The following is a 57,671-nucleotide window of genomic DNA, read 5'->3' on the forward strand; positions in this document are numbered from 1 at the left end:
AAAAATTCCAAGATCCCTTCTGGCAAAATCAAGTTTGCCAAGCTGTGGTTTTCATCTCTTTGCACGTAGAATATTTTTTGCAAAGAAATGATTTTTGTTCATTCCCCCCAACTTTTCCGCTTGATCCAAAAAATATCGCACACCAATATCGCACACCATAAAATAAAAAAGCCTCCTAAATTTCTCTAAGAGGCTGGTTTTGAGTGTGGTGCCAGCTGGAATCGAACCAGCGACACAAGGATTTTCAGTCCTTTGCTCTACCGACTGAGCTATGGCACCCCTCCTGTTTTATTTAAACGGGCTGCAAATGTAATTGGAATTTCTGAAAAGAAAAATTATTTTTCCCTCAAATCAACAAATAATTTTTCAAGTTGTCCGTTTGATTTTGGAATACATTCCTGCTTCATTATTTAATTAATTAAAAATAAGCATACTACAAGAATTTAGAGGCAATTCTTTATTTGTTAAGTTGATAATAATGAAATTGAATTTATAACTTTGCAAGGCTAATAATTATTAAAAGGGATGAATTTAACCATTGATATTGGCAATACATTTGTAAAAGCAGCCTTATTCTCAATCAATAAAATTATTGATAGCCAAACTAAGCCAATTGCCGAACTTGATTTTTTCATTAAGAAAATTGTGAAGGAATTTTCGGTTGAAAACATAATTTTATCTTCAGTAATTAATCATCCCCAGGAACTGGATTCTTTTTTAGCATCAAAATATCATTTTATTCTTCTTGATCACACTACCAGACTGCCTTTTCTAAATGAATACCTTAGTCCGGAAACTTTAGGAAAGGATAGAATTGGGGCAGTGGCAGGGGCCTGTGCTGAGTTTGCCAATCAAAATGTTTTGGTAATAGATGCAGGAACATGCATTAAATACGACTTTATTAATTCTAACAATGAATACCTTGGAGGAGCAATATCGCCAGGAATTAAAATGCGTTATGCAGCCTTGAATAATTATACTCAGAAACTCCCACTTCTTGAACCCTCATCAGGTTTTTTGGAACTAACAGGAAATTCAACAATTGCCTCCATACACTCAGGTGTGCAGCTTGGGGCTGTGGCAGAGGTAAATGAAATAATTAATTTGTATACTGAGAAACATAAAAATTTAGCTGTAATTTTAACTGGAGGGGATATGCTATATTTAAAGCCTGTTATGTCAGGAAAAAATAACATCTTTGCAGATTCTTTTTTAATCCATAAAGGGTTGAATCATATTTTAAAGTATAATGTGGACATATAGCAGAAAATTTTTAATTTTATTTTTCAATCAGATGAAAGTTCCTTTCTTATTTGTACTTGTTGTATTATCAATGTTTTGCATACAGCTTAATGCTCAAGTTAGCTCCTCTCCCTATTCCAGATATGGTTTGGGAGAATTAAACAAGGGCACTTTTAGTCAGAATTTTTCTTTGGCAAATACGGCAATAGGTTTAAGAAATCCAGGGTTTATTAATATTGGAAATCCCGCCAGTTATTCAGCATTTGATCTAACTGTTTTTGAAGCAGGTTTAAGTGGTAATTATTCTGAATTTTCATCCCATACATCTTCATTTACAGCCTACAATGCTTCTTTTGCATACCTGGGATTTGGCTTGCCAATAATGCCCTGGTGGGGCATGAGTTTTGGACTGCTTCCTTTTTCTTCTACAGGTTACAATATTATTTCTGAGCGAGAAATAGAAAATATTGGTGCTATCACTGAGAGATACCAGGGATCAGGTGGAATTAATAAAGTGTATTGGGGCAATGGGTTTAATTACAGAAAGTTTTCTGCTGGTTTTAATGCATCCTATTTCTTTGGAACATTAACAAAAGAAAGAAGGATTATTTTCGATCCCAATTCCATTCCTTTCAATACAAAGGCAATTAATGAAACAACAGTGAGTGATGTTAATTTTGATTTTGGCTTGCAGTACAGGGATAGTTTATCTGAGAACTGGATAATAAATCTTGGAGCAGTTTATGGATTAAGATCAGCTCTGAATGCAAACCGTCAGGAATTTGTTGCTACTTATAAATCAACTCCAATGGGAGAGCAAATAAGTGATACTGTTACTTTTGAAACCAACAAGGGTGAAATCGTTTTGCCACAAAATTTTGGAGCTGGATTTTCATTGGAATCAAAAACTTGGCTAATTGCAGGCGATTGGAAATATACCCAATGGTCGGATTTTAGAAATTTTGGTAGTTTTGATTCTTTGGTAAACAATTCTGAATTTAGTATTGCTGCACAGTTTACCCCAGATAAAAATGCAGTTGCATCCTATTTAAAAATTATTCAATACAGAGCAGGTGCAAGATACCAAACAGGATATTTTCAATTGAATAATCAGCAAATTACCGAATATGGCATAACATTTGGAGCAGGCCTTCCGTTAAGAAGAGCTAGAACAACAATTAACATTGGATTTGAAATAGGTCAAAGGGGAACTAAAAGTGAAGGTTTAATTCGCCAGCAGTTCATTAATTTTAATTTCGGAATGGCCATTAATGACCGATGGTTTATAAAAAGAAAATACGATTAAGTAAAAAAAAATAATTTGAGATGAAAAAAAGTATCCTAAAGTTAACTCCTGCATTTTTTGCTTTTGTTTTATTTTTTACAAATAACACCTCTGCTCAAACCAGTAAATATGGCCTTGACAGTGCAAATTGCGTTCAAAATATTTCACTTTACAGGGAATTTTACAAACAAAGAAATTACAAAGAGGCTACTCCTTATTGGAGATGGGTTTTTTTAAATTGTCCTGCATCCACTGAATATATGTATGCTGACGGACTAACCATTGTTAAAGTGATGATGCAGGGTGAAAAAGATAAGGCCAAGCTCTCAGCATTAATGGATACACTAATGATGGTTTATGACCAACGTATCAAATATTTCGGTAAGGAAGGTTATGTTCTTGGAAGAAAGGCTGTGGACATGTCCAAAATGATGCCTGATAAAATTGATGAAACCTATAAAATTTTAACAAAAGTATACGATCTTGAAAAAAGCAAAATGGAAGCAGCTCCTGCTGATGCTTACTTTCAAATTGCGTTGGAATTATATAAAAATCAAAAGATTTCAAAAGACGAAACGCTGGAAGTTTATGAGAAGTTAAGTGATATTTTGAGTGATAATCTTTTGGCCAATCCTACTGATGAATCATACAATCAATTACAGGAAAATATCGAATTGAGATTCTCTGAAATTGCTGATTGTCCTTCATTAATTAACCTATATGGTCCAAAATTTAAAGCCAATCCAAATGACATTGATCTTTTGAAAAAGATTACTAAAATGCTCGATAAAAAAGATTGTGCAGCGGATAAATTATATCTTGATGCAGTTGTAAATCTTGACAAGCTTGAACCTTCTGCCAATTCAAAATCTAAAATTGCAAAAATGTATTTGGCAAAGGGAAGTTTTAGCGAAGCAGTTAAATTTTACAATCAGGCCCTTGAATTAGAAAGTGATAACAATCAAAAGGCGCAGTATTATTATGAACTTGCAATTGTAAATATTAAAATGGGACAAAATAGTTCTGCCAGGGCAAATGCTCAAAAAGCTCTTGCCTTAAGGCCAAATTGGGGAAGACCATATATGATAATGGGTGATGCATATGTTTCAAGTGCGAAAGATTGTGGGGAAACTGAGTTTTTTCAAAGCGCTGTGTATTGGATAGGGGTTGATAAATACAACCAGGCTAAATCCATTGATGCCTCAGTTACAAATGATGCCAACGCCCGTATTGCAACCTATTCTAAATATTTCCCCTTGAAAAATGATATTTTCTTTAATAATTTAAAGGAGGGCGATTCCTACACCATAGGTTGCTGGATAAATGAATCCACAAAAATAAGAGCAAGAGATTGATCTTGTTTGGGAAGATAATTAAAAATTTTTTTTTCATCCCGGTGATTGTTTTCATCGGGATGCTTTTTAGTTGTGAAAACAATAAAGAATTGGTAAAGGACCTCGCAGGCGAAAAAAAGGTTTTGCCAGTTGAGTCAGCATCTGATATTGAAATCATTTATAGCGATGGGGGAGTGGTTCGCATGAAATTAAATGCACCCGTGCTGGAACGCTATTTAGGAAATGAGCCTTATATTGAATTTTCACAAGGCGTTCAGGTTCTTTTTTATGATTCCCTTAAACAACCCGAATCTAAACTTACCTCAAAGTATGCCATTAACCATGAATTTAAAAAAATTATGGAAGCTAAAAGAGACGTGGTGGTAATTAATGAAAAAGGGGAAGTTTTAAACACTGAACACTTAATTTGGGATCAGCAAAAGGAGACAATCCACACCAATGAATTTGTTAAAATAACTACAGCAGATGAAATTATAATGGGTGAAGGAATGGAGGCTGATCAACACTTTACCCGCTATAAAATTAAAAATATAACAGGAACCATTAATATAAAAAACGATGAAGATAATACGAATCCTTGAGTTAGCATGGTTGATAATTGCAATTGCCGGAGCGGTTTTGGGAATTTATAAATTTGCAAACGAAGGATTGAGCGAGGCTATTTATTTTTTTATCTTTACTTTTGTTGCTGCTGTTTTTTATTATATCAGGAGAAAACAAAGAATAAGAATGGAACAAGAGAATCGTCCCCTTGAATAAGATGCGTTTAAACTTTATTTGGCTATGGATAGTTGGTTAATTATTGCCATTTCCTTAGCTTTTTCAGCTTTTTTTTCTGGTATTGAAATTGCCTTCATTTCTGCCAATAAACTTCGCATTGAACTCGAAAGCAAGCAGGATGTAATTACTTCTAAAATAATATCTACTTTTTTTCTTTCCAATCCTTCTCGCTTTATTGGCACTATGCTGGTTGGAAATAACATTGCTCTGGTTATTTATGGTATTACAATGGCCAAAATACTCGAGCCCCTTATTTCCCGATATTTAAGCTCTGAGCTTTCCCTTCTCATTTCTCAAACCATTATTTCCACTCTTGTAATCCTTATCACGGCTGAATTTCTTCCTAAAGCATTATTTCGTATTAACCCCAATAAAATTCTAGGTTTCTTTGCTATTATAGTTTTGATGTTGCATTTTATTCTCTATCCTATCGTTTTTTTTACTGTAGGAATTTCTGAATTCCTTTTAAAGAATGTTTTTAGGGTTAAACTTGTTCAGGGCAGAATGGTCTTTAATCGCATTGACCTTGACAATTACATAAAAGGAATTTCCACTCAGGAGGATGAGAAGGAGGAAAGGGATCATGAAATTCAGATCTTCCAAAATGCCCTGGATTTTTCAAGCCGTAAAGTAAGGGATAGCATGATTCCACGCACAGAAATCGAAGCACTTGATGTGGAGTGCCACATGGATGAATTAAAGCAAAAATTTATTGAAACCGGCTTGTCTAAAATACTTATTTATCGGGAAACTATTGATGAGATTATTGGATATGTTCATTCCTATGAAATGTTTAGAAAACCAACAACTATAAAATCTGTTTTATTGCCAGTTTTAATAGTTCCTGAAACCATGCCTGCGCAGGTTGCATTAAGTTTATTTATACAACAAAGAAAAAGCATAGCCGTTGTAGTTGATGAGTTTGGAGGTACAGCAGGAATGCTAACTATTGAAGATATTATGGAGGAGATTTTTGGTGAAATTGAGGATGAACATGATACGGAAGAACTCGAGGATATAAAGATTTCAGATACTGAATATTCTTTTGCCGCACGTTTAGAAATAGATTACCTGAACGATGAATATAAATTGGATCTCCCGGTTTCGGATGAGTATGAAACACTAGCAGGTTTAATTATTACTCATTACGGAGGTATTCCTGAACAGGATGCTGAAATAAGAGTAGGAGATTTGTTGTTTATTATTAAACAAGTCAGTGAAACCCGTATTGAAAAGGTTAAACTGCATATTTTAGATCATATAAAGTAATTATTTAATGAATTAATTCCCTATAACTGATAATCATGTATTTAATTTGCAGATTGTTTCAAAAACAAGCAAAACAAGATTTGACTTTGAGCAAATTGTTATGATAAATCAACAAAATAATTGCATAATATCTTTTAAAGTTCAGCGTATTAGTTTTATATATCATTTTACAGTTGTATATTCGCAACCCAATTAAAAAAAATAAAGATGTCAGTTTTAAGTACAATAAGAGAAAAATCAACATTACTCCTAATAATTATTGGAGGAGCCCTGGTGGCATTTATCCTAGGTGACGTTCTGAGTTCAGGAGAACGTTTGTTTTCGAGTAACAGTAACAATATCGGTGAAATTGCCGGTCAAACTATTTCTGCCCAGGAGTTTGAGCAAAGACTTCAAAAAATGGAGGAAAACTACAGGCTGAATACAGGTAGTTCCTCAATTGATGAATCAACCAGGGAATCTCTAAGGCAACAAGCCTGGAATCAAGCCCTGAATGAAATAATAATGGAGGAGGAATACAGAGGAGTAGGTATTAAAGTTACCTCGCAGGAGTTGTATGAGCTGGTTGCAGGATCTGATCCTCATCCTACCGTTCAAAGAGCCTTTTCTGATCCTAGCTCCGGAACATTTGACAAGAACAGAGTTTTGAGTTTTTTGAAAACAATGGATGAAGATCCCTCTGGCGCTACAAAAATCAGGTGGATTGAATTTGAAAGAGGAATAAAGCAGGAAAGAATGAATGAGAAGTACAATGATCTTATTAAAAAAGGATTGTATATACCAACCAAACTTGCTCATCATGAATACTTGGCTAAGCAGAAAAATGCCAGTTTGCAATATGTTGTAAAAAGATATTCTGAAATAACAGATTCTGAAATTACTTTTAATGAGGATGATTTAAAAAAATACCACAAGGAACATCAAAAGGAATTTGATCAGGAAAAATCAAGAAAAATTGAATTTGTGGTTTTTGATGTTGTTCCTTCTAAAGAAGATTTGGCTAAAGCTGAAAAAGCAATTATGGAGTTAAAAGATGACTTTGCAGCCAGCATAGATGATTCATCATTTATTAAAATGTACTCAGATGGAGGGCTTCAAATTGAAGTTTTAGGTGAAAATCAATTGCCTGCTGAATTAGTTGAACTTTTTCATGCTGAAAAAGGCTCGATTAAAGGTCCCTACAAAGAGGAGCAATCCTTTAAAATTGCTAAAGTAGTGGATCAGGTTTTTGTACCGGATTCTGTTCGTGCACGTCACATTTTAATTCCTGTTCAAGAAGGTAATACTGAAGCAGCGCTTGCAAAGGCAGATTCATTAAAAAAACTTATTAAAGGGGGTAAGAAATTTGCAGAAATGGCAGAAAAACATTCTGAGGATTTTGGATCAGCTGCAAAAGGTGGAGATTTAGAATGGTTTACCGAAGGTACGATGGTTAAGCCTTTTAACGATGCTGTTTTTTATGGCAAAAAAGGGGATATGCCCATTGTGGTTTCTCAATTTGGCGTTCACTTAATTGAAATTACCGGCAGATCGACAGAAAACAAAAGAGTGAAATTTGCTTTCATTGAAAAAAATATTGAAGCAGGACCAAATACCTTCCAGGATTATTATATTGCTGCGAGTGAATTTGCAAACAAAAACAAATCATTGGAAGCATTTGATAAAGCAGTTTCCGAAAAAGGTCTTAACAAAAGAATAGCAGATAACATAAAGCCAGGTGACAGAATGATTGCAGGTGTGGAGCAATCAAGAGAATTGGTTAGATGGGCTTTTAAAGAAAAACAAGGAAGCATTTCCAAACCTTTTGAATTTGAAGATAAATTTATTGTAGCTTCTTTAGTTGAAGTTAGGGAAGAAGGAGTGGCCAGCCTTGATCAGGTAAAAGAACAAGTGGAAAAAGCAGTTATTAAGGAAAAGAAAGCTGAAAAGTTAATGCAGGAATTAAATACTGCTTTAGCATCTTCAAATTCAATTGAGGAAGTAGCAACTAAAGTAAATGCTAAATCAGAATCTGCCGATAATATTAATTTTTCCTCCTTTTCAATTCCTGGAATTGGTCGTGAACCTAAGATAGTTGGTACAGCCTTTGGAATTCAAAAGGATGTTATTTCATCACCTGTTAAGGGTGAAACAGGAGTTTTTGTTATCAAAGTAACAGCAATTAACTCTCCAGCAGAAATTACAGACTATTCAGAACATAAAAACAAACTTTCTTCAAACCTTACAAACAGAGTTGGTTATGAAGCTTTTGAAGCATTGAAGGAGAATGCAAAAGTTACCGACAACAGATATAAATTCTACTAAGAAAATTCAATTCTTTAATTCATTTCATAAAAAAAGCACCTTCTGGGTGCTTTTTTTATGAATAGCCTTGTGCATTTTCGCCCAGCCCAATGCGCCTAAAGGCTCTAAGCCTACACATTGATATATATTATATCCAAATGAAATAGCCATGCGCTCAGCTCTTGCCTAAACAACACTGAATATTGCTTTCCCGATAAATCGGGATGGCAATTAAAACACACATTATATCCGTATGAAAGCCATGCACCAAGCGCTCCTGAACAAATAGGAATAAGATAAACTGCCAAAAATTCAAAATAAAAATAAAATCCCAGATCCCAAGGGGGAACAACAGTAATAGACTAATTTAAAATATTCAGTCTGCTGGAATCCAGTTTCAGAAAAATGAAAAGCAGAATGGTAAAGGACCAAAGTGAAGAACCACCGTAGCTAAAAAAAGGAAGAGGAATTCCAATTACGGGAGCAAGGCCTATTGTCATACCAATATTAATTACCATGTGGAAAAATATAATTGAGGCTACTCCATAACCATAAATTCGACTGAATGGGGAACGTTGCCTCTCGGCAATAACAAGCAGCCGCATAAGCAGGATGATAAATAAACCAATTACAAGGGTACTGCCTAGAAAGCCCCATTCCTCACCAATGGTACAAAAAATAAAATCGGTACTTTGTTCAGGAACAAAATTGTATTTGGTTTGCGTACCCTGTAAAAAGCCCTTTCCCGTTAATCCGCCTGATCCTATGGCTATTTTAGATTGGTTTACATTATAACCTGCCCCTTTTAAATCCATCTCCTTTCCCAATAATACATTAATCCTGTTTTTTTGATGCGGTTGAAGTTTTGTTTCAAAAAGATAATCCACGGAGTACACTACAATTGAGGATAAAAGAAAAAACAAGATTATAGGAATAATTTTGCTTGCTTTTTTCTTTACAAGCAATATCATCACTAAAGAAATCCCAGCGAGAATAGAAACAAGAATAATTTTATCAAAAAGTAAGGCTAAAATAAACAAGCTTATCGAAAGTAGTCCCAAAAGAAGGTAATTTCCTGATAAGCCTTCGCGGTATAAAACAAAAACAAATGCTCCAAAAACAAGTGCGCTTCCCGTTTCATTTTGTCCGATAATTATTAATGGTGGTACTGCAATAATTAATCCTGCAATAAGCTTTGTTTTAATATCTTCCATCTTAATATTGATGTTGCTTAAGAATTTGGACAGAGCAAGGCAAGTGGCAAATTTTGCGAATTCAGCAGGTTGAACACGAAAATCTCCAATTGCAAACCACGATCTTGAGCCATTTATTTCTACGCCCAAAAAGATTACACTTATTAAAATTAATAAGATTACCCCGTATATGGGATAGGCAAATGTGGTATAAAATTCAGCATCAATAATTAGAATTACACTAAATAGTAATATTGAAGTTACAATCCATATTAATTGCCTTCCATAATTTTGACTAAGGTCAAATATACTTTGGTGTTCATCATTATAAACTGCAGCATAGATATTTATCCATCCCAATAAAACCAACAACAGGTATAGCAAAACCGTAACCCAGTCAATTTGTGAAGCTATGCTTTTCTGATTTCTCATTTCAGGGATATTAAATTGCCTTCAAACATTCTTTTTTCTATTGCAGGCCGGGTTATTTCCCCGTTAATGTATTTTTCAATCATTAAACTGGCAATAGGCACGGCCCATGTTGCTCCAAATCCGGCATTTTCAACATACACTGCTATAGCGATTTTGGGGTTGTCTTTAGGCGCAAATGCAATATATATGGAGTGGTCTTTCCCATGGGGGTTTTCTGCAGTTCCTGTTTTTCCGCAAAATGGAATACCCGGAATCTTTCCACCTCTTCCAGTTCCGGCCTCAACCACCTGATACATACCCTCTATAACCAGGTCGAAATATTTTGGTTCTACTGTAGTATGATTTTTTGTGTTGAAATGAGTATTTGCTTCTCCGTTAATTGCCTTTACAATATGGGGGCTATAATAAAAACCACGATTTGCTAAAATGGCAACATAGTTGGCCATTTGTAAAGGTGTTACTCCCATTTCACCCTGCCCTATTCCCAAGGAATATACAGATGATGCCTTCCATCTACCTTTTCCGTGATAACGATCATAATACTCAGCAGCAGGCACAAATCCCTTTAACACATTTGCCAGGTCAGATTCAAGTTTTACACCAAAACCAAAACTGTTTATATGCTCTTTCCATACATTATAACCCTTTTCGGTTGTTGGGTATTTATTAATTATTCGGGTGAAAACCTGGCAATAAAAAGGGTTACATGAATACTGAACCGATTGAATAATATTGGCAGGAGAGGGATGAGGATGACATTTTACGCTTTTGCTTCCTACAGTAAAACTACAGGAAATGCGCGAATTTTCGTTAAGAATTCCTTCCTGTTGTACGATTAAAGCATTTACTAATTTAAAGGTAGATCCAGGTGGGTAAGATGCCATCAAAGCACGATTAAACAAGGGTTTTAAAGTGTCTTGGGCCAACTTTTGGTAGTTGTAGGATCTATCACGACCAACAAGAAGATTGGGGTCGTAAGAAGGAGTAGTAATAAGGGCAAGAATTTCGCCAGTGGAAGGTTCAATTGCTACTATACTACCTGTTTTGTTTTGCATTAATTTATCTCCATAAGCCTGCAATTGGGCATCAATGGTTGTGGTTAGGCTTTTTCCGGCAATAGCAGTTGAATCATAGGTGCCATTCCTGAAACTGCCTTTTTCCCTGTTATGCACATCCACCATAACCACCCGTAGGCCTTTTTTACCCCTTAAATCATCTTCGTAAGATTTTTCAAGACCACTAATACCAATATAATCCCCTGATCGGTAATAATGATTTTCTTCCGTAACCTTGTTGTTCACCTCCCCAACATATCCCAATAAATGAGCTGCTATCTTTTCGGGATAATAACGTAGTGTCCTTTTTTGAACATAAAATCCCGGGAAACGATAAAGGCTCTCTTGCATGCGAGCATAGGATTGGGAAGAATATTGACTGGTAAATACTGTCGGTTTATAATAGGAATAAGCCTTGGCCTTGTTTATTTTATCGATAAATGATTCAATGCTAATACCAATAAGGCTACAAAATTCAAGCGTATCAATGTTTTTAACTTGACGGGGAATTATCATCAAATCATAGGCAGCCTCATTATATACCAATAATTTTCCATAACGGTCATATACCATCCCCCGGGTTGGATATTCTATCACATACCTTAATACATTGTTATCTGCATCAAGTTTATATTTATCATCAATTACCTGAAGGTAAAACAAGCGCAATGAAAACACTATACCTATTATCATAAAAATGATATAGATTACATATTTTCTATCTGCGTAATTAGTTTTCATTTAATAAATATAATTACACGTTTTAAAACGTGGTTTTTTTTAAATAATTCTAATGGCTTCTCTTTCTAAAAATTGTTGATTTTTTCCCTTAATAGTTTACCAATCCTTTACGCTGTAGCTTTATTCTTTCCTGTTCAAAAACTTCTTGATTAATCAATTGAAAATCAATCAGGTTGTTTTTGATTTAGTAAAAAGAAGTTGTACAATTACTACAAGAATTAAGGTAAAAGCACTGCTTAAAATAATCCTTGAAAAAATAGAGAACAACTCTCCAAAGCGGAATATTTCAATGAAAAAATAAACAAGGTGATGCAATAGGATCAGGATTCCTGAATAGGCTACAAACCAATTATGGCCCATGTCGTTTATAGTAGGTTCTGAAGTGAATTCATACCCTCCCCTGGGTTTAATAATATCAAGCACAAATGGCCTGCAATATGCCATAAAAGTTGCAGCGGCTGCATGCATTCCGGAAGAATTTGAAAAAACATCAACGCTTAATCCTAACAAAAATGAGAATACAAGTAGCATCCATTTGGGAATATCCAAAGGAAGCATTAGTATGAACAAAACATAAAGATAAGGATTCACATACCCACTTAACTGAATGTTGTTAAGAACAAGTATTTGAACCAACACCAGAATAAAGAAACGGGAAATGTTTTTTAAAAGATTAATTGTCATTTTGTGTTTTTTCTTCCAGTTTGTATTGCTCTTGCTTCATTAAATTATCAACCACATAAACATAAGATAATCTTGCAAAGTCTGTAAAAAGATTAAGCTTTATAATGTAAAAATTATTTCCTTCTTTTAAATAAATATCCTCGATTATTCCTATACTAACATTGTCAGGAAATATAGCTGATGCCCCGCTGGTTACTACAGTGTCTCCTATAATTAAAACGGCATGTTTTGGAACATCATACATAGTAACAACTCTTGAATCTCCTCCCTCCCAAACTACAGAGCCCAAATAGCCCGATTTTTTGATTTTGCTGCTAATTGTAGCACTTTTGTGGAGTAATGATAATACTGTGCAAAAATTATCCGAAACATCTTTTACAATTCCTACAATTCCATCAGGCGCAATTACTCCCATCAAAGGCTTTATGCCATGATTGCTGCCCTTGTCAAGAGTGATGTAATTGTTTCTGCGATTCACTGAATTGTTTATAACCTTCGCCTCCTGGTAAGTGTATTTTTGTTTGTAAGATGAATCCTCCACCCTTGTTACAAAGCTTATATTTTCAATAAAGGAAGAAGTGGATTGGGATAAAAGTCTGGCATTTTCTTGGGCCAGGAGCTGATTTGATTTCTTTAGGTTTATATATCCGGTTACATCATCAAAAAGATGATAAACATTAGCGGATATATAATTAGAAGAATTGAAAAAACCTGTATTGTGAAATTTGCTATTTGCTACAATTAAATAAAATGCTGAAACCTCCAAAAAAAGAAACAAGAAGAAATTGTTATTCTTCCAAAGAAAGCTTATTAAACTACGCATTTTCTAAATTGTGCTTCAAAACCGAATAATACCCTGTGTATAAAGAGATACAACGAACTAATGAATAAATTGTTTCACTAAATAGTTTGGATTTCTTAAACTGTTTAGGCAAATGGATTAAAATAGAATTACCTGATAAGAAAAGGAAATTTTTCTATGTTTTTTAGCGCAATTCCTGTCCCTCTTGCAACCGCACGTAAAGGATCCTCAGCTACATGAACAGGTAATTTTGTTTTAAGTGCTATTCGTTTATTTAACCCCCGTAACAGGGATCCGCCTCCTGCCATGTAAATACCCGTACGGTAAATATCAGCCGATAATTCGGGTGGAGTCATTTCCAATGCACTTAAAATTGCTTCTTCAATTTTAGCAATTGATTTGTCAAGTGCATGTGCTATTTCTGAATATGAAACATAAATTTCCTTTGGAATTCCAGTCATTAAATCTCGCCCATGAACTGCATAATCAGGGGGAGGATTGTCAATATCCGGCATGGCAGCTCCAACTTCTATTTTTATCCTTTCCGCAGAGCGTTCACCAATTAAAATATTGTGTTGCCTTCTCATGTAATCTTCAATATCGCTGGTGAATTCATCTCCGGCTACCCTTATGGATTTATCGCAAACTATACCACCCAATGCAATTACAGCGATTTCAGATGTTCCTCCACCAATATCAATAATCATATTTCCCATTGGTTCTTCTACATCGATGCCAATGCCAATGGCTGCTGCCATGGGTTCATGAATAAGGTAAACTTCTTTTCCCCCGGCATGTTCAGCAGAGTCACGCACAGCCCTTTTTTCAACCTCTGTAATACCTGATGGAATACAAATCACCATTTTTAAGGAAGGTGTAAATAATTTTCTTCCAGGATTTATCATTTTTATCATCTCTCTTATCATGTGTTCTGCAGCGTGAAAATCTGCAATTACACCGTCTTTAAGTGGTCGGATGGTTTTAATGTTTTCATGGGTTTTTCCATGCATTTGCATGGCTTTTTTACCAACGGCAATAACCTTGCCCGTTGTACGATCAATTGCCACAATGGATGGCTCATCAACTACCACTTTATCATTAAAAATAATTAAAGTGTTGGCAGTTCCCAGGTCAATTGCAATTTCCTGTGTAAATAAATCAAAAAATCCCATCAGTTAGCTGAATTTTGGTAATTAATGTTTAAAATGTCTTACTCCTGTCAAAACCATAGAAATGCCATTGTTATTGCAATATGCTATGGATTCATTGTCTTTTATTGAACCTCCAGGCTGAATTACAGCTGAAATTCCTTCATTTCCTGCTATTTCAACACAGTCTGCAAAAGGAAAAAATGCATCTGAAGCCATAACAGACCCTTTCAAATCAAAGCCAAATGCCTTGGCTTTGATTATAGCTTGTTTTAAAGCATCCACCCTTGAGGTTTGGCCTGTTCCGCTTCCCAACAACTGCTTGTTCTTAACCAATACAATTGTATTTGATTTGGTGTGTTTTGCAAGTATATTTGCAAACAGCAAATCCTCTGTTTCTTTTTCTGTTGGTGCTGTTTTTGTTACCATTTGAAGCATTTTCAAGCTTTCGGTTTTAATATCCCTGTCTTGTTCAAGCACCCCGTTTAACACCGTGCGAAATTGTTTTAATGGAAGTGCACTATTTTTCTGTCTGAGTATTATCCTGTTTTTCTTTTGTTTGAGCATTTCCAATGCCTGTTCTTGGTATGAAGGAGCAATAACTACTTCACAAAACAATTCATTTATTTCTATTGCTGTTTGTAAATCTATTTCTCTATTGCAAATTAATACTCCTCCAAAGGCTGAAACAGGATCCCCAGCAAGGGCAGCTCTCCATGCTTCAATTAGTTTTTCAGAAGATGCTATTCCACATGCGTTGTTGTGCTTTAAAATTGCAAAGGTAGCCTGATCCTTAAATTCTGATATAAGATTTACAGCAGCATCTACATCCAAAAGATTGTTATAGGACAATTCCTTGCCATGGTACTTTTCAAAAACAGCTTCGAGTTCACCAAAAAAAACACCTTTTTGATGCGGATTTTCTCCATATCGTAATGTTTGAAATTTAGTAATGCTTTGTTTGAAAACAGTCTCCTTATCCTGGTTAAAGTATTTAAAAATAGCAGTATCATAACCGCTTGAAACATTAAATGCCTTGGTGGCCATTTTTTTTCGGTCTTCAATGTCCGAAAAACCCTGTTTTATATTCAACAATTCCAGAAGTTCTGGATACTCGTTTTTGGAAGAAACAATTATTACATCATTGAAGTTTTTTGCTGCAGCACGTATTAGGGAAATCCCACCAATGTCTATTTTTTCAATAATGCTTTTTTCATCAGCCCCAGAAGCAACTGTATCTTCAAAAGGGTAAAGATCAACAATAACAAGATCTATTTCAGGTATTTCATATTCTTCAAGCTGTGCTGCATCACTTTGTATTTCTCTGCGGCTAAGTATTCCTCCAAATATTTTTGGATGTAGCGTTTTCACCCTTCCCCCTAAAATACTTGGATATGAAGTAAGGTTTTCAACCGGTATAACATCTATGCCAAAGGATTCTATGTATTCTTGAGTGCCACCTGTGGAGTATAGTGTTACACCTAACTCGTCTAATTTTTTCAGGACAGGCTCTAAGTTGTCTTTGTAATATACTGATATTAAGGCATTTTTAATTTTTTTCAATTGTTCGATTTTTTTTCGTATATTTTATATGCAAGTTTAAGCAAAAATAGCGTCAACTGACAATCAGCCTACCCTTTATTTTTCATTATTTATGAATAAATTGTTGTTTTTCTTAAAAACACCGTTTTTTGCTTATAATTATGACGAACGGTACCGGTTTTTTGCAAACATTAAATTATTTTTGTTTCTATGCTGTATTTGAAGCTTCTGTCTGAGAGTATATTATTTGCCATTCATGCACTGGTAGCAAATAAATTGAGAACTTTCCTTTCTCTATTGGGTATTACCATTGGTATATTCGCAATTATTTCCGTTTTTACAATGGTAGATTCTCTGGAAAAAAAAATTCGTGACAGCGTTTCTTCCTTAGGCGATAATGTAATATTTGTTCAAAAATGGCCCTGGACTTTTGGTGCGGATTATCCTTGGTGGAAATATTGGCAAAGACCTGTTCCATCAGTTAAAGAAATGCAAGAAATTCAAAGAAGGGGAACTATAATACAAGCAGCAACTTTTTTGGCTTCTGTAAATAAAACAATTTCTTTTGAAAACAACAGCATTGAAAATGTGGAAGTACTTGCTGTTTCCCAGGATTACAATAAGGTAAAGTCCTTTGAATTACAAAACGGGCGTTATTTTTCTGAAAATGAATCTGCAAGTGGAAAAAATATTGCTATTATTGGAAACACTGTTGCAGAAAATCTTTTTTTAAATACCAATCCAATTGGTAAATCCATAAAAATTGCTGGAAATAAATGCATGGTTGTTGGTGTTTTTAGTAAAGAAGGGGAGAGTATGTTCGGTAATTCCATGGATAATCAAGTAATTGTTCCTGTTACTTTCGGAAGGAGTTTTATTGATGTAAAAGATGAAAGTACAAATCCTTTTATTATGGTAAAAGCCATCAATGAAGTGAGTAATGACCAGCTTAAGGACGAATTAACCGGCATAATGCGTTCGTTAAGAAAATTGAAACCTAAGGTAGAGGATGATTTTGCATTAAATGAAACTAGCCTTATTTCAAATGGTTTTGATCAATTGTTTACTATGGTTAATTTTGCCGGAGGAATTATTGGTTTTTTTTCAATTATAGTAGGTGGTTTTGGGATTGCAAATATTATGTTTGTATCTGTAAAGGAAAGAACAAATATAATTGGCATTCAAAAATCTCTTGGTGCTAAAAATTCATTTATTCTTTTTCAATTTTTAGCCGAAGCAGTAATCCTCTGTTTAATCGGAGGAATTGCCGGACTAGCTATTATTTTTAGCGGCACAATCTTTTTTAATTTGCTTTTGGATATGGAAATAGCACTTACAATTAAAAACATAATAATTGGTTTGGGAATATCTGCCTCAATAGGTTTGATTTCTGGAATAATACCTGCCTATTTTGCATCACGCATGGATCCTGTTGAAGCAATTAGGAGTAATTGATTTTATTAAAAACATTCAGGCTTTTCTGTAAAAAATGCCTGATTGTTTTTTTTTAGTTAATGGGCCCTTTTTTGAAATTCAGTAACTTTTCCTTTTTCAAGCTTTTTATCTGGGTCCTCTCCCTTTACTTTCATTGTATCTTGTTTTCTTTTTGAAGGATTATGTTGTGGCCTTTCCTCCTTTTCCTCACCTTTCATAGGTTTAGCAGTTTGCTTTTTATTGTTTGCCATAATTTTTATATTTTATTTAATTAGTATAAAACGCAAGCAAAAATCAGGCAGAATATTTATTTATCCGAATAGCTTTTTTTAGAATAAATCAATTCTGAAAATACAGATGAGAAAAGGTTGATTTAAACTACTTGTTGGGTTTGAACTACAAGTAAGGAAAGAGTTTTAATTGCCTCCTGCACATTGCTTACATTTTCAAATGCCAGTGATAGTTTATCTATACTCTGTTTCATGCGGCAAGTCCTTGGGTTTTCTTGTACAAATTGCAATACTTTTGTAAAGGCGGGGGACTGGTAATAGGGAGAATCCTGCTTGGTAATAAAATAACCAATTAGCTTATTGTTTTTTAATACAAGTTTCTCAAATCCTATATCCATTGCAATCCATCTTAAACGAAGAACATGCATTAATTCCAAGGTCGATTCAGGAACAGTTCCAAAGCGATCAATCAGATTGTATTCAAATTTTTTAAGATCTTCCTCCTTTTCAATGTTATCAAGCTCCTTATAAAGACTTAAGCGTTCAGTAATATTAGTTACATATTCATCCGGGATTAGAATTTCTAAATCCGTGTCAACCTGACAATCATTGATGTATCTTTTCTTTTTTGACTTTCCAAATTCATCTGAACGTGTTTCTTCAAAAAGTTCTTTAAACTCTTGTTCTTTGAGTTCTTGTATAGCCTCATCAAGAATTTTTTTGTACATTTCAAAGCCAATTTCATTGATAAAACCGCTTTGTTCTCCTCCTAATAAATTTCCGGCACCCCGAATATCTAAATCACGCATGGCTATATTAAATCCACTGCCCAGTTCTGAAAACTGTTCGATAGCAGTAAGCCTTTTTCTAGCCTCCGGAGTCAATAAAGATAATGGTGGGCAAAGCAGGTGGCAGAATGCTTTTTTATTAGAGCGCCCAACCCTACCCCTCATTTGATGAAGGTCGCTTAGCCCAAACATATGTGCCTGGTTTATAATAATTGTATTGGCGTTGGTAATATCAAGTCCTGCCTCAATAATTGTTGTTGAAACCAATACATCCACCTCGCCCTCAATAAAAGAAAGCATTCTTTCTTCAAGCTCCTTTCCCTCCATTTGTCCGTGAGCGAATAAAACCCTGGCATCCGGAACCAGCCGCTGTATCATTCCCGCTACTTCAGGTAAATTTTCTATCCTATTGTGTACAAAAAACACTTGGCCGTCACGAGAAATTTCAAAGCTTATTGCATCTCTAATTGTTTCTTCATTAAAAGTATGTAATTCAGTTTGAACCGGATAGCGATTAGGCGGGGGGGTATTAATCACAGATAAATCCCTTGCTCCCATTAATGAAAATTGAAGCGTGCGAGGTATAGGAGTTGCTGTTAAGGTAAGGGTATCAACAGTTTCTCTCATAGTTTTTAACTTGTCTTTAACTGCAACTCCAAATTTTTGTTCCTCATCTATTATTAGTAAACCCAAATCTTTGAATTTTACATCCTTACCTGCAATTCTATGGGTTCCAATTAAAATATCAATCTCTCCTTTTTCAAGTTTTTGCAATGTTTCCTTTTGTTGTTTTGCTGTCCTGAATCTATTTATATATTCAATGTTGCAAGGAAAGTCTTTTAACCTTTCACGAAAAGTTTTATAATGCTGAAGTGCAAGTATGGTAGTTGGTACTAAAATAGCTACTTGCTTTGAGTCAGTTACAGCCTTAAATGCCGCCCGAATAGCTATTTCTGTTTTTCCAAAACCCACATCACCACATATTAACCTGTCCATAGGAATAGTTGATTCCATATCTCTTTTTACGTCCATAGTGGATTTAATCTGATCTGGAGTGTCTTCGTAAATGAAAGACGCTTCCAATTCGTTTTGAAGGTAGGTGTCGGGTGTAAAAGCAAATCCCTTTTTTGTCCTTCTTTTAGCATACAATTTAATGAGATCGAAAGCAATTTCCTTTACCTTTTTCTTTGTCTTTTGCTTTAAAGTTGCCCATGCACCCGAACCCAATTTGTTTAATTTTGGTTCAGTTCCCTCTTTCCCGGAATATTTGGCTATCCGATGAAGAGAATGTATACTTACATATAAAATGTCATTGTCCTTATAAACAAGTCTTATTGCTTCCTGCATTTTGCCATTCACCTCAAGTTTTTCCAGCCCGGCAAATCGACCAACTCCATGATCTATATGAGTAACAAAATCTCCCTGATTAAGACCATAAATCTCTTTAAGAGTAATTGCTTCATTTTTTTTATAGGTACTGCTTTTTAATCGGAAACGATGGTATCTTTCAAAAATCTGATGATCTGTATAACAGGCTAAACCTAAATCATTGTCAATAAAACCTTCCTGGACAGATAATAATATTGGGGTAAAATTAAAATCATTTTCTACTTTTTTGCTAGCTTTTAAATCCTCAAAAATTGTATAAATTCTTTCTGTCTGCTTTGCTGTATCTGCAAAAATTATATTTTTATAGTTCTTTTTACTATTGCTGTGTAGGTTTTCTATAAGCAATTCAAAATTCTTGTTGAAAACTGGCTGGGGCTTACAATTGTATTGGATTTTAAGAGCTTCCGGGAAATAAAACCGTGTTCCAAATTCAATTGTTGTACATTTTAAACATTCACTGGCAAAACTTTCTGCAGAAGTAAATAACTCAGAGGGGGGTAAGTGTTTTAAGGGAGAATTAAGTCCGGTGAAAGCCTGCTCTGAAAGTTCATATTGTTTCTGGAGTAAATCTTTGGATAGGTGATAATCTTTAAGCCACAAAATCGTGTTTTTGTCCTGGCCCAAGCCCTCTGAAAGATATTCCAGAAAAGTTGTCCGGCTCTCCTGGAGAAGCTTTTCCTGAACATTGGGAATTATAACAATGCGTTCATGGTTTTTAATGGAAAGTTGGTCCACTGTATCAAAGGAACGAATCGTTTCTACTTCATTTCCAAAAAATTCAATACGGTAGGGGTTATCATTGGAAAAGGAAAAAACATCCACTATGCCACCTCTTATCGAAAATTGGCCTGGTTCTAGCACATAATCAACCCGTTCAAAATGGTATTCCGTAAAAAGTTCATTTAAAAATTCAAGGGATAGTTGGCTTGCCCTGCTTATTTCAAAGGTATTACTCTCAAGATGTTTTTTGGTGACAACTTTTTCAGTAAGTGCCTCTGGATAGGTTACAATTATAAATCTTTTTTTTGCCTTATTTATCCTGTTAAGTACTTCAGCCCTTAATAAAATATTTGCATTGTCTGTACTTTCAACCTGGTAGGCTTTTCGGTACGATGAAGGAAAAAATACTACCGTTTGTTCTCCTAAAATATTTTCAAGATCATTTAAACAGTAAGCAGCTTCCTCCTTACTGTTTAATAAAACAAGATGATTTTTTTCTGATTTTTTAAAAACACTTGAAATTGCAAAGGCTGATACAGAACCAGTAATACCGGTTAAATGAAGATGATTTCTGCCCGTTTTAATTCCCTCTGCTATGCTTTGAGTTCGTGTGTCGTTGTAATAAATTCCTATTAATTCCTCTATTCCCATTATCTTAATTGCTCATTCTTTGCAAATCTATATATAATAACGAAAGTAAATTTTTTTATGGTGTGGAAAGGGTATAAGTTTTAAAAGAATGTTTTTTGATTTAGATATAAAAGCAACCTTTTATTCAAAGAATGGGTGTTTATTCAATGTTGGTTTTTGCTTATTAAAGTTTAGGAAAATTACAATTGGAAAAACATTCAGAATTAATTGCCCATAGAAAAAATCAAGCATTTATTTAAAGTTAAATTAGCTTTAAATGTTTTCTTGTTTTTTCATTCCTCTAATATAAATAGATGATCTAGCCTCTTCTTTGGCCTTTATATGAGAATGGATTTGCATAAATTCCTCTGCTTTTTCAACCATTTCGGTTGACCCAATAAAATAGGGTATACGTTGATGAATTTCAACGGGTTGAATATCAAGGACACGGTTAAAACCATCCGTTGCTTTGCCTCCTGCTTGCTCTGCAATAAAAGCAAGAGGATTGCATTCGTAAAGTAACCTTAGTTTCCCATTAGGTGCGCTTGCTGTGGAAGGATAAATAAAGATCCCTCCTTTTATCATATTTCTATGAAAATCAGCAACAAGCGAACCAATATACCTTAGCGAATAGGGGCGTTTAGTAGCAATGTCTTCTTGCTGGCAATATTTTATATATGCTTTTACACCATCAGGAAAATGAACAAAATTCCCTTGATTTATTGAATAAGTATTCCCACCCGTTGGAATTTTCATATCTGGATGAGATAAACAAAATTCTCCAATGGATGGATCAAGGGTAAATCCATTAACTCCGTTTCCTGTAGTATATACAAGCATTGTAGAGGATCCGTAAATTATATAACCCGCTGCCACATGATTGGTGCCTTTTTGCAAAAAGTCATTAGGCACTCCCGGGCATCCATTCTCCGAAGTTCTTCTATATATGCTGAAAATTGTTCCAATAGAAACATTTACATCGATGTTCGATGAACCATCAAGGGGATCTATCGCTACAACATATTTGGCATTTTTTGATACATCTCCATCAATTGGAACAATGTCTTCCTGTTCCTCGGATGCTACTGCACAACATTCACCTCCTGCACGCAAGGCAGCCATGAATTGTTCATCAGCAAAAACATCAAGTTTTTTTACATGCTCTCCCTGAACATTTGTTAAACCAGCTTCTCCTAAAATGTCTACCAAGCCTGCTTTATTTACCTCCCGGTTTACAATTTTAGCCGCAATGCCAATATCTCTCAGTAATCTGGATAATTCACCTTTTGAATTTGGATACTCATTCTGGCGTTCTATAATAAACTGCCCCAGCGTTACCATGCGAATTTTATTGCTCATTGAATCTTGTTTTAGCTACAATAGTTAAATATTATACAAATATAAGGGAAGATAAACTATTTTTACTGTTTATTTTAATTTTTTTTGCTCTATTAGTAGTATGTATAAGCCTTTTACTAGAATAGGATATTGCTTTTTATGTTTAAAAAACTTTCAAACCTTAATAAATAAACTTTCCGTTCAATGCTATCTCCCAGCGAAAATAAAAGATACAACAGACATTTGATTCTTCCTGTAATTGGATTAAAGGGTCAGTTGAAACTTAAAGAGGCTAAAATCCTCATGGTTGGAGCTGGCGGTCTTGGTTGTCCAGTGCTTCAATATTTAACGGCTGCAGGAGTAGGTAATATTGGAATTGTTGATAATGATATTGTAGATGAATCCAATTTACAAAGACAAATATTATTTACTCCAGGCGATATAGGAAAATCAAAAGCAGTTGCCGCTAAAGACATTTTGATTAATCAAAACCCACACATAAATATTTATGCTTTTAATGAATTCATCAATGTTGATAACGCCATTTCACTAATTTCCCAATTTGATATTATTATTGATGGCACTGATAATTTCAATTCCAGGTATTTAATTAACGATGCTTGTATAATTGCTGATAAACCATTGGTTTTTGGATCTATTCACCAATTTGAAGGACAAATGAGCGTGTTCAATTATAAAAATGGGCCAACATACCGGTGTTTGTACCCTGAAGTTCCACAACTGGGAAATGATTGTTCTCAAGCAGGTGTAATTGGAGTACTTCCTGGAATTATTGGAACTTTAATGGCGAATGAAGCCATTAAAATGATTGTAGAAATTGGTGAAATTCAATCTGGAAAATTGTTTGTTATCAATGCCCTTGATTTGCAGATTCAGGTACTTGAATTTACCAGAAGTTCTCTTGCCAAAGTTACTCAGTTGGGTAACTATAATCATACATGTGAAACAGCCCAAGTTAAAGAAATTACTGTTGCACAATTAAAAGTAAAAATAACCTCAGGAGAAGATTTTCAGCTTTTGGATTTGAGGGAAATATATGAACAGCAGAATAGATTACCAAAAAGCGAATCCCTTTCTTTTGGAGAAATTATGCAGGAATATAAAAAAATCAAAACACATGTTCCTGTTATACTATTTTGCAAGCAAGGGAACAGAAGTAAAATTGCCATAATGAATTTGCAAGAAAAATTTGGCTTTGATAATCTTCATAACCTGGAAGGTGGCGCAGATGCCTGGAAAGAATAATTTCAGATAATCCATTTGCAAGCGTAAACCTCGTTTTTTAATTCTGCAAACCTTTATTGTTGACTTTGCAAATGCAATCTTTTTTGCGGTTTACTCTTATTTTTTTTTGTAAAATTTATAGACTAATTATTTACTTACGAATATCCTTCAATTACATTGCTTTTTTTAACAACATCAGCAATGGGTTTAAGTGCAGAAATATTGTTCTCAAAGGCAGTTCCTATTACAATTATGTCAGCCCCTGCAAGGCATGCTTCATAAGCCTGTTCTGGTGTTTTTATACCACCTCCAACTATCAAAGGAACAGTAATGAATTCTTTGGTTTTTAAAATCATTGCAGAACTTATGGGTTTAAGTGCACCACTACCTGTTTCAAGGTAAATAAGTTTCATGCCCAATTGTTCCCCGGCAAGTGCGGTACATGCTGCAATTTCAGGTTTGTCATACGGAACCGGAGTAGTGTTGCTTATATAGGTAACGGTAGTTGTTTTTCCACTGTCAACCAAAATATATCCGGTAGGTAAAATTTCAAGCCCACTTGCCTTTAAAATTGGTGCAGCAGCTACATGTTGCCCAATTAATAATTCAGGATTTCTACCTGAAATCAAGGATAAAAGGAGAATTCCATCTGCATTTTTATTAACCTGTACCGGACTTCCTGGAAATAAAATTACAGGAAGTCTGGAATGTGCTTTAATGGCTACTAATTTTTCTTCGAAATCAGAATTTACCATCAAACTTCCTCCTACAAATATTAAATCGGCTCCATTTTCTGCAATTGTTTTTACAAGGAGCGGAATTGATAAAAGATCCTGCTTATCCGGATCGATCAAAACAGCAAGTAATTTTTTGCCTTTTTTCTTGTTTTCAAGAATTAAACTATAGATGTTTTTGTTGGATAGCATGCTAAATGTTTTGTAAATTAATCTCTTCCAATACATAAACCAAAATATGGCCCTGTATTTTTTCATAATTTAAAAGGTAATTTTTTTTAACATTTCCTTTTATTATTCTTCCTTCAATTGTTCCAGATTTCTTAAATTTAAATGGGGGTATAAATAAATTCTCTTTAAATGTAAGTTCTTTTTCACCATATACCTTATATAATGATTCTTTTGCTCCCCAATAAACGAGTAGTTTTTCGAAATCCCCAGAATTTTGAATGTCTGATAATTCAATTAGGCTTAAAAATTTATTTTTTATTCTTTCTACTTTAGGATTTGCTTTTTCAATATCAACTCCGGTTTCCTCCTTTTCATTAATAATTAAAGACACAAAACTTTCAGTATGGGATATTGATATTTTTAATGTCGAGTCTTTTAAATAGGGTTTTCCTGTTTTTGAATACAGAATTTGAAATCCTTTGCCTAACATTTTTTTAAGTAATACTCGTACTGAAAGCCATTGTATTTTTTTTGTTTCAAGATTTATCTGCTCTAGCTGTTGCAATTCAATAGAGGATAGGTTGATTTCCGAAATTAAATCTGCTCTGGTTTCTGTAATTTCCCATAACCCAATATTTAGGCAGGAATTAATATTGTTAATTGAATATAAACTCATTGCCTAAAAGTTTTCCATAAACAATGAAATGGATATCTTGTGAAAAACAAGCATAAATTATAGCGATTAGTTGTTAAAAAGTTAAATTCTTGGTAAATTTGCCCCTTTCATCAATTAAAAACAAATTTATTTCTAATGGAAAATGTATCAACAAACAATCAAGTGTTAAAATATAAGGTAAAAGATATGTCCCTTGCTGATTGGGGCAGACGCGAAATCAGACTTGCCGAGGCAGAAATGCCAGGCTTAATGGCAATAAGGGAAGAGTTTGGAGCAAAAAAACCATTGAAAGGTGCACGAATTGCTGGTTGCCTTCATATGACTATCCAAACAGCAGTGTTGATTGAAACATTAGTTGAACTTGGTGCAGAAGTTACCTGGTCATCATGTAATATTTTTTCAACCCAGGATCATGCTGCCGCTGCTATAGCTGCTGCCGGAATTCAGGTTTATGCTTGGAAAGGGTTAAACGAAAAGGATTTTGACTGGTGTATAGAGCAGACTCTGTTTTTTGGTGAAGATAAAAAACCATTGAACATGATTCTTGATGATGGTGGTGATCTTACCAATATGGTTTTTGATAGATATCCTGAATTAGTAAAAGATATCAAAGGTCTTTCAGAAGAAACTACAACTGGAGTGCACAGACTTTATGAAAGAATGAAAAATGGCACTTTGCCAATTCCTGCCATTAATGTTAACGATTCCGTTACAAAATCTAAATTCGACAATAAATATGGTTGTAGAGAATCTCTTGTAGATTCTATTCGTAGAGCCACTGATGTTATGATGGCTGGTAAAGTAGCAGTTGTTGCTGGTTTTGGCGATGTTGGAAAAGGTTCTGCTGAATCTTTAAGTGGAGCCGGAGCAAGGGTTATTGTTACTGAAATTGATCCAATTTGTGCTCTTCAAGCTGCAATGGAAGGGTATGAAGTAAAGAAATTTGCTGATGCAGTTAAAGAAGCTGATATTGTGGTTACTGCTACGGGAAATTTTAATATTGTAACAGAAAAAAGTTTCCGTTCAATGAAAGATAAAGCTATCGTTTGTAATATTGGTCACTTTGACAATGAAATAGACATGGCTTGGTTGAATAAAAACTTTGGACATACCAAAGAAGAAATCAAACCACAAGTTGATAAATATACTATTGATGGTAATGATGTTATTGTTCTTGCAGAAGGCAGACTTGTGAATTTAGGATGCGCCACAGGTCATCCTTCATTTGTAATGTCTAACTCTTTCTCTAACCAAACCCTGGCCCAATTGGAACTTTGGACAAATCCTGGCCAGTATGAAAACAAAGTATATACTTTGCCTAAGCAACTGGATGAAAAAGTGGCCAGATTACACTTAGCTAAAATTGGTGTTGAGCTCGATGAACTTTCTTCTGAACAAGCAAAATATATTGGAGTAGATATTAAAGGGCCATTTAAACCGGATTACTACAGATATTAATAGTTGCTTTTATTAGTAAAGATTCAAAAAAGGAAGGGGCTGCAAGTTATTTGCAGCCCCTTCCTTTTTTATAAGAAATTAATTACTGCTGTCGAGTAAAAGTTTTTTAGATTCCTCGCTATGCTCAGATTGTAGGCATTTCAAGAGTTTTAGTTTGCTAAAACATATGTTTCTCACTTTCAATGTAAATCCGAACGAATGCAGTGTAGTGAGGAATCTTTTCTTTTTTACCGGACATTGATTTCATCCCAACAATGTAAGAAGTAATTGAAGGTTTTATTTGCAATTCTTCCAAACAAAAATAAATGCGATTAATTAGGAAAAATCAAGGTAGTGTTTTTACTATTAATTAGATATAATAAGTTTTACCCCGTCATAAGTGGTTTGGTATTGTTTTAAAGGGTATTGAGCTGGGCCTTGTTGAACTGAACCGTCAATAAGAAAAAATTGGGAAGAACAACTCCTGTCAACAGCAGAAAAACTATTTGCAGAATCAAGCATTACCACTGCCAATGGATTTTCAGAGTCATAAGTACAATGTCGATCATAGGCCATAAATTCATCTTGCGATTTCCTATAAACTATAATTCCTCTTGATCCACCATTTAATTGTGTTGAGCCGCTTATTGCATTTAAATTAAAAAATTCAGGATCAGATACGTGCAGTGTAATGTTTACTGGCACATAGGGCACTGGATGCTCTTCTCTTCTACAGGAACTCAAAACACAAATGCAAATCATGAAAATGGGCACAAAAACTCTGTATGTATTAGTTATCATTCGTTTTTTTGTATTAATTTAGCGTGAATTAATTTATTTCAAATCTAATCAAATGAAGCGGTTTTTCAAATTCTTGTTCATGGTTGTGTTTATTTTCTTTACCACTGCTTGTTTTTCTTTTACACAAGGTCAATCAAAGCAGCCTTCAACAAAAAAGAAACACAGTGAGGCTGCAAAGGAAAAGAGAAGAAAAGAAAAAGAAGTAATTAAATATGAAAACGAATCAAGAAAAAAACACCTTGATATACAAACTAGACAAACCCGAAAAAGAATGAAAAGGAATATGAAAAACACAACAGTAGCCAAAAACAACAAGAAAGAAATTTTTATAAAAAGATGGTTTTCCAGAAAGAATTAGAGCTTGAATTGGCTGGTTATACTGGGTTTTTAGCACTTTTAGCAAAAAAAAACGCATTTTAAATAAAAAAACATTTTTAGTATGATTTTTTATTTTAAATTTGTTGCACTACTATGGAAAACATTGACGTAAAAACGATAATTTATTTTGTAATTGCCATTGTTTGGTTTTTATACAGTACTTTTCGAAAGTCGCAGAATAAGGCCAAAAAACAAAGCGAGGCACTTCCTCCATTAAAAAACCAAGAAATTAGAGAGATTGTAAAAGAGGATTCATTTTCTGAAAGAAAATATCTTGAGGAAATTCAAAACGCTGAGATAATTAGTATAAGGAAACCAAAAATAAAAAAGAAAGTTGCTTCTGCAAAAACAAACCAAGACGATTATTTTTCTGATGCAAACAATCGGATCGAAGACGGTGATAAATCATCGGATGTACTTGCAGGCCTTGATCCTAGGGACATGGTTATCTATTCTGAAATATTAAAAAGGCCCATTTACTGATATAACTAATGATTTAATAAATTTAAATTGTAAAAAATTTGGAATTGAGTTTTATGATTTTATATCTTTACAGGCTTTATGTCAACTGATTTGTATTATATCCATTGTGTTTATTCTTTTTTCAACTATATTAAATTAAGTAAATAATTTATTCTATATGCTAAAACAAATACAACTGTTGTTTTTAATTACTCTTGCTTCGGTTACCATTGCAAAAGCACAGGTAGGCCAAGGTGGTTTAAAAGGTAAAGTTTTGGACAAGGTAAATAATGAGCCTGTTCCTTTTGCAAATGTTGTTGTGGAATTAAACGGCAATCAAATTGCAGGTGTTACTACTGATATTGATGGTAATTTTTTCATTAAACCGCTTTCTCCCGGAAAGTATGATGTTAAAGCATCTTTTGTAGGTTATGAGAAAATTCAAATATCCGGAGTAGTAGTTTCTTCTGATCAAATTGCTTTCTTAAATATTAAAATGTCTCAGGGTATTGAACTTGCTACTTTTGAAAAAGTGGAGTATGAAGTTCCTTTGATATCTAAAGATAAAACTTCTTCTGGAGGTACTGTTACCCGGGAGGAAATTGCCAAAATGCCGGGGCGTTCCGCGGAAATGGCCGCTCTTACTGTAGGTGGTATTTATTCTGCTGACGGTGAAAGAGGTAGTGTAAGAGGAGCAAGAGAGGATGCAACGGATACTTATATTGATGGTGTTAAAGTTAGAGGTGCAGTTACAGTTCCTAACCAGGCTATTGAACAAGTTACTGTTATTATGGGAGGAGTACCTGCTCAATATGGTGATGCTACCGGAGGTATTATTAGTATTACAACCAGGGGCGCATCTTCCACTTATTTTGGAGGGGTGGAGCTTATTTCTTCTCAATTAACAGATGCATATGGTTATAATCTTATGGGTTATACCCTTTCCGGACCTTTATTAATGAAAAATGATCCTCAGGATTCTACCAAGAAAAAACCTTTAGTTGGATTTTTCTTTTCTGGTGAATTGAAATCTGAAAAGGACCCTCGTCCTTCAGCCATTGGTTCTTGGAAAGTGAATGAAGATAAAATGCAATCACTCAGAGACAATCCTTCCAAACCTGTTGGGACCGGTTTCTTTCCTACCGGTGAGTTTGTAAGGACAAGTGATATGGAGCAAATTAAAGCAAGACAAAATGTTTCTACTAAAGGAGCTGTGGTTGCAGGCAAAATTGATATTAATACCAGTACAAACACCCATCTTACACTGGGTGGTACAATGGACTATGGAACAAAGAGAACGGGTGTTTCTAATGATATTAATAGGAATGTTTTTGAAAATACTTTGTTTAACTCTGACCATAATCCATTAATAACAGAAAATGTGTGGAGGGTTTATACAAATTTCACACATCGTTTTACTGGCGATGCCATGCAGGAAGAATCTGCTTCAGTAATTAAAAATGCATACTATTCTTTGCAGTTGGATTATTCCAAAAACAACAGAAGAATTGAGGACCCGATTCACAAAGACAAAATTTTCAACTATGGTCATATTGGAAAATTCAATTCTACATTTGTGAATTACTATACTCCTTTTCCTGTTTTTGAAGACTCTACTGGATTAACTGCATACGTGCATGAGAATTTTCAACAAACTGCTTATGAATTTGAACCTGGCACCAGCAATCCTATTCTTGCTAATTATACACAGAATTACTATGATTTATATGAGGACCCTGCAGGGCATTATGAAAATCCTCAACAAGTAATTGAAGGAGGAGGTTTGTTAAATGGACGTTATCCAATGAATAAATCTCGTGGTCATGTTTATGATATTTGGAACGCACCTGGAATGCCTTACAATGGATATTCAATTATGGACAATTCTCAGTTCAGAGTAAGAGCTACCGGATCTGCAGATATTAAAAACCACGCTATTCTTGTAGGTTTTGAATACGAACAGCGCTCAGATAGATTTTTTAATGTTACAAACCCTTATCAATTGTGGCAAAGAGCCAGAGATCTTGCAAACCTGCACATACAACAACGTGATGTTGCTAACCCAGAAGTGGTTTACACGGAGGGGAATCCAATTCCAACCATCACTTATAAAAGGTTTAATAATTCTCCAGGAGAGTATGACAATTTTAATGGTGACGAAACCCAGTCCTTTTTTGATTATAATTTAAGAGGAAAATTAAACCTGGATCAGGATGGCCTTGATTTTCTTGATGTGGATTCTTACGATCCAAGCCTTTATACGCTTGATATGTTTAGTGCAAATGAATTGTTGAATGAGGGTTATAATTTTGTTAGCTATGCCGGATATAACCACAAAGGAGAAAGACTTAAAGGGAAGCCAAGTTTTGATGGTTTCTTTAACGATAGAGATGAATTTGGAAATTTAAAACGTGAAATAGGTGCTTTTCAGCCAATTTACATTGCAGGGTATATTCAGGATAAATTTGCTTTTGAAGATCTTATTTTTAATGTTGGTCTTCGTGTTGACAGGTTTGATGCCAATCAGTTTGTTTTGAAAGATCCTTATTCTTTATTTGAAACAAGGAAAGCTGCTGAACTTCCTGCTGATTTACGCCCTTCCAATATTGGCGATAACTTCGTTGTTTATACCTCAGATGATGCGACTGCAGATATTTCTGAGCCAAATTCAATTTTAGGTTACAGAGATGGCGATAAATGGTATAACGCTAAAGGAATTGAATTGAATGACCCTAGTGTGCTTCTAACTTCTAAGGGCGTTACGGCTCCATGGTTGCTTAATCCTGATAAGAGAAATGCAAGTACTGATCTTACCAGTTCTGCATTTACAGATTATACTCCACAGGTAATAGTTATGCCGCGTATCGCTTTTTCATTCCCTATTTCTGATGAAGCATTGTTTTTCGCACATTATGATGTACTTGCAAAAAGACCAGGAAGTGGCTTAAGATTAGATCCTACGGATTATCTTTTTCTTCAAAGTGGTCCGAATTCAACTTTAAACAATCCAAATTTGAAACCTGAGAAAACAATTACCTATGAATTGGGTTTTCAACAAAAGTTAACTTATAGCTCTTCTTTGAAGTTTTCTGCCTTCTACAATGAAATGAGAGACATGGTTCAGGTGATAAACGTGAATTATGCTTATCCAAGAACCTATAGAACTTATGGTAATATGGATTTTGGAACAGTAAAAGGGATGACAATTGTTTATGATTTAAGAAGGACCGGAAATATTTCACTTAGAGCATCTTATACTTTGCAATTTGCTGATGGTACAGGCTCTAGTGCAACTACCGGTTTAAATATGATCAATGCTGGCCAGCCCAATTTAAGAACAGCATTTCCTTTGGAATTTGACCAGCGCCACAATTTTACCGCAAGTCTTGATTTTAGATTTGGAAAAGGAAAAAATTACAATGGCCCGGTTTGGTTTGATAAGCAGGTTTTCTCAAATACCGGTCTAAATGTTCTGGGAATGGCAGGCTCAGGTACTCCTTATTCCCAGCAGTCTAACATTAGCCCGGAAGCATTAGTGAATGGCGGTAGAAGTGTAATGAAAGGAAGCATGAATGGATCAAGAAATCCAGGACAAATGCGCCTTAGTTTAAGATTAGACAAAGACATTGATTTGCAGTGGGGTAAAGAGGAAGAGAAAAAGAAAAAAGCTGCTTTAAATGTTTACCTATGGGTTCAAAATGTGTTAAATACCAAGAATGTTATTAATGTTTACAGAGCTACAGGGAATCCTGACGATGATGGTTTTTTGAATGCTGCCGAATATCAGCAAGGCATCCAGCAGCAAAACGATGAAGCTGCTTACAGAGAATTATATGCTCTTAAAGTTAACAATCCACGTAATTACAGTATGCCAAGAACAATAAGGTTAGGAGTAATCCTGAGCTTTTAATAAATTTTTATAAAAAAATCTATATGAAAAAATTAAGCTTTTTATTCTTAAATATTTCTGTTTGCCTTGTTTTTGTTGCAAATACTACTTTCGCAAAAAATAGTACTAATAGTTCCAATGGAGGGCAAAACAATCCTGGTTCAAACCAAAACACCCCTTCCTTGGCCGCTGGTTGCGCAGTTGCTAGTGCTTCCCGTGATCTTGATTTAAACAATGTTAGAGCTTTAATTCACACTGGTGGAGATATGTGGTGGGATCTTGTTGGAAGTCCCAGATATGAAATTCCTAAAGGTTCAGGAAATCATTCTATGTTTTCAGGAGCACTCTGGATGGGTGGTGTGGATGTTAATGGACAATTAAAATTAGCTGCTCAAAGATTTCGTAATAAAGGAAATGATTATTGGCCTGGTCCTTTAAACAAAATAACCGTAGATATTGATGCTCCTACTTGCTATGAATACGATAAGTTTTTTGTTACAACAAGAGCGGAGGTTGAGGAATTCAATGCCTGGTTTTTGGCTACTCAGGATAATCCTGCACAAGCTGCTTTAGATTTTCCCGGATACCTTATTCCTAAATCTATTTTGGATTGGCCTGCCCATGGTAATCCTGGCAATAATGAAGGATATTACCTTGCACCTTATTTTAAGAGAGATGGATCAACTGGGGCATACAACCCTTATGACGGTGACTATCCTGGATACGAGTTGGTTTCCGGAGGTGAATGTGGAACAACAAGAGATGTGAAACTTTACGGTGATAAAAACCTATGGTGGGTATTTAACGATAAAGGAAATGTACATACTGAAACAGGTGGTTCACCAATTGGTATGGAAGTGAGAGCGCAAGCCTTTGCCTTTTCTACAAACGATGAAATTAACAATATGACATTTTACAATTATGAACTTATTAACCGTTCAACCTTTTCACTTGAAAATACCTATTTTGGTGTATGGGCTGATGCAGATTTAGGTTTTTACGATGATGATTTTGTTGGTTGCGATGTTCAAAGAGGATTAGGTTATGCTTACAATGGCGCGGAAACTGATGGTACTGGTGCACCAGGACATTATAAAGGTACTCCTCCTGCTATAGGTATTGACTTTTTTGAAGGGCCTTATCAAGACAATGATGGGATAGATAACCCTTTGGTTTATGATTACAATCTTGCTAAAGCAGGTAATGGTATTCCCTATTCTGGTCTTGGTATTGGCTATGGTGATGGGATTATAGACAATGAACGTTTTGGGATGTCACGTTTCCTGTATCACAATAAAGGAGGTCAAGGTGCTAACGCTATTCAGGAACCAGAAACAGCTCCAGATTATTATAATTTCCTAAGAGGTATATGGAAAGACAATACTAAAATGGTATATGGAGGAAACGGTCACGTTTCTGGTGGAGGAGTTGGTGAATGCAATTATATGTTTCCAGGAACTACTGATCCAATTGGATGGGGTACAAATGGAGCGCCACAACTAAACTGGACAGAAGAAACTGCTCTCAATGTTGCTGCTGATAGACGTTTTGCTCAATCAGCAGGACCCTTTGTTCTTAAACCGGGAGCTGTAAATAATATTACTGTTGGTGTGGTATGGGCTCAGGCACTTTCAGGTGGTCCTTTTGCATCTGTGGAAAAGTTAAAAATTGTAGATGATAAAGCACAATCTTTATTTGATAATTGCTTTAGAATTCTTAATGGACCCGATGCTCCTGAATTAACTATTAAAGAATTAGATAAAGAGCTTATACTTTATTTAAGTAACCCAAGAGGGAATAATGTGAATGAATCGTATATTGAAAAAGACTATACAATTCCTTCCATAAATATTGAAACAGGACAAGCTTTTGACCAATTTTATAGATTCCAGGGATATCTTATTTACCAGGTAAAGGATGGAACTGTAACGGCAGATGAAATTGGGAATCCGGATAGAGCAAGATTAACTGCACAGGTTGATATTAAAGATGGCGTTTCAAGGTTAATTAATTTTAAATTTGATGAAAATATTCTTGCAAATGTACCTGAAGATGTTATAATCAATGGTACGGATAAAGGAATTTACCATTCATTTAGAATTCTCGAAGATAAATTTGCTTTAAATGCTAAAAAACTTGTTAATCATAAGCCTTATTACTTTTTAGCAATTGCTTATGCTTACAATAATTTCAAACAGTATAATCCTCTTCAGCCGTCAGGATTAGATGGACAAACTAAAACCTATAAATTAAGCCGTAAGACTGCTAGTGGGAGTATTAAAGCTTTTAAAGCTGTTCCGCATAATTCATCACCCAGAGAAACTGGTATTTTAGTTAACAGTTCATATGGCGATCAGCCAATAATTACTAGGATTGAAGGTCAAGGTAATGGAGGATTAAACATTGAATTTTCTGCTGAGAGCGAAGCCCAAATATTCTCTGCAGGTAAAATTGAATTTCCTGTTTACAAAAAAGGATTTGGGCCTGTTGATATTAAAGTTGTAGATCCGTTAAATGTTCCTGATGCAACTTTTGAGATTAAATTAAATGTCCCGGGAACTTCTTCTATTGACACTGCCAGCTGGATACTTACTAACACTTCAGCTTTTGAAGTGGATGGACAAAGCTATGCCGCTGGAGAATTTGTTGTAAATTCTGGAACCTCAATTAAAGTAGCTTATGAGCAATTAATTCCGGCCATTGGCCTTTCTATTCGTATCGAACAGGCCGAAAATCCTGGAATTCCTACTTCACTTACCAATGGTTACATTGGGGCTTCCATGGAATTTAATGATGAACAAAACAGATGGCTTACAGGTGTTTCTGATGCTGAGCAGTTCAGTCAAACCAATTGGATTCGTTCTGGTACTTTTGATGATACAACAATGTTTAATTATCCATACAATAAAATATATTTTGATTATGGTGGAAAAGACGATAAAGAAATATATGAAAAAGTATTGAATGGAACTTGGGCTCCTTATGGTTTAACTTCTGTTTATGAACATGGTCCGGCTATACCTGTAACTGGGGGTAATACAGATTTAAGCAAGGTGAAAAGTGTTGATGTTGTTATTACTGATGACAAAACCAAATGGACCAGATGTCCTGTTCTTGAAAATCAATTCAATCCGCTTTTATCCCTTGGTGGTGCTGTTAAAAATGGATTAAGAAAATCACCTTCTGTTAATAAGGATGGAATTGCTGATGGAAGTGGCAATGGAATGGGATGGTTTCCAGGTTATGCTGTTTGTGTTGAAACTGGTGAACGTTTAAATATGGCTTTTAGTGAGGATACCTGGCTAGGTGATGCCAATGGTAGGGATATGTTATGGAACCCAACATCAGTTGTGTATACAAATACTGGCCAAATAAGAGGTGGAGGAAAGCATTTTATATATGTGTTTAATAAACGCGGAAATCTACCAAATCAAATGCCTGCTTACGATGAAGGAGAAAAATTGAAGGAATTTATTACTGCAGGTGGAACTGCTTTGCGTGAAGTATGGAACAATTGTATGTGGGTAGGTTATCCTTTGCTTGTAAAAGATAAGAAACTTTTAGGAACAGAAGTTAAAATTAAACTTAGAGTTTCAAGAAAGTATGAGAAATATGAAACAAGCAGTGTTGCAAATGACAAAAATCCACTTTACTCTTTCGATCTTAAGGATCTTGCCACTGAAAAGGGAAGTTCAATCGCACTGGATTCTGCACTTTCACTTGTGAATGTTGTTCCGAATCCTTATTATGCATATTCAGGTTATGAAACCAACCAATTGGACAACAGAATTAAGATTATTAACTTGCCTGTAGAAGCTTCTGTTACAATTTATACTGTAAATGGCACTTTAATTCGCAAATTTGCAAAAGCTGATAAGACAACCTCACTTGAATGGGATTTGAAAAACCATGCTGGCATACCTATTTCAGGTGGTGTTTATTTAATACATGTAAGTTCGAAAGACGAAACGGGTGTTTTAAGAGAAAGGGTATTAAAGTGGTTTGGAATTATGCGACCGGTTGATCTTGATTCATTTTAATAAAATTTATACATACGATACATATAATTAATACTTATGAATAGATATTTAAAATTCGCCTTTGCAGTAGTTGGTTCAGCAATTTTATGCTCAAATGGTATTGCGGGTAATAAGGATAGAGCAGGACAAGCCGGTGGATCTGCACTATTAATAAACCCTTGGGCCAGGAGTACTGGATGGGGAGGCGCAAACACTGCCAGTGTATCTGGTATTGAAGCCATGAGCCTTAATGTTGCAGGAATTGCTTTTACAAAAAAAACAGAAATTGTTTTTGCACATACTAACTGGCTTAACATTTCAGGCTCAATTGATGACAACATTAACATTAACGCATTCGGTTTATCTCAGCGTGTTGGTGAAACCGGGGTAATTGGCCTTAGTGTATTATCCATGAATTTTGGAGATGTAATGGTTACCACTGTTGATTTGCCTGAAGGTGGATTGGGTAATTTTTCTCCTTCTTACTCTGTAATTGGTCTTTCCTACGCGAAGGAGTTTTCGAACAGTATATATGGAGGATTAACGCTTAAAATGGTTTCTGAGAAAATAGCAAATGCCGGTGCTACTGGAGTTGCTATTGATGCCGGTGTAAGATATGTTACAGGTGAAAATGATAAAATAAAATTTGGAATTGCACTAAGAAATGTTGGCCCACCAATGAAATTCAAAGGAGATGGTCTTTCTATTAGAGGTGTTATTCCTACTACAGGTGCTAGTCTTACCGTTGAACAAAGAACTTCTCCATATGAGTTACCCTCAATGATTAATATTGGTGCTTCTTATGATTTCAAGCTTCTAGAAGATCACAGATTAACTCTTGCAGGAAATTTTGCCTCCAATTCGTTTACCAGAGATCAAATTTTGTTAGGACTTGAATATGGTTTCAAAAATTATTTCATGCTTAGAGGTGGATATGCTTACGAAGAAGGAATTACTAGTGTTAGTGACAGAGTAACAGCCTTTACTGGTCCTTCTGCAGGTGCTACTTTTGAACTTCCTTTAAATGATAAGGGAACCACCTTTGGTTTCGATTACTCTTACCGTGCTACAAATCCTTTTAACGGTGTTCATAGTTTAGGGGTGAGAATTAATTTATAGTGGTATATAAATAATTTTTTTTTATTAAATTTGTTATAGTATTTATAAAGAGTCCCGACTTTGTCGGGATTCTTTTATTTTTTATTATACTTAAACAATGATTTTTATTTAAACAGTTATGGGCAAACCAACATATTTTACTCAGGAAGGTCTGGAGAAGTTGAAGGATGAATTACATCAATTAACAACTTTTGAGCGCCCTTCCATTTCCAAACAAATTGCAGAAGCAAGAGACAAGGGTGATCTTTCAGAAAATGCGGAATATGATGCAGCCAAGGAAGCCCAGGGTTTACTTGAATTGAAAATATCAAAATTGCAGGATGTTTTAAGTACTGCCCGTATTATTGATGAATCTAAACTGGATAATTCCAAAGTACTTATTCTTTCTAAAGTTAAAATAAAGAATACAAAAAATGGAGCAACAATGATTTATACACTTGTTCCTGAAAATGAAGCCGATCTTAAAACGGGTAAAATCTCAATAAATTCACCCATAGCAACTGGCTTGTTGGGCAAAAAAATTGGTGAGAGTGTTGCTATTGCCGTCCCATCTGGAGAAATGGAATTTGAAATAATTGAAATTGGCAGATAAATGGCATCTGTATTCACTAAAATCATAAATGGCGAAATTCCTTCTCACAAGATTGCTGAGACAGATGATTTTTTCGCATTTTTAGATATTAGCCCACTTGCACTTGGCCATACGCTCGTAATTCCCAAAAAAGAAGTTGATTATATATTGAATCTTGAAGACGAATTATATTCACATTTATGGGCTTTTGCTAAAACTATTGCCATTGCTCTTGAAAAATCAGTTGATTGCAAAAGAATTGGAATAGCTGTTATTGGCCTGGAGGTGGCTCATACTCATATTCACCTTATTCCAATTAATAAGGTTGATGATATTAATTTTTCCAGGCCTAAAATGAAATTATCGGATGAACAATATGCCCTAATCGCAAAGGATATTCGTAATAACCTTGCTTTTCCTTTTAATTGATTTTTCGTTTAGGGTTTGCAACAATGAAAGATTCCCAACCTGAATAAACTTTTTTTTCACCAGCTGAATTCTTTTGAAAATAATGGCATACCGCTGCGGCAAGCCCATCCGTAGCATCAAGGGAATTTGGTATGTTTTGAAATACCAATAAGCTTTGCAGCATGGCCGATACTTGTTCCTTTGAAGCATTACCATTTCCGGTAATGGATTGTTTTATTTTTTTTGGTGCATATTCAGTAATTGGGATATTTCTATGCAATGCAGCTGCAATTGCAACACCTTGGGCACGGCCCAACTTTAACATAGATTGAACGTTTTTTCCGAAAAATGGTGCCTCAATTGCCATATCATCCGGTTTGTAAAGTTCGATTAGCTGAACCGTTGATTCAAAAATGTTTTTTAGTTTTATATGATGGTCATCAATTTTGCTCATATTTATTGTACCCAGAGATAGTAATTCCATCTTTTTTTGTTTGATGTGAATTACTCCATAACCCATAATGTTTGTACCAGGATCAATTCCCAGAATTATTCTGTCTGAATTCAATTTTATTAAAATTAAAGATTAAATCATTTTAAGTATATTGCCAGCAATTACAATAGCAATGAAGACAAATTTAGCTAAATATGATGCATTTTTAATTCTTTTTGTCAAATCTCTGGTTATTTGTCTTTCCTTTTGGTTTATTTACCATAGAATTTTTATTTCACAGGATTTTGCACAATTTGAATCTGCATTTAAGAATGCCTTTCTTGCACCAACTTTTTTTCCATTATTAAGTGTTGTTTGTATTCTCTTTTTAATTAATTGGGGAACCGAAGCCTACAAATGGAAAATGATTATCAAAAAGCTTCAGATAATTTCTTTTCCGCAATCTTTCAAGGCTGTTTTTTCTGGAATCACTGTTGGTCTATTCACCCCAAATCGAGTTGGTGAGTATGGAGGTAGAATTATTTATTTAAATAGAAGTAATAGAACCAATGCTGTTGTAATTGCCATAGCCGGAAATCTGAGCCAACTTTTAACTACGCTTGTTTTTGGTATATTAGGAGTGATTTTTTATTACCTTTATTTTAGTCAGTTAAATATCGGATTCATTTCCCTTGTTCTGTTGTTGATTATTCCAATTTGTTTCTTTTTGTTTTTTAATATTAGAAAAATTCCTGTTCTTTTTGGTTCAAAAATTGAAAAATATCTAAGGGCTTTTGCTTTTTTTAGTAATCTTGAATTAATCAAATTGGTATTTTTAAGTACTTTAAGATATTTAATGTTTTTTCTCCAATTTTATATTTTGTTATTGATATTTAAAATTGAAATTCAAATTTTAGATGCACTTGTTTTATTGCCTGTGATATTTCTTGTTATAAGTGTAATTCCCACTTTTGCACTTGTTGAATGGGGAGTTAGAGGATCTGCTGCTTTATTTTTTGTTGGTGCGGTTTCATCTAATAGCGCTGGAATACTTGCTGCTGCAACTATGTTGTGGCTAATCAACATTGCCTTTCCAGCCTTACTGGGTGTAATGTTTATTGCAAACCATAAGCTTTCAATAAATGAATACTGATATTTTACTGTGGGTTGTTGTTTTTATTAGCTCAATTTATATTCTTGTAGTTTCCTCTGCATCCTATCTTTGGGTTAAACACAAACCTATTGAAAAAATAAACTCATTTGTTTCTCCTGTTCCTATTTCTGTAATAGTTGCTGCCAGAAATGAAGAAGATAGTATACTCAGTTGTCTTTCGTCTATTTTAAATCAGAACTATCCTCTTGATTTATTTGAAATTATTGTTGTAAATGATAATTCCACGGATTCAACAAGTAGAATAATTGAAAAGTGCATGAGTGAGAATTCTGAAAATCTAAAACTCATTCACCTGCCATGCGATGCCAGAACAAAATCGTATAAAAAACTGGCAATTCAAACAGCTATAAAGCAGGCTAAAGGAGAGTTAATTGTTACAACTGATGCCGATTGTGTAATGGGACCTGAATGGTTAAACTCAATTGCATGTTTTTACAAGCAACATGGCCATAAAATGATTGTAGGGCCAGTATTTATTGGCCCTGTGGATTCACTTTCCGGAAAATTACAAAATCTTGAATTTTCAGCACTCATTGGAATGGGAGGAGCATTTTTATTGGCAGGCATGCCTTTAATGTGTAATGGCGCAAACTTAATTTACGAGAAAAAATCCTTTAATGAAATCCAGGGATTTAAATCAATTGATAACAAGGCATCGGGAGATGATATGTTGCTTATGCTAAAGTTTAAGAAATATTTTGGTTCAAAAGAAATTGGTTTTATAAAGAATTATGATGCTGTTGTTTATACAAAACCCATTGAAAAATTAAAAATATTTTTTCAACAGAGAAAGCGATGGGCGTCTAAATCAAGAGATTATCATGACGTTGCAGTTGTTTTCCTTGCAGGCATTGTATTCTCTGCATCTTTTTCTTTATGCTTTTGCTTAATAATGTCATTTATTTCCAATAAATTCGCACTCTTATTTGTTTTCTTGTTTGGAGTAAAGTGTTTGATAGATTTGATATTTTTATTTTGTTTATCCTCATTTTTTAAAAACAGAAAGTGGCTTTGGTTAGCAATTCCAGGACAATTGTTAAATATTATTTACGTTCCGGTTATTGCAATAGCTTCTCAATTTGGAAGTTACAACTGGAAAGGAAGAAAATTAAGTTAATTGTACTTTTTATAGTTTATGTTTTTTAAAAAAGATACCTCAGATTTTTATTCCCGCTCACTTTCATATTATACCTGGAAACGATTAAAGAGAAGTAAATTGGCTCTTTTTGGATTAGTGGTAATTGGAATTTCTGTTATTATTGCCTTGCTCGGATCTGTCATCAGGCCTGATTCAAGCCCTATGGCTAATGAAATGCTCTTGCAACTTACTGCAAAAGAACCAGGCTTTACCGCTCAAATATTAAAAATTAGAAAAAACAAAGAGATTCCTTCGGTTAACATTCTGGATAAAATGTTTTTTGGTGGAAAAGAAAACGATCACAATGAAGTTCCAATTAATCGTTATTGGTTTGAATCAGAATACATAGTTGTAGAACAGTATACCGGGCTAAAAGGACATGAAGGCTTACAAACAAAATTCCATATTGCAGATGTACTTTATCCATTGGATTATAATGTGAAGTATGAAGATTATGCAGATAATGGATTTTTAGAATTTCATGTTTTGGGGAATAAAAAAATTAGTAAACCACTACAGGATTTAAGAGATGAGATTGAAAAGAAAAATATAGTGTCAAATACTTACATTTTAGGAACCGACCGCTTTGGAAGAGATATGTTAAGTCGTTTAATGTCCGGTACTATTGTGTCTCTTTCAGTTGGATTTATTTCCGTTTTCATTTCCCTTGTAATAGGTATAAGTTTAGGTGCAATAGGTGGATTTTTTAAAGGAAGAATTGATGATTTTATTGTTTGGCTAATTAATGTTGTTTGGTCTATTCCAACACTTTTGTTGGTTATCGCAATTACATTGGCTTTGGGAAAAGGATTCTGGCAAGTATTTATTGCAGTGGGTCTAACCATGTGGGTTGAAGTGGCGCGTGTGGTAAGAGGGCAAATACTGAGTCTTAGGGAAAAAGAATTTATTGAGGCTGGCAGGGCTTTAGGCTTTTCTGATTCCAGATTGATCTTTCGTCATGTTTTGCCAAACATAATGGGTCCTGTAATTGTAATTTCTGCTGCTAATTTCGCATCCGCAATATTAATTGAAGCAGGATTGAGCTTTTTGGGTATTGGGGCACAGCCGCCAATGGCCTCATGGGGAACTATGATAAAAGATCATTATGGATATATAATTACTGGAAATGCCTTTCTAGCCCTTATGCCAGGGTTTGCCATTATGTTAATGGTTCTTGCCTTTATGCTTGTCGGAAATGGCCTTAGAGATGCTCTTGATAGCAGATCGGCAGATGATTATGATAAAACATCAGGCCCGGTAGTTTAAAACAATAATAAACCTGTTATAAAAATTATTGCTCCCACCACCATCAATATAAGTGTATAAGGCAAAATTTCTTTTCCTTTTAGCCCTGTAATACCTAATAAAGGCAAAGCCCAGAATGGCTGAACCATATTTGTCAATTGATCACCATAGGCCAAGGCCATTATTGCTTTGGCTGGCAAAACGTTTAACTTTAAAGCAGCCTCTGCTATAATTGGGCCTTGAACAGCCCACTGACCTCCTCCGCTGGGCACAAATATATTTACAATGCCTGCACTTAGTAAAGTCAGAACCGGAAATGATTCTGTTGTTGAAATCGAAATAAAGAAATCAGACATTAAAATTGTTAAGCCTGAATATTTCATTATACCCATAATACCAAAATAAAGCGGAAATTGTATTAAAATTCCAGATGCTCCGGATATTGCACTATCAACAGCAAGTAAAAACGATTTGAAATTTTGGTGAAAAACAATAGCCAAACCGAGTAAACTCATGTTAATGAAATTCGGTGTAATTACTGACAGGGAAACAGTTTCAGGGGGAATAAAAATCAGGTATAATATATAAGTTAGTATAAGGCCTCCAGTAACCAGAGATACTAATTGTGAGTTATCTATTTTTTCTGCCCCGGAAATGGTGTGTTTTAAAAGTTCTGTTTGTGGTTTTAATTCGATCTCAGGCTTTGAGTCTTTTGCATATTTACCAAGTAAATACATAAGCAATGGCAAAAAAATCAATAAAGCCAGGGAAACACTAATATTCATTGTTGAAAAAATTGTTTGCGATTGAGAAATCAATCCAAGTTTAGCTTCTAAAAAATGGCCAGGTTCTGCTACTTTAATGGGAGCAGAACCGGATAAACCTCCGTGCCATACCATTAATCCGGAATATCCTGCGGCCCCAATTAATCCATAATTTATTTTATAACCATTGATTAGGGCTTTTTCTGCAATTTTTCTTGCAAATATAGCTCCGAACACAAGGCCTAGTCCCCAATTAAAAAAACTAACAATTAAAGAAAAAAAACAAACTATTAATGCAGTCTTTGCTGTGTTTGAACAAGTTTTAACCAACAGGTTGATTAATTTATCCACTGGTTTAGAAAGTGCGAGAACATGACCAAGAACCAGTATTAGCATCATCTGCATTGCAAAAACCATCAAAGCAGAATCCCAAACTCCTGCATACCAATAATCAGCTAACTGGACTAGATAAGGCCTGGAATTATCCGCTAAAGGATCATCAGTAAGGATGCCAGCAAGACTAAAGGTGATGAATGTTAATAAAAGGGCAATTGCAAATGGCGATGGTAAAATTTTATGAAATGCCCTGGCAAACCTGTCTGAAAAATTCATTGTTTAAAAAAGAATGTTTTGTTTTTCAATAAATTATTAGAGCTAATTATTTTAGCTAATGCTTGGGTTAAATGTAAAAAAAAAGCTGCCAATTCAGGCAGCTTTTTTCAACTATTTCAATGTTTAATTAAAACGGCAAATCATCATCAGCAGGTGGCAATGTTCCATTTAAAGATTCACCGGAACCAGATGAAGCGGCAGCTGCTTGTGCTGAAGAAGCATCCACAGCATCTATTTTCCATGCTTGAAGATTTACAAAATATTTTCCGTTAAATTCATTTCCCCTTAAGTTAAAAGCAACCTTAACTTCACTTCCAGGAGTTACCCTGTCTAAAAGACTGCATTTATCCTTTATTACTTCCAGTTTAATATCCTGTGGATATTGTTCATTTGTTGTTACTACAAATTCTCTTTTTGTAAACCCGCTATCAAAAGTTTGCACATCACTTACTAATTTCACTTTTCCTGTTAATTCCATAATACATTAATTTTTATAATTGAACTTTTAAAATGTAAAAATACTATTTTTTTAAAACATAAAAAACAGCTGTTAATTATCCGTTAAAGGCTAAAAGTGTTTTCCATGCATCCATTACCTGGCCCTTATCCAGCAGTGTTTTTGCCATTTTATGCAATTGCTGTTCTAATTGCTCAGGATTGTCCTTTAGCTTTATGAAGAACTCACTTAATTCCATTAATTTAAATTCGTTTACTTCTGTTTCATCAGGCAGTTTTTCTACGTTGCCTAATTTTCCAAGGTCATTTCCTGTTAAAATACTGCTGCTGGAAATATTCTTTGGTATTTTATCGTATCCTATTCCTATGGTAGCTAAAGGCTTTTCTACCTCGAACAATGCATCTCCGCTTGCCCGGCAGTACCAGTTTGCACCCATTCTTGCAACAAGATCTATCTTAAAAGGATCAATCATTTGATTTTCATTTAACACTTCTTCACTTATGTGCATTTTAATAATTTCACAAATTATTAGGTTTCCTGCACCTGCAGAATCTCCCAGTTCAATAATATCAATAACTGTGCATTCCATTTGCACTGGTGATTCCTTTACCCTGAAAGGCTTTACTAAATCAGATTTAAGGGGAGTAAAGCCTGATTTTTCAAACTCATTTACTCCTTTTGCATATTCCGTGCTGGAAAGCGACATTTGTTGGACCATGTCATAACTTACCATGTTTATAACCACTTCCATGGTTTCTTTTATATTTTCAAATGTGTGTTTGGTGGTATTGTCACGCCCTCTTCTTGCAGGCGAGAAAACAGCTATTGGGGGATTAGCGCTAAATACATTGAAAAAACTAAATGGACTTAAATTCGGATTCCCATCCGTGTCCATTGTGCTTGCAAAGGCAATAGGCCTGGGTGCAACTGCACTTAACAAATAACTGTGCAGAATGGATGTTTTAGTATTCTTGGGGTCAATGGTGAGCATTTTTTATTTAAATTAAATGAACTTCAAAATTAACAATTAACAGGGCAAATGATCAATATTATGGGGTGTATAATTTATTGAAAGGAAAAATAGTTTAATATAATACGCAAGAAAGTGTAAAATATAATTTTTGAAATAAAAAAAATTGTATCTTTGCAGTCCTTAAAAATAAGAATGCGGATGTGGCGTAATTGGCAGCCGCGCCAGACTTAGGATCTGGTGCCGTGAGGCGTGGGGGTTCGAGTCCCTTCATCCGCACTGAAAAAAAACCGTAAATAGTTAATTACTATTTGCGGTTTTTATTTATTTCTTATTTCCATTAATAATCTATAGAAACAGCCAATCAGAATGCCTTGGGATCAAGCGGAAAAGTTGGGGGGAATGAACAAAAATCATTTCTTTGCAAAAAACATTCTACGTGCAAAGAGACGAAAATCACTGCCTGGCAAACTTGATCTTGCCAGAAGGAATCTTGGAATTTTTTAAGATTGCCAAAATAGATCCTTTAGAAAAATCTTATCATATTTATTTGGAAGAAAAGAATACTATTCCTGAAGAATATTCCCATCATAAACTAACCTTGCTTGCTTTTTCAGCATGGTTTAAAATTGCTTCCTAATTGTTTGATCCCGATTTTTGGCATAAAAAAAGAAGCTGCAAATGAAATACAGCCTCTTTTTTTAGGAATTCGTATTAATTTCTTCTTCTCTGAAAAGTTCTGCTGTGAGTCCTTTTAACTTCGCCCACTACACCAACTGGCGCCTTGGAAAAAGTAAAATGTTCAGGTACAGCAACAGGAATGTTTGATTTAAGTAACTTGTTTATCCCTTTTAAACTGTCTTTTTCATCAGTTGCACAAAAGGATAAAGCTACACCTTCTTCTCCAGCCCTGCCTGTTCTGCCTATACGATGAACATATGTTTCAGGAACTTCAGGTAGTTCGTAATTAATTACGTGAGTTAATTTATCTACATCTATTCCCCTTGAAGCAATATCTGTTGCAATTAGAATTTTTATAGTCCTGTTTTTAAAGCCGGTTAATGCTTTTTGCCTTGCATTTTGTGATTTGTTTCCATGAATTGCCTCAGCACTAATTCCATTTCTATTTAAATCCTTAACCACTTTATCAGCTCCTCGCTTAGTTCTTGTAAATACCAAGGCGTGTTCAATTACCTCTGATTTCAAAAGATGTTGTAACAAAGCATTTTTATCTCCTTTCTCAACATAATAAACCGATTGTTTAACCTTTTCGGCAGTAGATGAAACAGGAGCAACCTGCACAGAAACAGGGTTGTTCAGTAAACTGTCAGCCAATCCTTTTATTTCGGGTGGAACTGTTGCGGAGAAAAATATAGTATGTCTCTTTACTGGTATTTTCGTAATTATTTTCTTTATATCCTTAACAAAACCCATATCGAGCATTCTGTCTACTTCATCAAGTACGAAAAATTGAAGCGAATTAAGTCTTACAAAGCCCTGATTCATAAGATCAAGAAGTCTTCCTGGAGTTGCAATAACAATATCTACCCCTCTTTGCAGAGCGTTTGTTTGTTTGCCCTGTGAAACTCCACCAAAAATAACAGTGTGTTTTATGTTTAGGCCTTTGCCATAATCCCTGAAACTCTCATCTATTTGAATAGCCAGTTCCCTGGTTGGAGCAAGAATTAAAGCTTTAATTCCTGGTCTTCTTTCTTTTAATTGTTGCTGATGAAGTAATTGTAAAATTGGAACAGCAAATGCAGCGGTTTTTCCAGTACCTGTCTGTGCACAGCCAAAAACATCCTGTCCTTTTAGAATATGTGGTATCGCTTTTTCCTGAATAGGTGATGGCTGTGTGTATCCCTTTGATTTTAAGGCCTGGGAAATAGGCTCAATAATATTTAGATTTTCAAATGTCATAAAGTTGTTTTAATAAATAATTGTAAATGTAATGACCGGAAAAAACTAAATAGTTCTGAGAAGAGTTCCTGGTCTTTTTAGAGGGTAGGTTGAGTTTCTAAGGTGCAAATATATGCTATTTAAACTTATTAACCTAATTTAGAGGATTATAATATTCAAATCAACCAATGTATTGTCTTAAATTCATTCATCTTTTTAAGGTAAAACCTCAACCCCTTAACATAATATTTAAAACGGTGCTTATCCATAATAAGTATATTCAATAGCTGGGTTTGGAGTTAGAGTAAAATAAATTATAAATCTCGGTTTACCTTTATATAAAGAGTAAAAAACAAGTATCATAAGGTCATCAAAGACAATAAATCCTTTTCATTAATTTTTTTCCAAAACCAAATTTTCAATGCCTTAAGTTTTATTAAAAGATACTCGGTTTATCAACGCATTACAATGATTAATAGAAATAGAAATTTTAAATTACCGTTTAAATTAAACACAGGTAAATAATTTAGGTTTTAATATTCAATCTTTTTAGGATATAATTTCACCTAAAACTTTTAAAAATCACTTATTTATTGATATTTTTGCCTCACTGCTTTTCATTATTTGTGTAAAGTATTGGATTTTATACTAATATTCTTTAATTTCAATTAAATACAATAATTATTACCTATTTATGATATCTGAAATGAACATTACGAAAGAACAAATTGATAATTTAAATGCTGTTGTAAGGATTAAACTTTCTCCTGAGGATTATGCCTCTAAAGTTGAAAAAACGCTTCGCGATCACAGTAAAAAAGTGAGTATGCCAGGATTCAGGCCAGGAAAGGTTCCTTTTGGAATGGTGAAAAAGATGTATGGAAAAACTGTAATGGCTGAGGAGATAAATAAAATTTTATCTGAATCTTTATATTCATACTTACAAGAGAATAAAATTGAAATTTTAGGAAACCCATTACCAAGAACGGATGAACATATAGACTGGGATAATCAAAAAGAGTTTGAGTTTTCTTATGATCTAGGTTTACTTCCTGAATTTTCGGTAAACTTAGATAAAATGAAAAAATTTGATTTCCAAACCGTTAAAGTGGATGAGGATTTGATAAACAAACAAATAGAAGACATCAGAAAAAGATACGGTAAAATGGGATCTCCAGAAATATCAAATCAAAATGATGTGTTGTTTGCGGAATTGGTTGAACTGGATGAAAACGGCAATGTTAAAGAAAATGGTATTGCAAAATCATCCACAATAGTACTTGATCGGATGAAAGATGAACAAACCAAAACTAAACTTACTGGTTTGAAACTAGAGGATACTATTAGTGTTGATCCAAAAAAGCTAAGCGAAAACAGCACTGATTTAGCTGCAATGCTAGGAGTTGACAAAACTATTGCCGAACAGTTAAATACAAATTTTCAACTTACGGTTAAAAATATTTCCCGCATTGAGCCCTCTGAAATCAATCAGGAAATGTTTGATAAGGTTTATGGGCAGGGAACTGTAACTACAGAAGAAGAATTCAGAACAAAGGTGGCCCAGGATATTTCTGCTATGTTTCAGGGAGATGTAGACAACAAGCTTTTTAATGAAATTAGTAGTGCATTGATAGACAATACAGCAATATCGCTTCCAGATGAATTCTTGAAAAGATGGATGCAAACGGTAAGTGAAAAACCTGTAACAATAGAACAAATTGAGGCAGAATACGATAAGTATGCCAAGGGCCTAAAATGGCAACTCATAGAAAACAAGTTGATTAAAGAGTATAAAATTGAAGTAAGCCATGAGGAAGTACTTGCCTTTACAAAGGAAATTATAAAAGATCAATTCGCACGTTACGGGCGTATGAATATGTCTGATGAGGAATTGAGCGAGACTGCAAAGAGAATCATGGAAAATAAAGAAGAGATTAAAAGGATCTATGAGCGGATTTACGATAAAAAAATGTTGGATCTTTTTAAGGAAACTATTCCCTTAAATGAAAAACCAGTTTCGATTGATGAATTTTATGAGTCGGCCAATAAGGCTTAATTGTTTGGTAATATTACTTTTTATATATAATTTTAAAAATTATCTAATTTAAATCTAAAAAAGATGTTTGATCAGAACGAATTCAGAAAGTACGCAACTAAACATCGCGGAATTAACAGCCTAACCTTTGATAGTTATACTGCTTCGGTAACACCATATATTATAGAAGAGCGCCAGCTTAATGTTGCCCAAATGGATGTTTTTTCCAGATTGATGATGGATAGGATCATTTTTTTGGGAACTGGTATCAATGACCAGGTTGCAAATATTATACAAGCTCAGCTTTTATTTCTTGAGTCAGCAGACGCTAAAAAAGACATCCAGATTTATCTTAATTCTCCAGGAGGAAGTGTTTATGCAGGTCTTGGGATTTATGACACCATGCAATATATTGCACCTGATGTTGCCACTATTTGTACCGGTATGGCAGCTTCGATGGGCGCAGTCTTATTATGTGCTGGTGCTGCAGGCAAGCGTTCTGCATTAAGACATGCAAGGGTTATGATCCACCAGCCTATGGGTGGAGCAGAGGGTCAAGCATCTGATATTGAAATCACTGCCAGGGAAATACAAAAACTAAAAAAGGAATTGTATGATATAATTGCTGACCATTCAGGACAACCTTATGATAGGGTTTGGGGTGATAGTGACCGTGATTACTGGATGACAGCAACCGAGTCAAAAGAATACGGAATGATTGATGAAGTATTGATTAGAACCAAAGCATCACCTAATAAATAAAAACACCTTAATTGCCGTTGTTGTTTTAATGATTTTGAAATAACCAGGTTAATGGAAACAAAAGAAATGACTAAGAATAATATAAGGTGCTCTTTTTGTGGAAGAGATAAACAGGATACCGCTGTTTTAATCGCAGGTATTACAGGTCATATTTGTGATCATTGTGTTACACAAGCCCAAACAATAGTAAAAGAAGAGATAGCCGAGAAGTCCAATAAGGCCTTAAACAAATCACTAAAACTACTTAAGCCCAAAGAAATTAAGCAATTTATTGATGAATATGTAATAGGACAGGATGAGGCTAAAAAAGTTTTATCTGTTGCTGTTTACAATCATTACAAAAGGATTACCCAGAAGTTTCCCAAAAATGCAGATGAGGTTGAAATTGAAAAATCAAATATCATTATGGTTGGAGAAACTGGGACAGGTAAAACACTATTGGCAAAATCAATTGCTAAAATGTTAAACGTGCCTTTTTGCATTGCCGATGCCACCGCTTTAACCGAAGCTGGTTATGTTGGAGAGGATGTTGAGAGTATTCTTGCCAGACTTTTTCAGGCTGCAGATTATGATATGGCTGCAACTGAGAGAGGTATTGTATTCATTGATGAAATTGATAAAATTGCTCGTAAGAGTGATAATCCTTCTATTACCAGAGATGTTTCAGGCGAGGGTGTTCAACAGGCTTTGCTCAAATTAATTGAAGGAGCTGTTGTAAACGTTCCACCACAAGGGGGCAGAAAGCATCCTGATCAAAAATACCTTCAGGTAAATACGAAGAATATACTTTTTGTATGTGGTGGTGCTTTTGATGGAATTGACAAAATAATTTCAAAGCGATTAAATACAAATTCAATTGGATATAGCTCAGGACAGGATACAGAAGTATTGGACAAGGAAAACATGCTTCAGTATATTACTCCCCAGGATTTGAAAAGTTTTGGATTAATCCCTGAATTAATAGGTAGAATTCCAATGTTAACATACCTGAATCCACTTGATAAGGAAACATTAAGAAGAATTTTAACCGAACCCAAAAATGCGCTTGTTAAGCAATATATAAGACTTTTTGAAATAGATGGAATAAAACTTACAATTGAAGAACCTGTTTATGATTTTATTGTGGATAAAGCAATTGAATATAAATTGGGCGCAAGGGGACTAAGGACTATATGTGAGGCTGTGATGCTTGATGCTATGTTTGATTTACCTTCAGATAAAAACGTTAAGGATATTAAAATAACCATAGCCTATGCACAGGAAAAATTAAGCAAAGCAAGAATTAATAAACTTAAGGTTGCATAAATTTGATTACAATAAAAAAAGAGGGTGGTTTATTAAAATCACCCTCTTTTTTTATTGTAATTTTTTTGATGTTTATTTCCTTTCATAAATACAAAAGGAATATCCATATTTATTCTTTTCATCAGCTTCAAAGTCTTGCTTTTCCTTTAATTTCCATTCCTGTGAATTTAATTCAGGAAAAAAAGCGTCTCCTTCAAATTCTTCGTTTATCCGGGTTAAATAAATTCTGTCTGCAATCGACATTGATTGACTGAAAATTTCTTCTCCACCAATAATAAAAATTTCTTTTTCAACTGCAGCAGTTTTAATGGCCTCTTCAATAGAATGCACAACAATACAACCTTGGGAATTATAATCTTTTTTCCTGGTAATTACAACGGAAGTCCTGTTTGGCAACGGCTTACCAAAAGACTCAAAAGTTTTCCTGCCCATTATAATATGATGACCTGTGGTAAGGTTTTTGAAAAACCTTAAATCAGCAGGTAAATACCATGGAAGCTTATTGTCCTTGCCAATTACGTTGTTTTTTGCAACTGCCACTAAAAAAGATTTTATCATTATTTATAGATTCAAAAATGGATTAATAGCATTTGAAAATTCATCTTTTATTGACAAAAAGCAAATAAAGAAATTATAATCACTATAGCCCAACCCACAAGGTTAATAATTTGAAATTTAGTTAATTTTTTCTTTGGTTTCATAATTGCCAATTTTGCTTGTGTTAATAGTATTAAGTGCATCAATATACAAACAAAACATTGTTTATACAGCAACTTTTCCTTTAATTGCAGGATGAGGATCATATCCTTCCAGTGTAAAATCCTCGAATTTAAAATCAAAAATATTTTTCACCTGTGAATTTATTTTCATTACAGGTAATTTTTTTGATTCTCTTGATAATTGAAGGTTCACCTGTTCCATATGGTTTGAATAAATATGAGCATCACCAAAGGTATGAACAAAATCTCCTGGTTCCAATCCACAAACCTGGGCAACCATTAATGTTAAAAGGGCATAGGAGGCAATGTTGAATGGTACGCCTAAGAATATATCTGCACTGCGCTGGTAAAGCTGACATGACAATTTATTGTTGGCAACATAAAACTGAAAAAAAGCATGGCAAGGCGGTAAAGCCATTTTTTCTATTTCACCTACATTCCACGCACTTACAATAAGTCTTCTGGAATCCGGATTTTTCTTAATTTGTTCAATCAATTGGGTTATTTGGTCAATATGTCTTCCATCCGTAGTTGGCCAGGATCGCCATTGATATCCGTATACTGGTCCAAGGTCCCCATTTTCATCAGCCCATTCATCCCAAATACTTACTCCGTTTTCATTTAAATATGCTGTATTCGTATCACCCTTTAAAAACCATAAAAGTTCATGTACTATCGATTTTAAATGTAATTTCTTTGTTGTAACCAAAGGGAATCCTTCCTGAAGGTTAAAGCGCATTTGGTACCCAAAAACACTAGTAGTGCCTGTTCCCGTTCTATCTGTTTTTTTTGTACCGTGCTTAAGCACGTGATTCATCAAATCATGGTATTGCTTCATTTTTCACTGATGTTTTAAAGGAATTTTAGAATTGTAAAATTAGAAAAAAACAAGCAAGTGTTTTCAAGGGTTGAAAAGTTATGAAAAGTAGTTTTTTTTATTTAAATCGAATTAAATAAGCATTCCAATAATTACAGCTGTAAATAAGGATGCAAGTGTACCAGCAATAAGTGCTTTTATACCTAATTGAGAGAGCAGAGTTCTTTTATTTGGAGCAAGAACTCCTATTCCACCAATTTGAATACCAATGGAAGAGAAATTTGAAAATCCACAAAGGATATAAGTGGCAATAATTATTGATTTTTCATCTGTAAATAATCCCGAGTTTTTAAGTTCTCCAAGTGTAACGTAGGCAACAAATTCATTTAGTATAGTCTTCTCACCCAATAGTTGCCCCACAAGAGCACTATCGGCCCAGGATGTCCCCATTAACCACGCCAAAGGCTTAAGAACTATTCCAAGCATAAATTGCATGGTCAAACTATTGTATTGTCCATTACTCCAGGCAAAAATTTTGCTATTTAAACCAGTGTAATCACCAATAATGTCCGAAAAAATATAATTGGTCATAGCTATAAATGCAATGAAAACAATAATCATTGCAGCTACATTTACTGCTAGTTTTAAACCCTGTACTGTCCCATTAGCAATTGATTCCAAAGCATTGTCGCCTATTTTCTCTTTACTTACCTCCATTTTACGTTTAATTTCTTCTGTTTCCGGAAGCAATATCTTTGCTGCCACAATTGCCGCTGGAGCAGAAAGGAGGGATGCAATAATAAGGTGTTTAGCGAAAAATAATTGCTGTTGAGGATCATCCCCACCTAAAAAACCAACATAAGCCACCAATACTCCTCCTGCTATAGTTGCCATACCTCCGCTCATAAGGCAGAGTATTTCTGATTTAGTCATGCTATCTATGTACGGCTTTATCAGCAGTGGGGCTTCCGTTTGGCCTAAAAATATATTGCCAGCTGCCGCAAGACTTTCCGCACCAGATAAGCCCATTAATTTATTCATCAACCAGGCAAAAGCATATACTATTTTCTGAATGATGCCTAAGTAGAATAGTAGACTAGTTAAAGCGGAAAAAAATATAATAGTAGGCAATACCTGGAAAGCGAAAATAAATCCATAAGCACTAGTGTCACTTACCAAACCACCAAATACGAAAGTAGAACCAGCTCTGGTAAAATTCAATATTTCTACAAAAACAGTACTTACACCTTCAAAAAAAGTTTGAATAAGTGGTATTTTTAAAACACAAACTGCTATTAATATTTGTAGCCCCAATCCCTTAGCAACTAAAATCCAATTGATTCCCCTGCGATTACTGCTGAATAGAAAAGCGATTAGAAGAAGGGTAAATAACCCTAATAATCCACGAAAAAAACCATTTAAGGTAAACCCGGATTTATAGATTTCAGTAGGGGTGAATTTAAAAAGGTATTTAATTTCAGGGTTAGATAATTGCAGTGCGTCATTAGAAAATTCAAAATTAAACTGTTCAATTTTTTTTTCTGTTTTCAACTGACTGCTTTCCTGCCGCAATACTTGCTTTCCCTGTGAAAAGTATATTATAACAGGTTGATTTTCTATAACTTCGTATACCACCGAATCAACTGTTGCAGAAAAAGGAGTTAGATCATAAATAAGTATTAAAGTGCTATCTGATATGTACCAGTCGCCAGAAGTAGTATTTGAATCTATACTGAAATCAAATCTTTTTCTGTTGTTTTTTATAAAGAAACTCAAATGACTCTCTTTAGAAAATAGTGTTGCTGAGATATCCTTAGTATATTGGATTTGTTCCAAGTCCCACTTTCGCGACAATTGCTGTTCAACAGGGGGATTTGCAGCATGCCCTAATTGTGTGAATAACCCGAAAATTAAAAGGAGAACAAAAGGATAAAATTTCATTTAACTGCGTAGGATTTTTAAATGAAAAAATTAAAAACAATATTACTGATTTTCAGCAACATATATTTTTAGGGGTAAATATAGTAAAGAAATTCTTAATTGGATTTTTTTCTGCTGGATATTTCATCCCTTATTTTTGAGGCTTTTTCATAATTTTCCTCATCAATTGCATTTTTGAGCATTTCTTTAAGCTCATTTTCGGAAGCAGCCCCAAGATTGCCTTTCTTTTTATCTTCTTTTGCTTCCTCCTCATGTGTGCCTTCAAAGGCTTCGGGTGAGGCGCCCTCTTCCAGGATAATGCCTGCAGAGGAAAGAATAAATTCATATGTAAAAACTGGGCATTTGAATCTAACAGCAAGTGCAATTGCGTCAGAAGTACGCGTGTCAATTTCTACTTCTTTTTCTCCATTTGTACAAATAAGTTTAGCGAAGAAAATTCCTTCAACCAAGTTATAGATAATTACTTCATTGATGGTGATATTAAAATTGTCAGAAAGATTTTTAAACAAATCGTGAGTAAGGGGTCGGCTTGGGCTTATCTTTTCCAGTTCAATAGCAATGGCCTGGGCCTCAAAACCTCCTATAATGATGGGTAATCTTCTTTTGCCTCTGGCCTCACCTAATACAAGAGCATATGCTCCCGATTGCGTCTGACTATATGATAATCCAACAATTTCTAATTTGATCTTTTTCACGTATTAATTTTTGTTTTGCTCAACAATCCGTTATTATAAAGATAATAAATCTTTATTTAATTCGCACTAGCTTTTAATTTTTTAAAAGCCTCAATTAATTTGGGAACTATTTCAAAGGCATCGCCTACAATTCCATAATCAGCTGCTTTAAAGAAGGGTGCTTCAGGATCTTTGTTGATGACAACGATTGTCTTGCTTCTGTTAACTCCAGCTAAATGTTGAATAGCTCCTGAAATACCTATTGCAATATAAAGATTGGGTGCAATAGCAACTCCTGTCTGTCCTACATGTTCATGATGTGGCCTCCACCCGATGTCAGCTACTGGCCTGGAGCAAGCAGTTGCAGCGTGAAGTTCTCTTGCAAGTTCCTCAATCATTCCCCAATTTTCAGGACCCTTTAATCCTCTTCCTGCTGAAACAACTATTTCAGCCTCGCGCAAAGATATTTCATCAACTTTTTTCTTCACCTCTTTAACTGTAATTTTTGATTTTAATAAATCCTCACTTACTGAAAAATCAACCACTTGGGCTGATCCACTTATTTTTTCAACAGGGAAAGAATTAGGAAGAAGAGAAATTACTTTTTTATTTGAAGTTATTTCAATTTCAGCAAAAGCTTTTCCGGAAAAAACGGCTTTTTTAACAGTAAAACCAGCATCTGTTTTTGGTAATTCAATAGCTCCTGCTACAAATCCAGCATCTAGTCTTGCTGCCACTCTTGGTGCAATTGCTTTGCCAGCTATATCGTGAGAAAAAATAATGACAGAAGAATTTTCCTGTTCCGCTGCCTTTGTGATAATTCTGGTTAGAACCTGGTTCTCTAAAGTGTTCGTGTTTTTTGCATGTAAAACTTTCGATGCTCCATACTCTGAAATTTCATTTATATTGCTGCAGTCTCCTGTTACAACTACGGTTGCTGTTGTTCCTGTCTGGGAGGCGATTTTACTTCCATAACAAATGGCTTCAAATCCTGACTTAATTACTTTTCCATTGGAAGAATCTGCAAATATTAATACTGACATTTTTCTTGATTTTATAATTATAAATTAAATGGCTTTTGCCTCATTGTGAAGTAGCTCGATTAACTGTTCTGGCGTTTCAGCTGGAATCATTTTGCAACCTTTTTTCTCAACAGGCAAGCTGTACGATTTTATTGAAGTGTGTGTTGGTAAATCAACAGGTGCAACAACATTTAAAGGCTTAGTTCGAGCAGCCATAATTCCACGCATATTTGGTATTCTGGCCTCTGCCATGCCTTTTGAAGCACTAACTACAAATGGAGTATTTACTTCAACTACTTCCGATCCACCAGGAATGTCTATTTCAAGGGTGGCTGTGTTAGCGTTAATATCTAATTTGGAAGCATGTGAAATAAAGGGTTGATCAAGTAATTCGGCTAGCATTCCTCCAACTTGTGAACCATTATAATCAATTGTTTCCTTCCCTGTTAAAATTATATCGAAATCTTTGCCTTTAGCATAAGCTGCTAATTGTTTTGCCACATATAAAGCATCAAGAGGCTGAGCATCTATTCTCACTGCTTCATCTGCTCCAATTGCCAAGGCTTTCCTTATAATGGCATCATCAACAGCGGTTCCAACGGTTATAATTGTAACACTTCCGCCAAGTGTTTCTTTAATTTCCAGGGCTCTCACAAGTGCAAACCATTCATCATAAGGGTTAACAATAAATTGTACTCCACTTTCATTGAAAGTAGTATTGTTATTTGTGAAGCTGATTTTACTTGTGGTATCAGGAGCTTTGCTTATGCAAACTAATAATTTCATGCTTAATAATGTTTTTGATTTTCTTTATAGGATTGCAAATTTAGTTAAAACTTACTAAACGATTAAATAATAAGTAATGATATTTAAAATAATATCAAAATTTGATAATAATATCAATAAAACAACTTAAACCTCAAGGGTAATTGCAATTTTTAAATATTAAAAAAAGCATATAGAATTAAAAAATAGTTATTTTTGCCCGCATTTAAAGAAAGAAATATGAGAACAATTAAATTAAGAGATGCTTTGCGTGAAGCAATGGTTGAAGAGATGAGAAGGGATGATAAAGTGTTTTTGATGGGCGAGGAAGTTGCTGAATACAACGGGGCATATAAAGTAAGTCAGGGAATGTTGGATGAATTCGGTCCAAAAAGAGTTATTGATACACCCATTGCAGAACTTGGTTTTGCAGGTATTGGCGTTGGAGCTGCAATGAATGGATTAAGGCCAATAATCGAATTTATGACCTTTAACTTTTCCCTGGTTGCAATTGACCAGGTTATTAATTCAGCCGCAAAAATTATGTCCATGTCAGGTGGGCAATTTCATGCACCCATGGTATTTAGGGGCCCAACAGGATCTGCAGGGCAATTGAGTTCACAGCACTCCCAGGCTTTTGAAAGCTGGTATGCAAACTGCCCAGGATTAAAAGTAATAGTTCCTTCCAC

The 57,671-nt window shown here is 34.6% G+C and carries 48 protein-coding genes and 2 tRNA genes (1 of these 50 running past the window's edge); 26 read left to right on the plus strand and 24 right to left on the minus strand.

Features of this window, described 5'->3' with window-relative positions; genetic code table 11:
* Window positions 1-206: 206 nt before the first annotated feature.
* Window positions 207-279: transfer RNA gene (locus H0V01_07930), tRNA-Phe, on the minus strand.
* A 246-nt stretch (window positions 280-525) separates the two neighbouring features.
* On the opposite strand from H0V01_07930, the gene H0V01_07935 reads away from it, so the two are divergent.
* The 7 genes from H0V01_07935 (at window position 526) to H0V01_07965 (ending at window position 8,235) form a co-directional block, all read left to right on the plus strand.
* Complete coding sequence (locus H0V01_07935; protein MBA2583296.1) at window positions 526-1,263, plus strand: type III pantothenate kinase; 738 nt, start codon at window positions 526-528, stop codon at window positions 1,261-1,263.
* Window positions 1,264-1,294: 31 nt separating this feature from the next.
* Window positions 1,295-2,548, plus strand: a complete 1,254-nt coding sequence (locus tag H0V01_07940; protein ID MBA2583297.1) for a hypothetical protein — start codon at window positions 1,295-1,297, stop codon at window positions 2,546-2,548.
* Between the two features lie 20 nt (window positions 2,549-2,568).
* Window positions 2,569-3,882 (plus strand): tetratricopeptide repeat protein, encoded by a 1,314-nt coding sequence (locus H0V01_07945; protein MBA2583298.1) that lies wholly within the window; start codon window positions 2,569-2,571, stop codon window positions 3,880-3,882.
* 41 nt (window positions 3,883-3,923) lie between these two features.
* Window positions 3,924-4,463, plus strand: a complete 540-nt coding sequence (gene lptC / locus H0V01_07950; GenBank protein ID MBA2583299.1) for an LPS export ABC transporter periplasmic protein LptC — start codon at window positions 3,924-3,926, stop codon at window positions 4,461-4,463.
* A complete protein-coding gene (locus H0V01_07955; GenBank protein ID MBA2583300.1) occupies window positions 4,441-4,641 on the plus strand; it encodes a hypothetical protein in 201 nt (66 codons plus the stop codon). The genes lptC and H0V01_07955 overlap by 23 nt, the downstream gene beginning before the upstream one ends.
* A 24-nt stretch (window positions 4,642-4,665) precedes the next feature.
* Window positions 4,666-5,931 (plus strand): HlyC/CorC family transporter, encoded by a 1,266-nt coding sequence (locus H0V01_07960; GenBank protein MBA2583301.1) that lies wholly within the window; start codon window positions 4,666-4,668, stop codon window positions 5,929-5,931.
* Between the two features lie 207 nt (window positions 5,932-6,138).
* Entirely contained in the window at window positions 6,139-8,235 is a 2,097-nt protein-coding gene (locus H0V01_07965; protein ID MBA2583302.1) for a SurA N-terminal domain-containing protein, read from the plus strand.
* Window positions 8,236-8,576: 341 nt separating this feature from the next.
* Here H0V01_07965 and rodA read toward each other — a convergent pair whose 3' ends face one another.
* From rodA to purH, 6 genes are all read right to left on the minus strand, one after another.
* On the minus strand, window positions 8,577-9,839 hold the full coding sequence (gene rodA / locus H0V01_07970; protein ID MBA2583303.1) for a rod shape-determining protein RodA: 1,263 nt from the start codon (window positions 9,837-9,839) through the stop codon (window positions 8,577-8,579).
* Entirely contained in the window at window positions 9,836-11,635 is a 1,800-nt protein-coding gene (mrdA, locus tag H0V01_07975; protein MBA2583304.1) for a penicillin-binding protein 2, read from the minus strand. Before mrdA ends, rodA begins: the two co-directional genes overlap by 4 nt.
* A 168-nt stretch (window positions 11,636-11,803) precedes the next feature.
* A complete protein-coding gene (gene mreD, locus H0V01_07980; protein ID MBA2583305.1) occupies window positions 11,804-12,319 on the minus strand; it encodes a rod shape-determining protein MreD in 516 nt (171 codons plus the stop codon).
* Complete coding sequence (mreC, locus tag H0V01_07985; protein MBA2583306.1) at window positions 12,309-13,142, minus strand: rod shape-determining protein MreC; 834 nt, start codon at window positions 13,140-13,142, stop codon at window positions 12,309-12,311. Before mreC ends, mreD begins: the two co-directional genes overlap by 11 nt.
* Before the next feature lie 128 nt (window positions 13,143-13,270).
* Window positions 13,271-14,293, minus strand: a complete 1,023-nt coding sequence (locus H0V01_07990) for a rod shape-determining protein (GenBank protein ID MBA2583307.1) — start codon at window positions 14,291-14,293, stop codon at window positions 13,271-13,273.
* A gap of 21 nt (window positions 14,294-14,314) precedes the next feature.
* On the minus strand, window positions 14,315-15,841 hold the full coding sequence (gene purH, locus H0V01_07995) for a bifunctional phosphoribosylaminoimidazolecarboxamide formyltransferase/IMP cyclohydrolase (GenBank protein ID MBA2583308.1): 1,527 nt from the start codon (window positions 15,839-15,841) through the stop codon (window positions 14,315-14,317).
* Between the two features lie 180 nt (window positions 15,842-16,021).
* On the opposite strand from purH, the gene H0V01_08000 reads away from it, so the two are divergent.
* Entirely contained in the window at window positions 16,022-17,266 is a 1,245-nt protein-coding gene (locus tag H0V01_08000; GenBank protein MBA2583309.1) for an ABC transporter permease, read from the plus strand.
* Between the two features lie 56 nt (window positions 17,267-17,322).
* Here the strand turns inward: H0V01_08000 and H0V01_08005 are convergent, their stop codons facing one another.
* The 3 genes from H0V01_08005 to fbp form a co-directional block, all read right to left on the minus strand.
* Window positions 17,323-17,496, minus strand: coding sequence for a hypothetical protein (locus H0V01_08005; GenBank protein MBA2583310.1), 174 nt, complete (start codon window positions 17,494-17,496; stop codon window positions 17,323-17,325).
* Window positions 17,497-17,618: 122 nt separating this feature from the next.
* Entirely contained in the window at window positions 17,619-21,023 is a 3,405-nt protein-coding gene (gene mfd / locus H0V01_08010) for a transcription-repair coupling factor (protein MBA2583311.1), read from the minus strand.
* A gap of 252 nt (window positions 21,024-21,275) precedes the next feature.
* Entirely contained in the window at window positions 21,276-22,361 is a 1,086-nt protein-coding gene (gene fbp, locus H0V01_08015) for a class 1 fructose-bisphosphatase (GenBank protein MBA2583312.1), read from the minus strand.
* A 183-nt stretch (window positions 22,362-22,544) separates the two neighbouring features.
* Between fbp and H0V01_08020 the strand changes: the two genes are divergently transcribed.
* On the plus strand, window positions 22,545-23,606 hold the full coding sequence (locus tag H0V01_08020) for a HesA/MoeB/ThiF family protein (protein MBA2583313.1): 1,062 nt from the start codon (window positions 22,545-22,547) through the stop codon (window positions 23,604-23,606).
* Between the two features lie 134 nt (window positions 23,607-23,740).
* Here H0V01_08020 and H0V01_08025 read toward each other — a convergent pair whose 3' ends face one another.
* The gene (locus tag H0V01_08025) at window positions 23,741-24,511 is read right to left on the minus strand and encodes a geranylgeranylglyceryl/heptaprenylglyceryl phosphate synthase (GenBank protein ID MBA2583314.1); all 771 of its coding nucleotides are present in this window, start codon (window positions 24,509-24,511) and stop codon (window positions 23,741-23,743) included.
* A 1-nt stretch (window position 24,512) separates the two neighbouring features.
* Complete coding sequence (locus tag H0V01_08030) at window positions 24,513-25,166, minus strand: 4'-phosphopantetheinyl transferase superfamily protein (GenBank protein MBA2583315.1); 654 nt, start codon at window positions 25,164-25,166, stop codon at window positions 24,513-24,515.
* A 135-nt stretch (window positions 25,167-25,301) separates the two neighbouring features.
* On the opposite strand from H0V01_08030, the gene H0V01_08035 reads away from it, so the two are divergent.
* Window positions 25,302-26,624 (plus strand): adenosylhomocysteinase, encoded by a 1,323-nt coding sequence (locus H0V01_08035; GenBank protein ID MBA2583316.1) that lies wholly within the window; start codon window positions 25,302-25,304, stop codon window positions 26,622-26,624.
* A 345-nt stretch (window positions 26,625-26,969) separates the two neighbouring features.
* Here the strand turns inward: H0V01_08035 and H0V01_08040 are convergent, their stop codons facing one another.
* Window positions 26,970-27,404 carry a hypothetical protein gene (locus tag H0V01_08040; GenBank protein MBA2583317.1) on the minus strand — a complete coding sequence of 145 codons (435 nt, stop codon included), beginning with the start codon at window positions 27,402-27,404 and terminating at the stop codon, window positions 26,970-26,972.
* A gap of 52 nt (window positions 27,405-27,456) precedes the next feature.
* Here H0V01_08040 and H0V01_08045 point away from each other — a divergent pair, with 52 nt between their 5' ends.
* The 7 genes from H0V01_08045 (at window position 27,457) to H0V01_08075 (ending at window position 38,271) form a co-directional block, all read left to right on the plus strand.
* Window positions 27,457-27,762: a hypothetical protein gene (locus H0V01_08045; GenBank protein ID MBA2583318.1), complete on the plus strand. Its 306-nt coding sequence runs from the start codon at window positions 27,457-27,459 to the stop codon at window positions 27,760-27,762.
* A 113-nt stretch (window positions 27,763-27,875) separates the two neighbouring features.
* Window positions 27,876-28,265, plus strand: coding sequence for a hypothetical protein (locus H0V01_08050; protein ID MBA2583319.1), 390 nt, complete (start codon window positions 27,876-27,878; stop codon window positions 28,263-28,265).
* A 157-nt stretch (window positions 28,266-28,422) separates the two neighbouring features.
* The gene (locus H0V01_08055) at window positions 28,423-32,154 is read left to right on the plus strand and encodes a carboxypeptidase-like regulatory domain-containing protein (GenBank protein MBA2583320.1); all 3,732 of its coding nucleotides are present in this window, start codon (window positions 28,423-28,425) and stop codon (window positions 32,152-32,154) included.
* A gap of 23 nt (window positions 32,155-32,177) precedes the next feature.
* Entirely contained in the window at window positions 32,178-36,173 is a 3,996-nt protein-coding gene (locus tag H0V01_08060; GenBank protein MBA2583321.1) for a T9SS type A sorting domain-containing protein, read from the plus strand.
* A 36-nt stretch (window positions 36,174-36,209) separates the two neighbouring features.
* Window positions 36,210-37,271 carry a PorV/PorQ family protein gene (locus H0V01_08065; GenBank protein ID MBA2583322.1) on the plus strand — a complete coding sequence of 354 codons (1,062 nt, stop codon included), beginning with the start codon at window positions 36,210-36,212 and terminating at the stop codon, window positions 37,269-37,271.
* Between the two features lie 118 nt (window positions 37,272-37,389).
* Entirely contained in the window at window positions 37,390-37,863 is a 474-nt protein-coding gene (gene greA / locus H0V01_08070) for a transcription elongation factor GreA (GenBank protein MBA2583323.1), read from the plus strand.
* A complete protein-coding gene (locus H0V01_08075; GenBank protein MBA2583324.1) occupies window positions 37,864-38,271 on the plus strand; it encodes an HIT family protein in 408 nt (135 codons plus the stop codon).
* Here the strand turns inward: H0V01_08075 and ruvC are convergent.
* Entirely contained in the window at window positions 38,264-38,818 is a 555-nt protein-coding gene (gene ruvC, locus H0V01_08080; protein ID MBA2583325.1) for a crossover junction endodeoxyribonuclease RuvC, read from the minus strand. The two genes, H0V01_08075 and ruvC, sit on opposite strands and share 8 nt — an antisense overlap.
* A 58-nt stretch (window positions 38,819-38,876) precedes the next feature.
* Here ruvC and H0V01_08085 point away from each other — a divergent pair, with 58 nt between their 5' ends.
* Genes H0V01_08085 through H0V01_08095 form a run of 3 tightly spaced genes read left to right on the plus strand, consistent with a single transcriptional unit; the run spans window position 38,877 to window position 42,261 of the window.
* Window positions 38,877-39,836, plus strand: a complete 960-nt coding sequence (locus tag H0V01_08085) for a flippase-like domain-containing protein (protein MBA2583326.1) — start codon at window positions 38,877-38,879, stop codon at window positions 39,834-39,836.
* Window positions 39,826-40,974 (plus strand): glycosyltransferase, encoded by a 1,149-nt coding sequence (locus H0V01_08090; protein MBA2583327.1) that lies wholly within the window; start codon window positions 39,826-39,828, stop codon window positions 40,972-40,974. Before H0V01_08085 ends, H0V01_08090 begins: the two co-directional genes overlap by 11 nt.
* A gap of 18 nt (window positions 40,975-40,992) precedes the next feature.
* Window positions 40,993-42,261, plus strand: coding sequence for an ABC transporter permease (locus tag H0V01_08095; protein ID MBA2583328.1), 1,269 nt, complete (start codon window positions 40,993-40,995; stop codon window positions 42,259-42,261).
* Here the strand turns inward: H0V01_08095 and H0V01_08100 are convergent.
* The 3 genes from H0V01_08100 to H0V01_08110 all read right to left on the minus strand — a co-directional run bounded on the left by H0V01_08100 (window position 42,258) and on the right by H0V01_08110 (window position 45,064).
* Window positions 42,258-43,616 (minus strand): short-chain fatty acid transporter, encoded by a 1,359-nt coding sequence (locus H0V01_08100; GenBank protein ID MBA2583329.1) that lies wholly within the window; start codon window positions 43,614-43,616, stop codon window positions 42,258-42,260. The two genes, H0V01_08095 and H0V01_08100, sit on opposite strands and share 4 nt — an antisense overlap.
* Window positions 43,617-43,743: 127 nt before the next feature.
* A complete protein-coding gene (locus tag H0V01_08105; protein ID MBA2583330.1) occupies window positions 43,744-44,094 on the minus strand; it encodes a DUF3127 domain-containing protein in 351 nt (116 codons plus the stop codon).
* A gap of 76 nt (window positions 44,095-44,170) precedes the next feature.
* Window positions 44,171-45,064, minus strand: a complete 894-nt coding sequence (locus H0V01_08110) for a flavin reductase family protein (GenBank protein MBA2583331.1) — start codon at window positions 45,062-45,064, stop codon at window positions 44,171-44,173.
* A gap of 176 nt (window positions 45,065-45,240) precedes the next feature.
* On the opposite strand from H0V01_08110, the gene H0V01_08115 reads away from it, so the two are divergent.
* Together H0V01_08115 and H0V01_08120 are read left to right on the plus strand one after the other, a co-directional pair.
* Window positions 45,241-45,322: transfer RNA gene (locus tag H0V01_08115), tRNA-Leu, on the plus strand.
* Between the two features lie 142 nt (window positions 45,323-45,464).
* Window positions 45,465-45,683 (plus strand): hypothetical protein, encoded by a 219-nt coding sequence (locus tag H0V01_08120; protein ID MBA2583332.1) that lies wholly within the window; start codon window positions 45,465-45,467, stop codon window positions 45,681-45,683.
* A gap of 74 nt (window positions 45,684-45,757) precedes the next feature.
* Here the strand turns inward: H0V01_08120 and H0V01_08125 are convergent, their stop codons facing one another.
* A complete protein-coding gene (locus tag H0V01_08125; protein MBA2583333.1) occupies window positions 45,758-46,963 on the minus strand; it encodes a DEAD/DEAH box helicase in 1,206 nt (401 codons plus the stop codon).
* 685 nt (window positions 46,964-47,648) lie between these two features.
* Here H0V01_08125 and tig point away from each other — a divergent pair.
* The 3 genes from tig (at window position 47,649) to clpX (ending at window position 51,044) form a co-directional block, all read left to right on the plus strand.
* Window positions 47,649-48,998 (plus strand): trigger factor, encoded by a 1,350-nt coding sequence (gene tig / locus H0V01_08130; GenBank protein ID MBA2583334.1) that lies wholly within the window; start codon window positions 47,649-47,651, stop codon window positions 48,996-48,998.
* 63 nt (window positions 48,999-49,061) lie between these two features.
* The gene (gene clpP / locus H0V01_08135) at window positions 49,062-49,739 is read left to right on the plus strand and encodes an ATP-dependent Clp endopeptidase proteolytic subunit ClpP (protein MBA2583335.1); all 678 of its coding nucleotides are present in this window, start codon (window positions 49,062-49,064) and stop codon (window positions 49,737-49,739) included.
* 66 nt (window positions 49,740-49,805) lie between these two features.
* Window positions 49,806-51,044, plus strand: a complete 1,239-nt coding sequence (gene clpX / locus H0V01_08140; GenBank protein ID MBA2583336.1) for an ATP-dependent Clp protease ATP-binding subunit ClpX — start codon at window positions 49,806-49,808, stop codon at window positions 51,042-51,044.
* Window positions 51,045-51,116: 72 nt separating this feature from the next.
* Here clpX and H0V01_08145 read toward each other — a convergent pair whose 3' ends face one another.
* The 6 genes from H0V01_08145 to H0V01_08170 all read right to left on the minus strand — a co-directional run bounded on the left by H0V01_08145 (window position 51,117) and on the right by H0V01_08170 (window position 57,003).
* Complete coding sequence (locus H0V01_08145) at window positions 51,117-51,602, minus strand: dihydrofolate reductase (GenBank protein ID MBA2583337.1); 486 nt, start codon at window positions 51,600-51,602, stop codon at window positions 51,117-51,119.
* A gap of 204 nt (window positions 51,603-51,806) precedes the next feature.
* Window positions 51,807-52,601 carry a thymidylate synthase gene (locus H0V01_08150; GenBank protein MBA2583338.1) on the minus strand — a complete coding sequence of 265 codons (795 nt, stop codon included), beginning with the start codon at window positions 52,599-52,601 and terminating at the stop codon, window positions 51,807-51,809.
* Between the two features lie 111 nt (window positions 52,602-52,712).
* Window positions 52,713-54,521, minus strand: coding sequence for a Na+ dependent nucleoside transporter (locus tag H0V01_08155; protein ID MBA2583339.1), 1,809 nt, complete (start codon window positions 54,519-54,521; stop codon window positions 52,713-52,715).
* Window positions 54,522-54,616: 95 nt separating this feature from the next.
* A complete protein-coding gene (locus H0V01_08160; GenBank protein MBA2583340.1) occupies window positions 54,617-55,216 on the minus strand; it encodes a bifunctional nuclease family protein in 600 nt (199 codons plus the stop codon).
* A gap of 56 nt (window positions 55,217-55,272) precedes the next feature.
* Window positions 55,273-56,238 (minus strand): electron transfer flavoprotein subunit alpha/FixB family protein, encoded by a 966-nt coding sequence (locus H0V01_08165; protein ID MBA2583341.1) that lies wholly within the window; start codon window positions 56,236-56,238, stop codon window positions 55,273-55,275.
* Between the two features lie 24 nt (window positions 56,239-56,262).
* Window positions 56,263-57,003 carry an electron transfer flavoprotein subunit beta/FixA family protein gene (locus tag H0V01_08170; protein MBA2583342.1) on the minus strand — a complete coding sequence of 247 codons (741 nt, stop codon included), beginning with the start codon at window positions 57,001-57,003 and terminating at the stop codon, window positions 56,263-56,265.
* Between the two features lie 219 nt (window positions 57,004-57,222).
* Between H0V01_08170 and H0V01_08175 the strand changes: the two genes are divergently transcribed.
* Window positions 57,223-57,671, plus strand: partial view of a pyruvate dehydrogenase complex E1 component subunit beta gene (locus tag H0V01_08175; protein MBA2583343.1) — the 5' end (the start) only. The gene runs 535 nt beyond the window's last position; the window shows 449 of its 984 coding nt (coding positions 1-449); the start codon lies at window positions 57,223-57,225; its stop codon lies off the right edge, out of view.

Source organism: Bacteroidota bacterium, assembly GCA_013696965.1.
GTDB lineage: Bacteria > Bacteroidota > Bacteroidia > JACCXN01 > JACCXN01 > JACCXN01.

What these genes read in the sequence shown, in the direction of transcription:
- H0V01_07935 (MBA2583296.1), top strand. Translation starts at nt 526, where the DNA reads ATGAATTTAACCATTGATATTGGCAATACATTTGTAAAAGCAGCCTTA.
- H0V01_07940 (MBA2583297.1), top strand. Translation starts at nt 1,295, where the DNA reads ATGAAAGTTCCTTTCTTATTTGTACTTGTTGTATTATCAATGTTTTGC.
- H0V01_07945 (MBA2583298.1), top strand. Translation starts at nt 2,569, where the DNA reads ATGAAAAAAAGTATCCTAAAGTTAACTCCTGCATTTTTTGCTTTTGTT.
- H0V01_07955 (MBA2583300.1), top strand. Translation starts at nt 4,441, where the DNA reads ATGAAGATAATACGAATCCTTGAGTTAGCATGGTTGATAATTGCAATT.
- H0V01_07960 (MBA2583301.1), top strand. Translation starts at nt 4,666, where the DNA reads ATGGATAGTTGGTTAATTATTGCCATTTCCTTAGCTTTTTCAGCTTTT.
- H0V01_07965 (MBA2583302.1), top strand. Translation starts at nt 6,139, where the DNA reads ATGTCAGTTTTAAGTACAATAAGAGAAAAATCAACATTACTCCTAATA.
- rodA (MBA2583303.1), bottom strand. Translation starts at nt 9,839, where the DNA reads ATGAGAAATCAGAAAAGCATAGCTTCACAAATTGACTGGGTTACGGTT.
- mrdA (MBA2583304.1), bottom strand. Translation starts at nt 11,635, where the DNA reads ATGAAAACTAATTACGCAGATAGAAAATATGTAATCTATATCATTTTT.
- mreD (MBA2583305.1), bottom strand. Translation starts at nt 12,319, where the DNA reads ATGACAATTAATCTTTTAAAAAACATTTCCCGTTTCTTTATTCTGGTG.
- mreC (MBA2583306.1), bottom strand. Translation starts at nt 13,142, where the DNA reads ATGCGTAGTTTAATAAGCTTTCTTTGGAAGAATAACAATTTCTTCTTG.
- H0V01_07990 (MBA2583307.1), bottom strand. Translation starts at nt 14,293, where the DNA reads ATGGGATTTTTTGATTTATTTACACAGGAAATTGCAATTGACCTGGGA.
- H0V01_08000 (MBA2583309.1), top strand. Translation starts at nt 16,022, where the DNA reads ATGCTGTATTTGAAGCTTCTGTCTGAGAGTATATTATTTGCCATTCAT.
- H0V01_08005 (MBA2583310.1), bottom strand. Translation starts at nt 17,496, where the DNA reads ATGGCAAACAATAAAAAGCAAACTGCTAAACCTATGAAAGGTGAGGAA.
- mfd (MBA2583311.1), bottom strand. Translation starts at nt 21,023, where the DNA reads ATGGGAATAGAGGAATTAATAGGAATTTATTACAACGACACACGAACT.
- fbp (MBA2583312.1), bottom strand. Translation starts at nt 22,361, where the DNA reads ATGAGCAATAAAATTCGCATGGTAACGCTGGGGCAGTTTATTATAGAA.
- H0V01_08020 (MBA2583313.1), top strand. Translation starts at nt 22,545, where the DNA reads ATGCTATCTCCCAGCGAAAATAAAAGATACAACAGACATTTGATTCTT.
- H0V01_08025 (MBA2583314.1), bottom strand. Translation starts at nt 24,511, where the DNA reads ATGCTATCCAACAAAAACATCTATAGTTTAATTCTTGAAAACAAGAAA.
- H0V01_08030 (MBA2583315.1), bottom strand. Translation starts at nt 25,166, where the DNA reads ATGAGTTTATATTCAATTAACAATATTAATTCCTGCCTAAATATTGGG.
- H0V01_08035 (MBA2583316.1), top strand. Translation starts at nt 25,302, where the DNA reads ATGGAAAATGTATCAACAAACAATCAAGTGTTAAAATATAAGGTAAAA.
- H0V01_08040 (MBA2583317.1), bottom strand. Translation starts at nt 27,404, where the DNA reads ATGATAACTAATACATACAGAGTTTTTGTGCCCATTTTCATGATTTGC.
- H0V01_08045 (MBA2583318.1), top strand. Translation starts at nt 27,457, where the DNA reads ATGAAGCGGTTTTTCAAATTCTTGTTCATGGTTGTGTTTATTTTCTTT.
- H0V01_08050 (MBA2583319.1), top strand. Translation starts at nt 27,876, where the DNA reads ATGGAAAACATTGACGTAAAAACGATAATTTATTTTGTAATTGCCATT.
- H0V01_08055 (MBA2583320.1), top strand. Translation starts at nt 28,423, where the DNA reads ATGCTAAAACAAATACAACTGTTGTTTTTAATTACTCTTGCTTCGGTT.
- H0V01_08060 (MBA2583321.1), top strand. Translation starts at nt 32,178, where the DNA reads ATGAAAAAATTAAGCTTTTTATTCTTAAATATTTCTGTTTGCCTTGTT.
- H0V01_08065 (MBA2583322.1), top strand. Translation starts at nt 36,210, where the DNA reads ATGAATAGATATTTAAAATTCGCCTTTGCAGTAGTTGGTTCAGCAATT.
- greA (MBA2583323.1), top strand. Translation starts at nt 37,390, where the DNA reads ATGGGCAAACCAACATATTTTACTCAGGAAGGTCTGGAGAAGTTGAAG.
- H0V01_08075 (MBA2583324.1), top strand. Translation starts at nt 37,864, where the DNA reads ATGGCATCTGTATTCACTAAAATCATAAATGGCGAAATTCCTTCTCAC.
- H0V01_08085 (MBA2583326.1), top strand. Translation starts at nt 38,877, where the DNA reads ATGAAGACAAATTTAGCTAAATATGATGCATTTTTAATTCTTTTTGTC.
- H0V01_08090 (MBA2583327.1), top strand. Translation starts at nt 39,826, where the DNA reads ATGAATACTGATATTTTACTGTGGGTTGTTGTTTTTATTAGCTCAATT.
- H0V01_08095 (MBA2583328.1), top strand. Translation starts at nt 40,993, where the DNA reads ATGTTTTTTAAAAAAGATACCTCAGATTTTTATTCCCGCTCACTTTCA.
- H0V01_08100 (MBA2583329.1), bottom strand. Translation starts at nt 43,616, where the DNA reads ATGAATTTTTCAGACAGGTTTGCCAGGGCATTTCATAAAATTTTACCA.
- H0V01_08105 (MBA2583330.1), bottom strand. Translation starts at nt 44,094, where the DNA reads ATGGAATTAACAGGAAAAGTGAAATTAGTAAGTGATGTGCAAACTTTT.
- H0V01_08110 (MBA2583331.1), bottom strand. Translation starts at nt 45,064, where the DNA reads ATGCTCACCATTGACCCCAAGAATACTAAAACATCCATTCTGCACAGT.
- H0V01_08125 (MBA2583333.1), bottom strand. Translation starts at nt 46,963, where the DNA reads ATGACATTTGAAAATCTAAATATTATTGAGCCTATTTCCCAGGCCTTA.
- tig (MBA2583334.1), top strand. Translation starts at nt 47,649, where the DNA reads ATGAACATTACGAAAGAACAAATTGATAATTTAAATGCTGTTGTAAGG.
- clpP (MBA2583335.1), top strand. Translation starts at nt 49,062, where the DNA reads ATGTTTGATCAGAACGAATTCAGAAAGTACGCAACTAAACATCGCGGA.
- clpX (MBA2583336.1), top strand. Translation starts at nt 49,806, where the DNA reads ATGACTAAGAATAATATAAGGTGCTCTTTTTGTGGAAGAGATAAACAG.
- H0V01_08145 (MBA2583337.1), bottom strand. Translation starts at nt 51,602, where the DNA reads ATGATAAAATCTTTTTTAGTGGCAGTTGCAAAAAACAACGTAATTGGC.
- H0V01_08150 (MBA2583338.1), bottom strand. Translation starts at nt 52,601, where the DNA reads ATGAAGCAATACCATGATTTGATGAATCACGTGCTTAAGCACGGTACA.
- H0V01_08155 (MBA2583339.1), bottom strand. Translation starts at nt 54,521, where the DNA reads ATGAAATTTTATCCTTTTGTTCTCCTTTTAATTTTCGGGTTATTCACA.
- H0V01_08165 (MBA2583341.1), bottom strand. Translation starts at nt 56,238, where the DNA reads ATGTCAGTATTAATATTTGCAGATTCTTCCAATGGAAAAGTAATTAAG.
- H0V01_08170 (MBA2583342.1), bottom strand. Translation starts at nt 57,003, where the DNA reads ATGAAATTATTAGTTTGCATAAGCAAAGCTCCTGATACCACAAGTAAA.